Source organism: Sulfitobacter geojensis (assembly GCF_000622325.1).
GTDB classification, from domain to species: domain Bacteria; phylum Pseudomonadota; class Alphaproteobacteria; order Rhodobacterales; family Rhodobacteraceae; genus Sulfitobacter; species Sulfitobacter geojensis.
In genome coordinates this window covers 685718-743388 of record NZ_JASE01000005.1, presented here as the reverse complement: position 1 = coordinate 743388, position 57671 = coordinate 685718, and the positions used below count along the sequence as shown (strand labels likewise).

General features: G+C 56.6%; 44 protein-coding genes, 3 tRNA genes and 3 rRNA genes (2 of these 50 running past the window's edge). 31 read left to right on the top strand and 19 right to left on the bottom strand.

Annotated features, from left to right (window positions below):
- The 5 genes in view from Z947_RS0105630 to Z947_RS0105610 are tightly spaced (at most 20 nt apart) and all read right to left on the bottom strand, a layout consistent with a single transcriptional unit that may run on beyond the window.
- On the bottom strand, positions 1-372 hold the 5' portion of the coding sequence (locus tag Z947_RS0105630; protein ID WP_025043339.1) for an ExbD/TolR family protein. The gene continues 27 nt to the left of window position 1, outside the view; 372 of the gene's 399 nt are visible here — the first part of the coding sequence; its start codon is at positions 370-372; its stop codon lies off the left edge, out of view.
- Positions 369-800 (bottom strand): ExbD/TolR family protein, encoded by a 432-nt coding sequence (locus Z947_RS0105625; protein ID WP_240477512.1) that lies wholly within the window; start codon positions 798-800, stop codon positions 369-371. Before Z947_RS0105625 ends, Z947_RS0105630 begins: the two co-directional genes overlap by 4 nt.
- Before the next feature lie 20 nt (positions 801-820).
- Complete coding sequence (locus Z947_RS0105620) at positions 821-1447, bottom strand: MotA/TolQ/ExbB proton channel family protein (RefSeq protein WP_025043337.1); 627 nt, start codon at positions 1445-1447, stop codon at positions 821-823.
- A gap of 2 nt (positions 1448-1449) precedes the next feature.
- Positions 1450-1878 (bottom strand): hypothetical protein, encoded by a 429-nt coding sequence (locus tag Z947_RS0105615; RefSeq protein WP_025043336.1) that lies wholly within the window; start codon positions 1876-1878, stop codon positions 1450-1452.
- Between the two features lie 19 nt (positions 1879-1897).
- Positions 1898-3679 (bottom strand): hypothetical protein, encoded by a 1782-nt coding sequence (locus Z947_RS0105610; protein WP_156026624.1) that lies wholly within the window; start codon positions 3677-3679, stop codon positions 1898-1900.
- Positions 3680-3895: 216 nt separating this feature from the next.
- Here Z947_RS0105610 and tssA point away from each other — a divergent pair, with 216 nt between their 5' ends.
- The 20 genes from tssA (at position 3896) to Z947_RS0105510 (ending at position 31979) form a co-directional block, all read left to right on the top strand.
- Positions 3896-4921 carry a type VI secretion system protein TssA gene (gene tssA, locus Z947_RS0105605; protein WP_025043334.1) on the top strand — a complete coding sequence of 342 codons (1026 nt, stop codon included), beginning with the start codon at positions 3896-3898 and terminating at the stop codon, positions 4919-4921.
- A 77-nt stretch (positions 4922-4998) separates the two neighbouring features.
- Entirely contained in the window at positions 4999-5508 is a 510-nt protein-coding gene (tssB, locus tag Z947_RS0105600) for a type VI secretion system contractile sheath small subunit (RefSeq protein ID WP_025043333.1), read from the top strand.
- Between the two features lie 3 nt (positions 5509-5511).
- A complete protein-coding gene (gene tssC / locus Z947_RS0105595) occupies positions 5512-7008 on the top strand; it encodes a type VI secretion system contractile sheath large subunit (RefSeq protein WP_025043332.1) in 1497 nt (498 codons plus the stop codon).
- 74 nt (positions 7009-7082) lie between these two features.
- Positions 7083-7598: an Hcp family type VI secretion system effector gene (locus tag Z947_RS0105590; RefSeq protein ID WP_025043331.1), complete on the top strand. Its 516-nt coding sequence runs from the start codon at positions 7083-7085 to the stop codon at positions 7596-7598.
- 87 nt (positions 7599-7685) lie between these two features.
- Complete coding sequence (locus Z947_RS0105585; protein WP_025043330.1) at positions 7686-8510, top strand: type VI secretion system accessory protein TagJ; 825 nt, start codon at positions 7686-7688, stop codon at positions 8508-8510.
- Complete coding sequence (gene tssE / locus Z947_RS0105580) at positions 8503-9000, top strand: type VI secretion system baseplate subunit TssE (RefSeq protein ID WP_025043329.1); 498 nt, start codon at positions 8503-8505, stop codon at positions 8998-9000. The genes Z947_RS0105585 and tssE overlap by 8 nt, the downstream gene beginning before the upstream one ends.
- Positions 9001-9005: 5 nt before the next feature.
- On the top strand, positions 9006-10883 hold the full coding sequence (gene tssF / locus Z947_RS0105575; protein WP_025043328.1) for a type VI secretion system baseplate subunit TssF: 1878 nt from the start codon (positions 9006-9008) through the stop codon (positions 10881-10883).
- On the top strand, positions 10847-11878 hold the full coding sequence (gene tssG / locus Z947_RS0105570) for a type VI secretion system baseplate subunit TssG (protein ID WP_025043327.1): 1032 nt from the start codon (positions 10847-10849) through the stop codon (positions 11876-11878). Before tssF ends, tssG begins: the two co-directional genes overlap by 37 nt.
- 26 nt (positions 11879-11904) lie before the next feature.
- The gene (tssH, locus tag Z947_RS0105565) at positions 11905-14613 is read left to right on the top strand and encodes a type VI secretion system ATPase TssH (protein WP_025043326.1); all 2709 of its coding nucleotides are present in this window, start codon (positions 11905-11907) and stop codon (positions 14611-14613) included.
- An 83-nt stretch (positions 14614-14696) separates the two neighbouring features.
- On the top strand, positions 14697-15530 hold the full coding sequence (locus tag Z947_RS0105560; protein WP_025043325.1) for an ion transporter: 834 nt from the start codon (positions 14697-14699) through the stop codon (positions 15528-15530).
- A 7-nt stretch (positions 15531-15537) separates the two neighbouring features.
- Entirely contained in the window at positions 15538-19629 is a 4092-nt protein-coding gene (locus Z947_RS0105555) for a type VI secretion system contractile sheath domain-containing protein (protein WP_025043324.1), read from the top strand.
- Positions 19630-19680: 51 nt separating this feature from the next.
- The gene (locus tag Z947_RS0105550) at positions 19681-21774 is read left to right on the top strand and encodes a type VI secretion system Vgr family protein (RefSeq protein WP_025043323.1); all 2094 of its coding nucleotides are present in this window, start codon (positions 19681-19683) and stop codon (positions 21772-21774) included.
- A 9-nt stretch (positions 21775-21783) separates the two neighbouring features.
- A complete protein-coding gene (locus tag Z947_RS0105545; RefSeq protein WP_025043322.1) occupies positions 21784-22392 on the top strand; it encodes a DUF6931 family protein in 609 nt (202 codons plus the stop codon).
- Positions 22392-22703 carry a PAAR domain-containing protein gene (locus Z947_RS0105540; protein WP_025043321.1) on the top strand — a complete coding sequence of 104 codons (312 nt, stop codon included), beginning with the start codon at positions 22392-22394 and terminating at the stop codon, positions 22701-22703. The genes Z947_RS0105545 and Z947_RS0105540 overlap by 1 nt, the downstream gene beginning before the upstream one ends.
- Positions 22704-22711: 8 nt before the next feature.
- A complete protein-coding gene (gene tagH, locus Z947_RS0105535) occupies positions 22712-24187 on the top strand; it encodes a type VI secretion system-associated FHA domain protein TagH (RefSeq protein WP_025043320.1) in 1476 nt (491 codons plus the stop codon).
- Positions 24188-24227: 40 nt separating this feature from the next.
- Complete coding sequence (tssK, locus tag Z947_RS0105530; RefSeq protein WP_025043319.1) at positions 24228-25568, top strand: type VI secretion system baseplate subunit TssK; 1341 nt, start codon at positions 24228-24230, stop codon at positions 25566-25568.
- A gap of 21 nt (positions 25569-25589) precedes the next feature.
- Positions 25590-27002: a type IVB secretion system protein IcmH/DotU gene (gene icmH / locus Z947_RS0105525; protein ID WP_025043318.1), complete on the top strand. Its 1413-nt coding sequence runs from the start codon at positions 25590-25592 to the stop codon at positions 27000-27002.
- On the top strand, positions 27002-30583 hold the full coding sequence (gene tssM, locus Z947_RS0105520; RefSeq protein WP_025043317.1) for a type VI secretion system membrane subunit TssM: 3582 nt from the start codon (positions 27002-27004) through the stop codon (positions 30581-30583). The genes icmH and tssM overlap by 1 nt, the downstream gene beginning before the upstream one ends.
- Positions 30583-31266, top strand: coding sequence for a type VI secretion system-associated protein TagF (gene tagF, locus Z947_RS0105515; protein WP_025043316.1), 684 nt, complete (start codon positions 30583-30585; stop codon positions 31264-31266). The genes tssM and tagF overlap by 1 nt, the downstream gene beginning before the upstream one ends.
- Positions 31263-31979, top strand: a complete 717-nt coding sequence (locus tag Z947_RS0105510; protein ID WP_025043315.1) for a PP2C family protein-serine/threonine phosphatase — start codon at positions 31263-31265, stop codon at positions 31977-31979. The genes tagF and Z947_RS0105510 overlap by 4 nt, the downstream gene beginning before the upstream one ends.
- A gap of 18 nt (positions 31980-31997) precedes the next feature.
- On the opposite strand, the gene Z947_RS0105505 is transcribed toward Z947_RS0105510, so the two are convergent.
- Both Z947_RS0105505 and Z947_RS0105500 read right to left on the bottom strand, forming a co-directional pair.
- On the bottom strand, positions 31998-34187 hold the full coding sequence (locus Z947_RS0105505; protein WP_025043314.1) for a serine/threonine protein kinase: 2190 nt from the start codon (positions 34185-34187) through the stop codon (positions 31998-32000).
- Positions 34188-34229: 42 nt separating this feature from the next.
- On the bottom strand, positions 34230-34790 hold the full coding sequence (locus Z947_RS0105500; protein ID WP_025043313.1) for an OmpA family protein: 561 nt from the start codon (positions 34788-34790) through the stop codon (positions 34230-34232).
- A 151-nt stretch (positions 34791-34941) separates the two neighbouring features.
- Here Z947_RS0105500 and Z947_RS0105495 point away from each other — a divergent pair, with 151 nt between their 5' ends.
- On the top strand, positions 34942-35820 hold the full coding sequence (locus tag Z947_RS0105495) for a M15 family metallopeptidase (protein ID WP_025043312.1): 879 nt from the start codon (positions 34942-34944) through the stop codon (positions 35818-35820).
- Positions 35821-35851: 31 nt separating this feature from the next.
- Here Z947_RS0105495 and Z947_RS0105490 read toward each other — a convergent pair whose 3' ends face one another.
- The 9 genes from Z947_RS0105490 to msrP all read right to left on the bottom strand — a co-directional run bounded on the left by Z947_RS0105490 (position 35852) and on the right by msrP (position 47162).
- Positions 35852-37954 carry an NAD-dependent epimerase/dehydratase family protein gene (locus tag Z947_RS0105490; protein ID WP_025043311.1) on the bottom strand — a complete coding sequence of 701 codons (2103 nt, stop codon included), beginning with the start codon at positions 37952-37954 and terminating at the stop codon, positions 35852-35854.
- Between the two features lie 7 nt (positions 37955-37961).
- On the bottom strand, positions 37962-38942 hold the full coding sequence (locus tag Z947_RS0105485) for a glycosyltransferase family 2 protein (RefSeq protein WP_025043310.1): 981 nt from the start codon (positions 38940-38942) through the stop codon (positions 37962-37964).
- A 175-nt stretch (positions 38943-39117) separates the two neighbouring features.
- Positions 39118-39232: ribosomal RNA gene (gene rrf / locus Z947_RS0105480) — 5S ribosomal RNA — on the bottom strand.
- A gap of 170 nt (positions 39233-39402) precedes the next feature.
- Positions 39403-42234: ribosomal RNA gene (locus Z947_RS0105475) — 23S ribosomal RNA — on the bottom strand.
- 499 nt (positions 42235-42733) lie between these two features.
- A tRNA-Ile gene (locus tag Z947_RS0105470) sits at positions 42734-42810 on the bottom strand.
- 166 nt (positions 42811-42976) lie between these two features.
- A tRNA-Ala gene (locus tag Z947_RS0105465) sits at positions 42977-43052 on the bottom strand.
- 172 nt (positions 43053-43224) lie between these two features.
- Positions 43225-44688 (bottom strand): 16S ribosomal RNA (locus Z947_RS0105460).
- Together the 16S, 23S and 5S rRNA genes with 2 tRNA genes alongside form the textbook arrangement of a ribosomal RNA operon.
- 902 nt (positions 44689-45590) lie before the next feature.
- On the bottom strand, positions 45591-46202 hold the full coding sequence (gene msrQ, locus Z947_RS0105455) for a protein-methionine-sulfoxide reductase heme-binding subunit MsrQ (protein WP_179453251.1): 612 nt from the start codon (positions 46200-46202) through the stop codon (positions 45591-45593).
- Between the two features lie 51 nt (positions 46203-46253).
- A complete protein-coding gene (gene msrP / locus Z947_RS0105450) occupies positions 46254-47162 on the bottom strand; it encodes a protein-methionine-sulfoxide reductase catalytic subunit MsrP (protein ID WP_025043308.1) in 909 nt (302 codons plus the stop codon).
- 171 nt (positions 47163-47333) lie between these two features.
- Between msrP and Z947_RS0105445 the strand changes: the two genes are divergently transcribed.
- Both Z947_RS0105445 and Z947_RS0105440 read left to right on the top strand, forming a co-directional pair.
- A complete protein-coding gene (locus Z947_RS0105445; protein ID WP_025043307.1) occupies positions 47334-47933 on the top strand; it encodes a TetR/AcrR family transcriptional regulator in 600 nt (199 codons plus the stop codon).
- 10 nt (positions 47934-47943) lie between these two features.
- Entirely contained in the window at positions 47944-48924 is a 981-nt protein-coding gene (locus Z947_RS0105440) for a zinc-binding dehydrogenase (RefSeq protein ID WP_025043306.1), read from the top strand.
- 74 nt (positions 48925-48998) lie between these two features.
- Here Z947_RS0105440 and clpB read toward each other — a convergent pair whose 3' ends face one another.
- On the bottom strand, positions 48999-51614 hold the full coding sequence (gene clpB, locus Z947_RS0105435) for an ATP-dependent chaperone ClpB (RefSeq protein WP_025043305.1): 2616 nt from the start codon (positions 51612-51614) through the stop codon (positions 48999-49001).
- 345 nt (positions 51615-51959) lie between these two features.
- On the opposite strand from clpB, the gene Z947_RS0105430 reads away from it, so the two are divergent.
- From Z947_RS0105430 to pyrF, 3 genes are all read left to right on the top strand, one after another.
- Positions 51960-52274 carry a hypothetical protein gene (locus tag Z947_RS0105430; protein ID WP_025043304.1) on the top strand — a complete coding sequence of 105 codons (315 nt, stop codon included), beginning with the start codon at positions 51960-51962 and terminating at the stop codon, positions 52272-52274.
- 115 nt (positions 52275-52389) lie between these two features.
- Positions 52390-52656: a hypothetical protein gene (locus Z947_RS0105425; protein ID WP_037938719.1), complete on the top strand. Its 267-nt coding sequence runs from the start codon at positions 52390-52392 to the stop codon at positions 52654-52656.
- Between the two features lie 237 nt (positions 52657-52893).
- Entirely contained in the window at positions 52894-53598 is a 705-nt protein-coding gene (pyrF, locus tag Z947_RS0105420; RefSeq protein ID WP_025043302.1) for an orotidine-5'-phosphate decarboxylase, read from the top strand.
- Positions 53599-53793: 195 nt separating this feature from the next.
- Here pyrF and Z947_RS0105415 read toward each other — a convergent pair whose 3' ends face one another.
- Positions 53794-54222 carry an NUDIX hydrolase gene (locus tag Z947_RS0105415; RefSeq protein WP_025043301.1) on the bottom strand — a complete coding sequence of 143 codons (429 nt, stop codon included), beginning with the start codon at positions 54220-54222 and terminating at the stop codon, positions 53794-53796.
- A 55-nt stretch (positions 54223-54277) separates the two neighbouring features.
- Here Z947_RS0105415 and Z947_RS0105405 point away from each other — a divergent pair, with 55 nt between their 5' ends.
- Positions 54278-55534: a DNA polymerase IV gene (locus Z947_RS0105405; protein WP_081781118.1), complete on the top strand. Its 1257-nt coding sequence runs from the start codon at positions 54278-54280 to the stop codon at positions 55532-55534.
- A gap of 119 nt (positions 55535-55653) precedes the next feature.
- On the opposite strand, the gene Z947_RS0105400 is transcribed toward Z947_RS0105405, so the two are convergent.
- Positions 55654-56514: an N-formylglutamate amidohydrolase gene (locus Z947_RS0105400; RefSeq protein ID WP_025043298.1), complete on the bottom strand. Its 861-nt coding sequence runs from the start codon at positions 56512-56514 to the stop codon at positions 55654-55656.
- 149 nt (positions 56515-56663) lie between these two features.
- On the opposite strand from Z947_RS0105400, the gene Z947_RS0105395 reads away from it, so the two are divergent.
- From Z947_RS0105395 to yghU, 4 genes are all read left to right on the top strand, one after another.
- A tRNA-Val gene (locus Z947_RS0105395) sits at positions 56664-56738 on the top strand.
- A 96-nt stretch (positions 56739-56834) separates the two neighbouring features.
- Positions 56835-56960: a type B 50S ribosomal protein L36 gene (gene ykgO / locus Z947_RS0105390; RefSeq protein ID WP_005850168.1), complete on the top strand. Its 126-nt coding sequence runs from the start codon at positions 56835-56837 to the stop codon at positions 56958-56960.
- 167 nt (positions 56961-57127) lie between these two features.
- Positions 57128-57493: a VOC family protein gene (locus Z947_RS0105385; protein ID WP_025043297.1), complete on the top strand. Its 366-nt coding sequence runs from the start codon at positions 57128-57130 to the stop codon at positions 57491-57493.
- Positions 57494-57624: 131 nt separating this feature from the next.
- Positions 57625-57671: the start of a glutathione-dependent disulfide-bond oxidoreductase gene (gene yghU, locus Z947_RS0105380; protein WP_025043296.1), read on the top strand. Its footprint extends 826 nt past the window's final position; the window shows 47 of its 873 coding nt (coding positions 1-47); the start codon lies at positions 57625-57627; its stop codon lies beyond the right edge, outside the window.

The following is a 57671-nucleotide window of genomic DNA, read 5'->3' as shown; positions in this document are numbered from 1 at the left end:
GGCCACGTCTTGTGCGCCTGCCGCCTCAAGCGCTGCAATCAGGGGCAGGATATGGCGCAATTCCGCCGCGTGATGGGCGTTGATCCGCACCAGCGTTTCAGGGGCCTGCGCGATCTGATCCAGCAGGATATCAAGGGGTGCCGTCGTTGGCGTGCCGTCAACGGCCATATCGCCCGCTGCACTTACCGACAGTGTGATGCCGCCGGCGGGCATGTCCGATCCTGTGGTGGCAATTGGCGGCGATACCTCGAACGGGGCGGTGGCATCCATCCGGCCGATCAGCATGAAAAATACCAAAAGAAAAAACACCACGTCGATCAGGGCAATGATCGTTTCCGGCGCTTGACGCGCAGGGGGGCGGGTCAATCTCACGGGCGGGCCTTTAGGCGGATCACGCGGACCTGCCGCGCGCCCGCTTTGGTGGCCGTATCCATAACGGAAACCAAGGCTTGGGTTTGCGCCACGCCGGTGGGCAGGATCATCACCGGCAGGGTTGGCTCCGCCGCCAAACGGGTGCGCACAAGCGCATCCAGCGCATCAAGCGTGACGGCCTGCCCGCTGATGACGGGTGCGCCATCGGCACCAATCCGCACCAGCAGCGGCTGTGTTTTTTCTACCTGCGTACGGGGCCCGCCCTGATTGTCCTGCGACACGGCTGGAATCATATCGAGGTTCAGATAGGTCGATGTGACCATGAAAAATACCAACAATATCAACAGGACATCAATCATTGCCACCAACGAGATCAGCGCAGGCGGCGGGCGCGGGCGTTTCAGTGTCAGGGCAGGGGCGTCGGTCATCTACATGGCTCCGGTCCGGTTCAGGCGGCGTTCGGGTTTTCCTCGACCAGCATCAGACGACCCACCGCATTTTCGATCATCTGGGCGCCACTTTCCGCCCGCGCGGACAGCAGCGTCGCCCCGACCGCCGCGGGAATGGCCACCAATAGACCGACAGCTGTCGTCAAAAGCGCCTGCCAGATGCCGCCGGCAAGGATCGACGCATTGGCTGCACCTTCGGCCAGTTCCAGCGCTTGAAACGACTGGATCATGCCCATCACAGTACCAAGCAACCCCAGCAGCGGGCTGATCATCGCGATCAATTCCAGCACGCGGATCAGGCTGTTCATCTTTGCGAACTCTTCGTTACCACGACGCAGCAGTTCTGCGTTCAACGTTGCCCCGTTAAACCCGCTGGCCAGCGATTTCATCGCATAAGCCATCACGCGGTCCGCAGGGCTTTTCCCTGATATTACAGCAGCTTGTGCTTGGTCTTTTTCGCCGGCTGCCCAATGCGTGATGGCCGCTTCACGCTGTCCGGTGCCCGAACGGGCGGGCATCAGCTGGACAATCTTGACCACGATTATGGTCAGCGACAGTGCGGACAGCAGAGCCAGAACAGCGATGATAACGCCGCCTGCGCCCAGTGATCCCAGATCGAACGACACCGCTATTTCACCAAGGCCGCAGGCGCGCGGCTGCGCAGGGTGAGGATGGGAAAACAGTCCATTTCATCACCGTTCTGCGGCCGACAGGAGGTCAGGTCATGCAACAGAATTTCCGAAATATTTTCGCAAGCGATTTCGGGGATCTCAAACAGCTTCAGTGTCGTGCGACTGAGTGGCAGGGGGGCCGCATCGATCGACAGCAACCGGTCGATCACACCTTGGGTGTCCAGAATCGCTAATGACATTTCAAACCCGTCAAAGCTGTTGTCGGTCTCGTTGCGAAACAGAAAAAACGCACTGCATCCGCCGGTTTCGGAGGGTTCAACCTTGTTCAGCTCGACCGTAAGGCCGCCGGTCTGGGCCGTGGCCGCCACCGGAAAGAATACGCTGGCTGCAAGGCACAAACCCCTAATAAATTTGAAAAATTTCATATGGTGTCCTTTGAATAGTTTAAGCGGCAAGCGCGGTTTCGACACCAAAGAGGGCAGTAAGGGCCGTGTTGCGAATGGCCGTATTGGTAAAGCCGTTGTCGTCCACGGATTTAAAGAAATCGCTGTCCAGCGTTGTGCGGTAGGTCCCGATGATCTTGATCGCTTCGTCCTTGAGCTTTTCACGTTCGGGCCCGTCCGGCGTTCCCAAAAGCGCATCAAGCGTGGTTTCCAATGACGCGTCGATCTCGTCCAGATAGTCGAACAAGACGCCGGTATTCTGCGCAATTTCTTCAAGCCCTTCGATGCCGTTGGTCTGTGCCTCGATCGCCATTTGCAGTTTGGTCAATTCGGCCTGAAGCCCGGTGCGGGTTTTGTTCCAGTCGATACGCGACTTGCGGTAGGCGACCACGTTGTCAGGTGCCGCGTCTGCTGCGTCTTGCACGCGGGCATTTACGGGCGCCGTGGCCGCCGCTTTCAAGAGTTTCACGGTATTGGTGGCCGCGGCAACGGCACTGGTGAAATCACCCGCATCGGCCTGTGATTTGGCAAAGTTGAACGCGCGGTTGATGGCATCCAGATCGCCGCGTCTGGCTTGCATTGCGGTATCCACACTGGTCTGTATCTGGGCTGACATCGCCTCCCATTTCTCTTTCGATTTCGCCGTGATCTTGGCGTCGTCTATCGGCGCATTTTCAGGTGCTTCCGGTTCCGTCTCGGCGGTGTTTGCATCCGCAGCATTCTGTGCGGTTTCGGTCTGTTCTTCGACGTTCTTGGCATCAGCCGAAGGTGCGTTTTTCAGGGCCGTTTCGGCCTCCGTCAACATCGCTTCAGCGGCTGGAACATCCTGTGCTTTTATTGCCGTAAGCGCCTGAATTAATAGTTTTTTAATGGGGTCCGCTTCGGTATTTTGCAGTCCCTCTATTTCCTTGGTCACGGCGGCGGCGCGGGACCGAACGGCCGTGGTGTCTACAGCGGGTTTCGCATCAGTTTCTGTCGGCTTCGCATCTGCAGCATTTTCAGCTTCTTGAGCGGCGGCCGCCCGCGCTTGCGCCTTGGACAATCCGGCTTCGATCTTGGTCAAAGTTGCGTCTGCAGTTTCCAGCGATCCAGCCTTGATCTGTGCCACGACAGCGGCCGCTGCCTTGCCCAAAGGCGCACCGGATTTCCCCAATGCCGCGACGGGTTCTTGCAAGGCGCGCAAGCGTTCGCTCAGTGCAGCACGCTGCGCCGAGGTATCCGCTGTTGGCGGCTCTTGGGTGGCCTGTGTTTCGCTCTGTTGCGCTGCGGGTTCGGGGTCTGGCATGTTTGCTTCGGGCTGTTTACCGTCCTGAACCTGCGTCAATCTCCCATCGGTTTCATCGACCGTTTCTTGGGGTTCCGTCTGCGTGGCGGCGGGTGCGTCTTCTTGCGCGGGTGCTGCGGCTTTTTGATCCTGTTGCTGCTGTTCCTCGTCGGTCAAATCCGCCTCAAGTACAGCGCCTTCAAGGTCAAGCACTTCGATGCTGAACGAGAAATCCAGCTTCTTGAGATATTTACGTAATTTCTTTGCCAGCCCCGGCAGTTCTTTCGCTACTTTGATCGAAAATTTCTTGCCTTCCAGTTCGAATGTACCAGCTGCGACCTTGGTGCCCTTGCCTTCTTTTTTGGCAGTGCGTCCCAAAACATCGGGCTGTTTGATCCGGTCGATGATCATCAGATCTTCGTCTTTGGGGCCAGGGTTATAGGCAAAATTCATCGGGCGTTTCTTGCCCATCATCACCATTTTTTTGAGCTCTTCGGTCTTCATCGGTACGTAAGCCAATTTAGATTCCTCGCGTTTTTTGGTGGAAAGCCATTGACATAGAATTGACGATAAGGCTGTCTATACGTCAAGCTTGCATTTTCCTTCACATTATTTCGGTGAGGGGCGGATGTTATTTTATTTATTGTTTTGAACCACTTGCGATTTTGTGATCATTGATTCCGGCCGGCACCGCAGCCAACGATCACGTAAGATCCAGCTTTTGGGGGGCTAAAAATGGACGTTGCCAAGTTGCTTGAGCCCCACGGGGATGACGAGCCCAGCGGTGAAAATCTTGAGTATGATCCCGGCTTTGTCGACATGGAGCTGGCCGCGCAACCGGGCGAGGAGCGTCAAGAAGGCGACAAGATTCTCGAAGCTGAAGATCCCGACTTTGGTGATGTTGTTAAAAAAGCTGTGGCTGTGCTGGAACGCAGTCACGATATCCGCGCCGCGGTGTTTTATGCCGAAGCGATTTTGCACACCAAAGGCCTGACAGGGTTTGCCGAAGCGACGGCGTTTGTACGCGGATGTCTGGAAACATACTGGGCCAGTTGCCATCCAGAATTGGACGAGGACGACGACGACGATCCAACGATGAGGATCAATGCGGTACAGGGGTTGAATGGCACCGATACGGTGATCCGTGCCCTGCGCAAGGCACCGCTGACCGAAAGCCGGATGTTCGGCAGCATGGGATTGCGGTTGATCGAGATTGCCGAAGGGACGGCGACGGCCCCGGCAAGCATGACGGAAGTGCCTGACAGCGCAGCGGTGAATGCGGCGTTTCAGGATACCGATTCGGAGATTTTGTCAGATTTCCTTGCGGCTGCCCTAAGCGCGCAGGCGGATCTGAAAGCGATAGACGCCATTTTCGTGGAGAAGACTCCCGGTCAGGGTCCTGATCTGGAAGACGTGCAAAAGATCCTTAATCAGATTGTGCGGCGGCTGTCCGAAATGGTTGGCGGGGACGCTGTTGTTCCCGAAGAAGGCGAAGAGGTCGTTGCGGGCGCGGCACCTGCCGCCAGTGGGGCACCAGCCGCACCAAGTGCGCCGGCAGGCATTCAATCGCCGTCCGATGTGTCAAACGCGTTGGACCGCATCATAAGCTATTACGAACGACAAGAGCCCTCTAGCCCGATGCCGATCCTGTTGAAACGGGCCAAGAAACTGGTGGGCGCGGATTTCCTGACGATCATGGAAGAAATCGCGCCGCAGGGTCTCGATCAGGCTAGAAATGTTGGAGGGATCAGTGAGGATTAAGCCTTTCTTCCAGCGCAAATTGTTTTTCACCGCAGCGTTACATCTGCATTTTACTTTTAAAGACTAAGGAGCCCTTCATGGCCGGTAGTTCCCAGAAATTCATTGCTCGCAACAGGGCACCCCGCGTCCAGATCGAATACGATGTGGAACTTTATGGTGCCGAGAAAAAGGTCCAATTGCCGTTTGTTATGGGCGTGATGAGCGACCTTGCCGGCAAATCCGAAGTTGAGCAGCCCGCAGTTGCGGATCGCAAGTTCCTTGAGATTGATGTTGATAACTTTGACGACCGGATGAAGTCGATCGCCCCGCGCGCCGCCTTTACCGTGCCCAATACCCTGACGGGCGAGGGCAACATGGCCGTCGATATCACCTTTAACAGCATGGATGATTTTTCCCCGGCTGCAATTGCCGCCAAGGTCGAGCCCTTGGCCGAGTTGCTGGATGCGCGGACGCAATTGAGCAACCTGATGACATATATGGACGGCAAGTCCGGCGCTGAGGATCTGATCGCCAAGATTATGCAGGATCCGGCATTGCTCAAGACTTTGGCAGCCCAGCCGAAGCCTGACGCGAAAGAGGAGGGATAACCCATGGCTGAAGAAGACGTCCAAGTAGAAGCAGCTGGTGGTGAAACCGCATTCGGTTCTTCCGAGTTCGAAAGCCTGCTGCAAAAGGAATTTCGCCCGAAATCCGATCAGGCCAAAACGGCGGTTGAATCCGCGGTCAAGGCATTGGCCGAACAGGCGCTCAGCAATACGGCGTTGATTTCCGACGATGCGCTGCGCTCGATCGAAGGCATTGTTGCCGAGATCGACAAAAAGCTGACCGAACAGGTGAACCTGATTCTGCACCACGAAGAGTTCCAGCAGATGGAAAGCGCGTGGCGCGGCATGCATTATCTGGTCAACAACACTGAATCAGATGAGAACCTGAAGATCCGGTTCATGAGCATTTCCAAAAAAGAGATGCACAAGACCCTGCGCAAGTTCAAAGGCACGGCCTGGGATCAGTCGCCGATCTTTAAGAAACTGTATACCGAAGAATTCTCGCAATTGGGCGGCGAACCTTACGGTTCGCTGGTGGCGGATTACCACTTTGATCACGGTCCACAGGATGTGGAACTGTTGGGCGAAATGGCCAAGATCGCCGCAGCCGGCCATGCGCCGCTGATCACGGGTGCCAAGCCCGAGTTGTTCCAGATGGACAGCTGGTCAGAACTGAGCAACCCGCGCGATTTGACCAAGATTTTCCAGACGCCTGAATATGCATCATGGAAATCCCTGCGCGAAAGCGAAGACTCCAAATATGTCGGCCTTGCGATGCCGCGTTTTCTGGGTCGTTTGCCTTATGGTGCCAAAACCGAACCGGTCGAGGCATTCGCGTTTGAAGAGGACACCGACGGGTCGGATCACAGCAAATATGGCTGGATCAACGCGGCCTACGGCATGGCGGTTAACATCAACCGCTCGTTCAAGGAATACGGCTGGTGTTCACGCATTCGCGGCGTGGAATCCGGCGGTACGTTGGAAAACCTGCCATCGCACACCTTTCCAACAACAGATGGTGGCGTGGATCAGAAATGCCCCACAGAAATCGCCATCGACGACCGGCGCGAAGCGGAGCTTGCCAAGAATGGCATGATGCCGCTGATCCACCGGAAAAATACGGACGTTGCAACGTTTATGGGTGCCCAGTCTCTGCACAAGCCCGCAGAATATGACGACCCTGACGCGACGGCCAACGCAAATCTTGCAGCACGCCTGCCTTATCTTTTCGCCACTTGCCGCTTTGCGCATTATCTCAAATGCATGGTGCGCGATAAGGTCGGTTCGTTCAAAAGCCGCGACGATATGGAAAGCTGGCTGCAAGAATGGATCAACAATTACGTTGATTTCAATGCCGACATTTCGTCGGAAAACGAGAAGGCGCGGAAACCGCTCGCAGCAGCAGAAGTTGTTGTCGAAGAGGTGGAAGGCAATCCCGGATATTACACGTCGAAGTTCTTCCTGCGCCCACATTACCAGTTGGAAGGCCTTTCGGTTTCATTGCGGCTTGTATCCAAGCTCCCTTCTGAAAAAGGCGCCTGATCCCTCGAATTAGCTTGGGGTCCGCCAATACCGCCTAACTTAAACTTAACAAACTTTTTGAAAGGAATAGCACAATGGCTGCTAACATGTTCATGGAAATAGACAAAATCCCTGGTGACAGCACCGAAGGGAACCACAAGAACTGGATCGTTCTGGAATCTGCTACCTTTGAACTGGAACGTGCGGTCGACATGACCGATCTGGGGTCAAACCAGCGTTCACATGCGAACACCAACTTTCAGAAGATCGAGCTGACGACACAGATTGGCAAGGCGTCCAACGAACTGGCGCTGGCTGTGGCCAACGGTACGGTCAAAGATTCTGTTACGATGCACTGGTGCCGTTCAGGTGACGGTGCGGGCGAAGGTCTGAAGCCTTTCGCGATTTGGACCTTCAAGAACGTGATCATCGACAAGTACAGCGTCTCTGCAAGTGCGGACGGCATTCCAGAAGAAACATGGGCTTTGGCTTATGTGGGCGTGAAAATGGAATACCACCATACTGATCAGGCGACGGGTAAGCTCAAGAAAGAGAACGAGTTCCTCTGGAACCTGCGTTCCGGGAAAATGGAAACATATTCCGGCGATTGATAATGCCGTCGCGCGCGGGAAACTGCGCGCGACCTCCCCGATTTGCGCCCTTTCTCCTCGCATCCTAACCCGAGCGGAGGCTGTCATATGACGCCCGAAGAACATCTTAAATCTGGCGATCTGGCTGCCACACTTACGGCATTGCAGGACAAGGTCCGTGCAGAGCCGGCCGAAGCCAAGCTGCGCATTTTCCTGTTCCAGCTGCTGTGTGTTTTGGGGGATTGGAAAAGGGCAATCAACCAGCTGAAGCTGAGCGGTGAAATGGATCCTTTGGCCATGATGATGGCCCAGACCTATCGCGAGGGGATCATTTGCGAAGTCTACCGCGAGAAAGTTTTCAAAGGTGAGAAAGAGCCGATGGTTTTTGGCGAGCCGGACCCGTGGCTTGCCCTGCTGATCGAAGCGCAGAAAATGCTGGCGCAAGGCAAACCCGCCGAAGCTGCTGCGCTGCGCGAGCAGGCTTTTGAACAGGCACCGGCCAGTTCAGGCACCGTAAATGGAACGGCTTTTGAATGGATCGCGGATGCGGACATGCGCATGGGGCCGGTGTTGGAAATTGTGATCAACGGACGCTATTTCTGGCTGCCATTTGCGCAGGTTTCCAAGCTCAGCATCGAAGAACCTGCTGATTTGCGCGATGCGGTCTGGACCGCGGCCACTGTGACCCTGCGCAATGGCGGCGAAGTGGTCGCCCTGATCCCGACACGTTATGCGGGCACGCCTGAAAATGGGGGCGACGCGGAAAAATTGTCCCGCGCAACCAATTGGATAGATGCGGGCGGCGAAAACTTTGTAGGCGTCGGACAGCGCCTGTTTGCCACCGATCAGGATGACGTTGCCCTGCTGGATGTGCGCGAGCTGGTCTTTGATCACGGCCCCGACGAGCCGGAAGAGGCTGCACAAGATGGCTGAAAAAATGCTTGCTGAACGGTTGCAGCCGTCCCTTTTGGACCGGCTAACCGACGAAGAACCAACCCAAAAGCAAGAAAGCCGTGCCCATCGCGCCATTGACATCACCCGCCTGCGCGAAATCATCAAGCGCGATTTGTCGTGGCTGTTGAACACGAATAGTCTTGGCAAGGCGCTTGATCCCGAAAAATATCCGCATGCCGCGAAATCCGTGTTGAACTATGGTGTGCGCGAGGTCGCGGGCGAATACTCCACCTCTGTGCGCGCAGAGCTGATCCGCAAGTCGATCCTGAACGCCATTTCAGTGCACGAACCGCGCATCATCGCGGGCTCTACTGCGGTTGAGCTGCGCACCGAACAGGCCAAGGGCGAAACCCAGATCGCATTTGATATTCATGCTGACATGTGGGCCCAGCCGGTTCCACTCGAGCTGTATTTGCGCAGTAAGGTCGACGTGACAACGGGTGAGATTTCGCTCGACAGGGTGGGCTGATCGCGATGGATACCCGACTGCTCAGACATTACGAAAACGAACTGTCTTTCATGCGCGACATGGGGGCGGAATTTGCCGATGCCTATCCCAAGATCGCCAACCGTTTAGGAATGGAAGGGGTCGAAGTGATGGACCCCTATGTCGAGCGGTTGCTAGAGGGGGTCGCGTTTTTATCAGCGCGGGTTCAGCTGGAACTGGAAATGCAGTTTCCGGTTTTCACGTCGCATCTGCTTGAAATCATTTATCCTCATTATCTGGCACCCACACCGTCGATGATGATTGCGCAATTCAAGCCTGACCTTTCGAATGCGGGCTTGAAAACAGGTTACGTCCTGCCAAGGCACACCACTGTTCGCAGCCGTTTGTTGGACGGTGAACAAACCGCATGCGAATTCCGTACAGCCCATAAGGTCACCATGTGGCCGATCGAAATTTCCGAGGCGGAATATATCGACAGTCGCGGTGGTCTGGTTGCGGCGGGTGTGGGCACCACCAAGGCGGCCCGCGCCGGTATCCGGCTGCGATTGAAACGGCTGGATGGGGATCCGATTTCCGAACTGACGATGGACGATCTGACGCTCTACCTTGACCGCCAATCCGGTCGCAGCTGGCAGTTGCATGAACTGCTATGCACCCAGACGGTCGGCGTTGCGGGCCGCTCGGCGGACAGACGCGCGGATTGGACGATGGGACTGCCCGATGGCGCGCTGAAACAAGTGGGCCTGACCCCGGAAGAAGCGCTTTTGCCCACGCCGCGGCGGTCGTTTGACGGCTACCGGTTGTTGCAAGAATATTTTGCGATGCCCGAACGGTTCATGTTCGTGAACCTGAGCGGCTTGCAACCGGCATTGCGCAACGCCAAAGGGGCCGAAGTCGACATTTATATTCTGCTGGGGGACGGCAACAAGGATTTGACACCCGCCATCACGCCCGAAGCCTTTGGGCTGAACGCTGTGCCCGCGGTTAACCTGTTTCGCAAACGCTGTGACCGGTTGCATGTGACAGCGCGGGATACCGAACAACACGTAGTGCCCAACCGCACGGCGGGCTTGGATTTCGAGATTTACAATATTGAATCCGTGACCGGCATCAGTGGCGATGGCGCCGATGACGTCGATTTCAGGCCGTTTTACTCCGCCACGGATTTCACCGCTGCCGGTGACATGCACGCGACCTATTACACGCAAAGCCGCAAGATGCGTCAGCGCAGCGAAAAGGAACGGCTGCGCGGGGTGCGGACCTCTTATCTGGGGTCCGAAGTTTTCCTGTCCTTGGTTGATCGCAAACAGGCGCCCTATTCGGCCAAGCTGGACCAGCTTGCGGTTACCGCCCTGTGCACGAACCGTGATTTGCCAATGCTGCTGTCTGTGGGGGACGATAATGTGTTCCACCTGCCGGATGGCGGACCAGTCAAAACCGTGCGCACACCGATATCGCCCACGCGGCCGCATCCGACCCTTGCGCAGGGTGATACAGCATGGCGCCTGATCAGCCATCTTTCGCTGAACTATCTGTCGATTGCCCAGACCACCGATGGCAGCTCTGCCGAGGCCTTGCGCGAATTGATCGGAATTTATGCGCCGCTCGGCAACCGCGTGACGGAAAAGCAGCTTGAGGGGATCACCAACGTTTCCAGCCGGCCGATTGTGCGCCGGATGAGCGACGAAGTGCTGTCCACCGCCGTGCGCGGATTAGAGATTACCATAGAATTTGACGAGACATTTTTTGAAGGCACCAGCGTTTATGTACTGGGTGCCGTGATGGAGCGGTTTTTCCGCAAATACACCACCATCAATAGTTTTACTGAGACGGTCTTAAAGACCGAACGACGGGGGGAAATCGCCAGATGGCGACCGACAAGCGGCCTGGGCCAAACACTCTAGGACATTTCGCCAAGCTGGTGGAAAACCCTGAAGAACATCATGTTTTTCAGGCCATGCGTGTGATTGACGCTGCCTATCCTGATGCGCCGCGTCTGGGTGAATCGCGCCGTCCGCGCGAAGATCGCGTGCGGTTGGGTCAAGAGGCCGAGCTGTCGTTTCCACCCTCCACCATCCGCAGTTTCAAGGCTGGCACCGACAAGGTGCCCGGCACCATGATCAGCCGTTTTTTCGGTCTGTTCGGCCCACAAGGTCCCTTGCCGCTGCACCTGACCGAATACGCGCGCAACCGGCAACGCAACCACCGCGACAATACCATCGTCGCTTTCGCGAATATGCTGACCCACCGGATGATGAGCCTGCTCTATCGCGCATGGCGCAGTGGCAATCCGGCCCCCAGCTACGACCGTGGTGATGATGAATTTGAACGGCGGGTCGCGGCCATTGCGGGCTATCGCGGCGAAGGTTTGCAAGAACGCGATGCCATGCCGGATGTCGCGCGACGCCATTTCGCCGCTTACATGTCGCAGGGCACGAAAAACCCCGACGGATTGATTTCGCTGATCAGCCATTTCTTTGATGTACCGGCGGAGATTGACCAGTTTGTCGGCGCTTGGCTGCATCTTGAACCGGATGATTGCTGGGAATTGGGCGGTCAGGTCGGCTTGGGCCAGACCACCAGCGTGGGCAGCAAGGTCTGGAGCCGTGCCTCGAAATTCCGCATCCGCATCGGGCCGCTCAGCCGCGAACGTTATGAACGGTTTATGCCCGGTACAGACGGGTTTGACCGGCTGGAATCTATCGTGCGCAGTTATGTGGGCGACACGTTGGATTGGGACGTGCAGCTGATCCTCAAAGGGGACGAGGTGCCAAGGTCCGTGCTGGGGGGGACGACCCGACTGGGGCAAACATCCTGGGTCGATATGAAACGCGATGACGATACACCGCGCGCCGATGCTGAGGATTTATTCCTCACGCCTCGGGGTCGGGTGGCATAATATTTGAATAATAAGGGGACATTAAAGTGAGCGAGATTAGCAGAGTCGCATTGTTCGGGAAGCTGAACAGTCTTGGGTATAAAGCCGTCGAAGGCGCTACCGTTTTTTGCAAAATGCGCGGCAACCCTTATGTCGAAGTCGTCCATTGGATGCACCAGATTTTGCAGGGGCAGGACAGCGACCTGCATCGGATCGTTGATCATTACGATCTGGATGTGGGCAAGATTGCCGCCGAAATGACCCGCAATCTGGATGGGCTGCCGCGCGGCGCCTCTGCGATTTCGGATTTGTCGGATCATTTGATGGACGCGATGGAACGCGGTTGGGTTTTCGGCTCGCTGCTGTTTAGTTCAAGCAATGTGCGCACCGGTCATTTGTTGCTGGGCATGCTGAAAACGCCGGCCTTGCGCAACATCCTGACCGGCATTTCGCCCGAGCTTGCCAAGATCAAACAGGATGATCTGGCGGAGAATTTCCACGAAGCAACAGACGGGTCGCCCGAAGAGCGCATGGGCGCGCAGGACGGGTCAACCACCGGCGGCGGTGCCGTGCCCGGGGAAGCATCCGATGCGATGTCTCCCGCGCAGATGGGCAAGGGAGAGGCGCTGGAGCAATATTGCACCGACCTGACCGAACAGGCCCGCAACGGCGAGATTGATCCAATTGTCGGGCGCGATGAAGAGATCCGCCAAATCGTTGACGTGCTGATGCGCCGTCGTCAGAACAACCCGATCCTGACGGGTGAGGCGGGTGTCGGTAAAACAGCCGTGGTTGAAGGGTTTGCCTTGCGCATTTCGCGCGGCGATGTGCCGCCCGCTTTGCAGGACGTGCGCCTTTTGGTGCTTGACGTGGGCCTGTTGCAGGCCGGTGCGTCGATGAAGGGCGAATTTGAAAACCGCCTGCGCTCGGTCATTGATGAAGTGCAGTCCAGCCCGACACCGATCATCATGTTCGTCGATGAAACCCATACGCTGGTTGGTGCCGGTGGTGCCGCAGGGACGGGAGATGCCGCGAACCTGCTGAAACCTGCTTTGGCGCGTGGAACGTTGCGCACTATCGGTGCGACGACTTGGGCCGAATACAAGAAATACATCGAAAAAGACCCCGCGCTGACGCGTCGTTTTCAGGTGGTGCAGGTGGATGAACCGAGCGTGCCCAAGGCGATCATGATGATGCGTGGCATCGCGTCGATGTTGGAAAACCACCACAAGGTGCAGGTACTGGATGAGGGTATCGAGGCCGCGGTGGCCCTGTCAGCCCGCTATATTCCTGCGCGGCAATTGCCGGACAAATCGGTGAGCGTTCTGGACACCGCCTGTGCCCGCGTTGCTGTGAGCCAGCATGCGGTGCCGGCACAGGTGGACGATGCGCAGCGCAAAATCGAATCGCTGAATACCGAGTTGGAGATCATCGGCCGCGATGAAACTGCCGGGTATGACGTGGACGAACGCCGCACCAAGGTCGAAGCGCAAAAGGCCGAAGTCGAAGAGCGGCTGACCGGTCTTCAAGCCGCTTGGGACGTTGAAAAAGAAATCGTTGCCGAAATTCTGGACCTGCGCGCGCAGCTTCGGGCAGGGGGCGCACCGGTTGAAGAAGGATCGGAGCTGGCACCCGAAGGGGGCGAGGGTGCACTTGACGATGCAGCCCGCGCCGAGGTGATGGAAAAGCTCAAAGCAGCCAATGCCAAGCTGCATGACGCGCAGGGCGAAAGCCCGCTGATCCTGCCGATTGTCGATGAACAGGCGGTGGCCTCCGTTGTTGGCGACTGGACGGGCATTCCGGTTGGCCGGATGGTATCGGATGAACTTGCGACCGTGCTTAGCCTTGAGGAACATCTGGGCAAACGTGTCATCGGTCAGGATCACGCGATGGCGATGATCGCCAAGCGTATTCAGACCAGCCGCGCGGGCCTTGATAATCCGAATAAACCCATCGGTGTCTTTATGCTCGCCGGTACGTCTGGCGTGGGTAAAACAGAAACCGCCCTCGCACTGGCCGAAGTTCTTTATGGCGGTGAGCAGAATGTGATCACCATCAACATGTCCGAATATCAGGAAGCGCATAGCGTAAGCTCCCTGAAAGGGGCACCTCCGGGCTATGTGGGTTATGGTGAAGGTGGTGTTCTGACCGAAGCGGTGCGGCGCAAACCCTATTCCGTTGTCTTGCTGGACGAGGTCGAAAAAGCGCACCCCGATGTGCACGAGATTTTCTTTCAGGTGTTTGACAAAGGCGTCATGGAAGACGGCGAAGGGCGCACAATCGACTTCAAGAACACGCTCATTCTGCTGACCTCCAACGCGGGGTCCGATCTTATCATGGATTTGTGCAGCGACCCCGATCTGCTGCCCGAACCCGAAGGTATCGCCAAAGCCTTGCGCGAGCCGTTGCTGAAAATCTTCCCCGCCGCCTTGTTGGGTCGTCTGGTGACGATCCCCTATTATCCGCTCAGCCCGCACATGATTGCAGAGATTACAAAACTGCAACTGGGCCGGATCAAGAAACGCGTCGAAAGCACCCACGACGTGCCGTTCGAGTATTCCGATGCCGTGGTCGATCTGATCGTTGATCGCTGTCAGGAACTGGAAAGCGGGGGGCGTATGATTGATGCGATTGTGACCAACACCATGCTACCCGACATTTCGGCCGAATTCCTGCGCCGGATGATGGAGGGCAAGTCGATCGACAAAGTGTCGATTGATGTGGCCGACAACGGTTTCACCTACGGATTTAATTAAACGCGGGTCAGGGGGCATCCCCCCCTGATCCCGACAAAACGAAAGCACCGGAGACAGTTTTGGCAACACTCGACAAACCCACGATGAGCGCAAGTCGCAGTCAGGTCTATGATCTGGTCGAAAGCGACTGGTTCAAGAATACCATTCTGGGTGTGATCATTTTCAATGCCATCACCCTTGGCATGTCGACGTCGGATTATCTGATGGACCGGATGGGCGGTGTTCTGTCGGTTGTCGACAATCTGGTGCTGGTGATCTTTGTGGGCGAGCTGTTGCTCAAATTTTACGCCTACCGCATGTCGTTTTTCAAAAGTGCATGGAACATTTTTGATCTGCTGGTGGTAAGCCTTGGCTTGTTGCCAAGTCAGGAAGGGCTTGCCGCCTTGCGCGGCCTGCGCGTGATCCGCGCGATGCGCCTGCTTTCTGTGGTGCCGCAAATGCGGGCGGTGGTTCAGGCGTTGCTCGACGCGTTGCCGGGCATGGGCGCGGTGATCGTAATGATCTCTATCGTGTTCTACGTCTTTGGCGTCATGGCAACATTGATGTACGGCACGGCCTTTCCCGAATGGTTCGGCACGCTGGGCCGCTCGTTGTATTCCCTGTTCCAGATCATGACCTTGGAAAGCTGGTCAATGGGGATCGTGCGCCCTGTGATGATCGAATTCCCATCGGCTTGGGCCTTCTTTGTGCCGTTCATCATCATCACGGCCTTTTCGGTTTTGAACCTGTTTATCGGTTTGTTGGTCAACACGATGCAGGACGCGGTGGAGGAAGAAACCGAGGCGGAATTCGACAATTTGCGTCAGCTTGTCCGCGATGAAACAGACTCGGTCGATCGCAACGTTCTGGCCCTGATGGAAGAAGTCAAAGCCTTGCGGGCAGAAGTAAACGCAGCAAACGCCAAGAGGGAGGGCTAGGACTCCGATGGCTGGCAGCGCACAGAAATTCATCATCGCAAAGGCGTCGCCGCGTGTTCACACCGAATACCGGTTGGCGCTTTTTGATGCTGCAAAACCTGTACAGCTGCCGTTTGTACTGGGCGTTTTGGGTGACCTTGCGGATGCCGAACAGATCGATGCGCGCTCCATCGAGGAACGTGATTTTTTCGAGATCGACGTGGAGGGGTTTGACGGTCTGAAAAAGGGACCGGCCCGGCGCAGCGACTTCGCCCTGCCATTAGGGCAATCCGATGAGGACACCGCGACACGTACGCTTGCCTATGAAACACAAAATGATTTCACACCTGACGCGATCGCCGCCCGCGCGGCCACCCTGCGCCCGCTGTTGGAAGGGCGGCCCGAGTTCACCGATCTGATCGACTATATGGATGGCGGCGCGGCGAATGATATGCCCGAGATTGACGCACAGTCCTCTGCACTTGATGCATTGCGCGCGATCAAATTGCCCGAACCGGAGGAAGACACCAGCGGTTCCGTTCTCGACAGTTTGCGCGCAACGGCTGTTCCTGATGCCCCCGTCGAAGACGAAAGCGCCACTGCGTTAGACGCCCTGCGCCGCGTCGAGGTTGCGGAGCAACAGGTGGAAGACAACAGTGCCGCGCTGGATGCCCTGCGTGAAATCGCGCCTGCTGCGGTTGAAGAAGATCAAAGCGCAACCGGCGCATTGGATGCCTTACGTGCTGTAGAAATTGCACCGGAAGTCGAGGATGACACCGCCACGGCGGCGTTGGACGAACTGCGCAACCAGGAGATTGCCGGAGATGAATCCGAGGACAGCGGCGCAGCGTTGGACGCATTGCGGGCCGTCGAATTAGATGAAGTTATCGAAGAGCCGGCGACAGAAGCGCTTGACGCATTGCGCGCTATGGAAGTGCCCGAAACGCAAAACGACGACAACAGCGCCGAGGTGTTGGCCAGCCTGCCCACAACAGAGTTAGCAGAGCCGGAAAGCGAGGATGCAGAGGCGATCCTTGCAGGCATAGAAGCCATCGAGAGTGAGAAGGAAGAAGACCGGTCAGAGGATATTCTGGCGGGGATTGAAGCGGTGGCGGAGGTCGAACCGCAGGACACATCGGATGCAATCTTGGCAGGGATTGAAGCCGTTGAGGATGAGCCGGTCGCCGATGATCTGGAAGACGTCCTTGCAGGTATAGAAGCGCCGGAAGAGGCCGCAGAAAGCGACGATCTTGATGCAATTCTTTCGGAAATCGATAGCCCAGTCGTGGACGAAGAAACCGGCACGGCTGATGATGTGCTGGCCACGATAGAGATCACTGAGCAGGCGGAAGAAAGTGACGGCGTAGAAGCCGCATTGGCCGGATTGGAAGCGCCAGAAGAAACGGTTGAGCAAGAGGATCTTGAGTCTGTTTTGGCCGGGCTGGAAGCACCGGAAGAGCAGGCCGAGGATCGCGCGGAAGATATCCTTGCCACGCTTGATCCTGTTGCACCGGAAGGTGACGATGATGGCCTTGATGCTGCGCTGGACGGTCTTGAAGCACCGGCCGACGCAGGAACGGATGATCCTCTTGCGCTCCTTGATGACATGGGCGGGGACAGCGACACACAAACTGATCTTGACGATATTCTGGCCGATGCTGAATTCGCTGAAGGTGCGGGGGCGGAACCTGACGATCTGGATGCTTTGCTGGATGACATTGGCGCGGATCGTGCCGATGAAACCGCGCAGGATGACATTGATACGCTACTCGACGATGTCACACCTGAAAGCGATCCGGCTGATGATGCCCTTGATGGAATGTTGGACGCACTGGACGGGGATGCGCAGGTATCTGAGCCTGAGCAGGTTGAGGAACCCGCGCAGGATGCGCCGGTAGCAGATGTTATCGAAGAAGAGCCGGAGGACGAGGAGCCCTCAGAAGAGGAGCTACAGGCCGAAAAGGAATTGGCCGAGTTGTTGTTGGATTTGCAGCCCGATGTGCCGGACGACGAGGACGATGATCTTGACGCTTTGTTGGGCGCGCTGGACGATGAGCCGGAAGAAGAACCCGCGCCCGAACCCCCAGCGCTTGATGATCTAGATGCGCTTCTGGAAGGTTTGCAGGATGACGCCGCTGATCAGGCCGAGGCCACTGCCGATGGCAGCGACACCGAGGAAGGCGCAGAAACGGAGGCGCTGCTTGACGTGTTGGCCGAGGAAGCACCGACCACAGAACAGACACAAGCCGCGCAAGACCCCGCGCCGGATGAGGCGGCCGCAGACGCGGATGATATGGATGCGCTGCTGGCCGGTCTTGAGACAGAGGTCGCCGAAGCCGCGGACGCCGGCGCAGCGACAGCAAGTGAGGAAACCACGGATATGCCAGCTGATACCGGTGACACAAACGCCAAGGCGACCCTTAGCGCCGAGCCGGAGCTTGCATATGGCGCGATGAGCGCGGAACGCCCCGATGCGCAAAAGCTTGAGCGTAAACGTTTTCGTATTGCGATCCTTGGGGATTTCACCGGCCGTTCCGCACAGGGGCTGATCGAGGTGGGGGATGCGCTGGCAGCACGTAAAGCGATCCTGCTGGATACCGACACGGTCGAGGATGTGATCGAAGGGTTTGCCACAACGCTTGTTTTGCCCATCGGCAAAGACGGGGCAGGGGTCGAGGTTAAGCTGGGTGGGCTGGACGATCTGCACCCCGATGAGCTGTATGAGAATGTTGAACTTTTCGCCGCGTTGAAAAGTCTGAAATCGCAACTGGGGAATGGCGGCACGGCGGATAGCGCTGCCAAGTCGCTGGTCGCATGGGGTGAACAACACGGGCGCGCGGTTGCCCCGGCACGGGCGACATCTGGCGGCAATACCGTGCGCGCCGACCTGAAGTTAAGCGATTTTCAAAAGCTGATCGGCGATACGGAAAAGACACTGGCGCAGCCCTCGCCGGTGGATGAACTGATGGCACGGGTGGTGGGGCCGCATATCCGCAAACTGCCCGATCCGGATGTCACCGCGATGGCGGGTGCCGTGGATGATGCCCTGTCCGGTGCCATGCGCATGGTGCTGCACCATCCTGAATTTCAATCCGTCGAGGCGCAGTGGCGTGCGCTTGATCTGATCGCACGCAGCATTGAAACCGATGATACGCTTGAGGTCATGTTGTATGATATTTCCGCCGAGGAAATCGCGGCGGACCTGACACAATCGGACGATCTGTCAACCAGCGGCCTTGTGCGTTTGCTGACCGAAGGGCCGATGGACGAAGAATTCGGGCGCGGCGCCTATTCTGCAATGATGGGCATGTACACTTTTGAGGAAACACCGCCCCATGCGCAGCTTTTGGGCCGCATTGCGCGGGTCGCCGCACATGTTGATGCGCCGTTTTTTGCCGCCATCACTCCCGGTTTCATCGAGACCGCCAAACAGGACCGCCATCCCTTGGTGGCCACCGAGTGGGACACGCTGCGCGCCATGCCCGAGGCCGGACATCTTGCACTGGCCACGCCGCGGTTCTTGATGCGCCGGCCATATGGTGCGAAAACTGAACCGATATACGAATTTGATTTTGAAGAATTCACCCAAAGCGCCGGTTTGTCTGGTATGCTTTGGGCGAACCCTGTGGTTTTGGTTGCTATTTTGCTGGCCAAATCTTTCAAGGAAAATGGTCCGTCAATGGGGTTGGGGCAAATCATGTCGCTTGGCGACATGCCCTATCACTTTGTTCTGGACCGCTATGGTGATCAGGTCGCACTGCCGTGCACCGAACGGAACCTGACGCTGGACAAGGTCGAAACTGTTTTGGGGCGGGGTTACCTGCCCGTGGTTTCCATAAAGGGACGTGATGAAATTCGACTGGCATCTTTCCAGTCACTTGGGGGGGGCGAAATTCTGGGCCCTTGGAGCGGCGCTAAACCGCCACCACCCTCTGCACCGAAACCGCCCAAGGCCGTACCTGACGCCATGGACGGAAACGACAACGACACCGCTGGAGATGACGCCGATCTGGACGATTTGCTGTCAGGTTTTGATCTCGATGCCGGTGATAGTGACGAAGACATTGATAATGATGAGGACATGGATGCCGAACTGGCTGCGCTGCTGGCCGATCTTTGAGCAAGGGAAATTACGCCCTGCTACGGCCGCGCCATTTTTGAGGAACATTTAATGACGATTAGCAAACCAAGAGACGACGCCTCGACATGGATGTCGGGGACGTACACAACCAAAAAGCTGCGGCTGAAACAGGCCGTGGTCAAAGAAAAGCTGTCGACGCTGACGGAAACCACGATTGAGTTTCTGGCCCGCAAGACAAGCGTAAAGCTGGCCGATTTTGTCGGCCAGATTATGACAGTCCACGTGCAACAGGACAGTGCCGGTGACAACGGGCGCATGTTCACAGGAACATGCATTTCAGTCGAAGCCATGGGCATGCGTGACGGTGACGATCACTATGTCGCACAGATCCGGCCCTGGTTCTGGATGCTGACGATTGAACGCAACACGCGGGTCTTTCAGGAGATGTCGGTCAAGGAAATCATCGAGGACGTGTTGGGCAAACACGGTTTTTCGGATTATCAGATCAAGACATCCGAAACCTACGAAAAACGCGAATACTGCGTGCAGTATCGCGAAACCGATTTCGCCTTTCTGTCGCGCCTGATGGAAGAAGAAGGGATGTATTACTTCTTTGACCATTCTGACGCGAATATGAAAAACGAAAAGCTGGTGATCTGCGATGGCGTGTCGGCGCATAAAGCGATCGACGATAATGTCGAGCTGAAGTTCAAGCCGCGTGACGGCGCGGATACTAAAACCCAGCCAACGATCAACGAATGGGCCGCTGCGAATAGCGTGACCCGTGGCAAGGTCAGCCTTGCGGATTATGACTTTGAAAAGCCGTCAGTCCGCCAGATGGAAACCACCAGCATGCCAATGGGCGATCACCAGTACAAAGAAAAAGAGTACTATGATTTGCCCGGCCACTATCGCGGCGAAAAGCAACTGGGCGACACCCGCACACGCGTGCGGGTAGAGGCGGACGCAATCCAGCACTTGATGTATCGCGGTGCCGGTGATGTGCGCCATTTCGGAACCGGTTATCTCTTCAAACTGACAGAGCACCCGGAAGAAGCGAATAACACCGACTATCTGATCACCGAGGCCGAGCATACCATCCTTGACTCCGACGAGATGAAGAAAAGCGACAAAGAAGTCTGGCTGGCGCTGCAACCGCAAAACATCGACATCAATGAAGAGATCAAGAACGACTATTCCTTCACCTTCGGAGCTGTGGCCAAGGTCAAACAGTTCCGCGCGCCCTTTGTGACGCCTTGGCCCGAAATTCCGGGCATCCAGATTGGCGAAGTGGTGGGACCGGCAGGTAAGGAAATCCACACTGACGAATATGGACGGATTAAGGTATTATTCCGCTGGGACAGACTTAATCCGCCGGATGATACCGCGTCTTGCTGGATCAGGGTGGTCACCCAATGGTCCGGTAACAACTGGGGTTTGCTGTCGATCCCGCGCATTGGTCAGGAGGTCGTGGTGCAATTCGAAGACGGCGATCCCGACAGGCCAATCGTGACCGGCATGATGTACAACAAGGACAAAATGCCCCCCTACGTCGACCCGCAAACGCCAACACGCACCGGCCTGATGACCCGCAGTTCGCCGGGTGGCGGGGAAACCGATTATAATGCGCTCGTATTCGAGGATGATACCGGCAAGGAATACACGCATTTCCAGTCGCAAAAAGACTACCAGATGGTGGTCAAGGACAGCGCTCAGATCACCATCGGCGATGACGGTGTGAACGTATCGCCGGACGGTCATACGGTCGCCGCGGGCAGCTTGTTACAAACTGTTAAACAAGACGTCACCGAAATGGTACAAGAGGGCAATAAACTGGAAACGGTGGATACCGGTACGCTGGATCTGATCGTTGAGGGCGACATGAGCGAGGTCGTGAGAACCGGCAACAAGAGCGTCGATGTCTCAACCGGAAGCAGTGAAACATCGGTCGCCCAATCCATTGATGTCGACGCCGGTACCGCGATTTCTATCAAGGCCGGGACGTCAATCACGATGGAGGCGATGACCAAGATCACACTCAAGGTCGGGGGCAGCTCGATAGAGATTTCCCAGGCCGGCGTCGCCATCAAAGGGACGGGGACTGCAAAGATGGAAGCACCCTTGGTCACCGCGCAAGCTTCGGGGTTGTTGACCCTGAAGGGCTCACTGACGAAGATAAACTAGGGCGGTATGATGGGAAATCGATTCACAGATATGGTGAAAGTGCCGAAAGAGCCGGCGGCAAAATTGCTGTCCATGGCCAATACCCGGCTCGAAACACCTATTACCGCCCCCGTGGCTGCCCTACCGGATGTTGTACTGGAAGAACTGGACCAGAAAGGTGCGATGATCGACATCATTCGCCTGTTGTCTATCGTGCTGCCACCGCGCGAACGGGTCTGGTGGGCCTGTATGGCGGCGCGTGATTATGTTGGGCCTAAATCGGAAAACGACCCGAAATCGTTGGCGGCTTCGGAGGACTGGGTGTTCAAACCCACCGAGGAAAACCGCGAACGCGCCCGTCTGTCCATGGACGAGGCCTATATCGATGACGACACGGTGAATATCGCCCTTTCGGTTGTTTACTCCGATGGCACCCTCGGACCGGCAGATCTGGCAGAATATCCTGCACCTGCAGGGGCTGCGGAAACCAGTGCATTTGCCATGAATATCGTGGCGTTAGACAAAAACTCTGATAGGTTTGAGGAGTATGGCCAAATGTTGATCGACCGCGCGGTTGATATTGCGCGAGGTGGAAACGGCCGGATGGAGAACAAGGACAAGATGAAGGAGGCGACATAATGACATTACCTGCCGCCCGCATGACAGACATGCACCTATGTGTCATGCCTGCACCGCCGCCTGCTCCGCCCCTTCCGCCGCCCGGTGTGCCGATGCCCATTTTGACCCCTTGCTGCCCGACCGTCCTGATCAGCTTTCTGCCAGCGGCCCGCATGACAGACGTGTCGCCGCTTGGCGTGCCGCATCCCATTGTGAAAGGGTCCGCGACGGTACTGATCAATTTCCTGCCCGCCGCAAGGGTGACTGATAACGTGGCCTGCGGTGGGATCATGATACCGCCCTGTTGCCCTACTGTCCTGATCGGAGGGTAGCGTCAGGTATGCCGGTTAAACTATCTTTCCAGTCTTCTGGCACTATGCCTGGTGATGTCGGTCCTATGCAGATGCCGATGGGCGGTTCGCTGAGCATCGGGCGCGGTCCGGCCAATGACATTGTCCTGCCTGATCCCGAACGCCAGCTGTCCAAAAGCCACTGTGTTATTGAAGATCATAACGGCAATGTGGTGCTGGTCGATTTCTCTACCAACGGGACGTTTCTGAACTATTCCAAAACCCCGCTGGGCCGGACCCCGACCCCGATCAACAATGGGGATATCCTGTCGGTCGGCAGCTATGAACTGTTGGTCGAAATCACCGAAGCACTGGCCGCGCCAATCCCTGATCCGCTGGGTCATAACCAGGTTTCACACGGGCAGGCCGACAATGCCCCTGATCCGCTGGATCTGTTGGATGACGTCGGACCGGGCGGTGATTTTCTGGACGATCTGTTGGGATCTCCAGAGGGGCCGAAAGGGCCAAGCCAGCTGAACACCGCCGACCCCATTGACGATCTGTTGCCGCCCTTGGGGGAGGAAGAAGACCCGTTTTTCGCCAAACCTGCCGACAGTCTGAATGACGATCTGGGGCCAAGTCAGGCGATGCACAACACCAGCGCCAGCGACAGCTTTCGCCCGTCACATTCCAGCGGGCCTGCTGTGATACCGGATGATTGGGACGATGACCTTTTATCGCCCTCCACACCCGAACCGGCACCCGTCGCTGAACCGGAACCGGTCGTCACGCAAAAACCGGTGACGGTCCCGCCAAAGGCAGACCCCGAACCCGCACCAACAGCCGCACCCGATCCAACAGTACCGCCAGCTGCCAAAGAGGTCGACAAAACCGCCGCACCTGCAGCTGCGGATAAAACCGAGCAACAGGTGATTGCGACCGGCGATCAAGCCGCCGCGCGGGCGTTCTTTGACGCGCTTGATGTGGAGGGTCTGGAAATACCGGACGAGGATTTGCACACCTCCATGGGCCGTATGGGGCGGGTGATGCGCACGATGATCACCGGCCTGCGCGAAATCCTGATGACCCGCACGTCGATCAAATCCGAGTTCCGCATTGAACAGACGATGATCAGCGCGGGTGGCAACAACCCGTTGAAATTCTCGATCAGCGCGGATCAGGCGATTGAATCGCTGATCAAACCCAAATCGCGCGGCTATCTTGGATCTGAAACCGCGACCGAACAGGCGCTGAACGACATCAAGGCGCATGAGGTGGCAATGGTCACCGGTATGGAGGCAGCGCTAAAAGGTATTCTGGCCAAGCTTGACCCCGAGGTATTAGGCGCGCAGATTGAATCCGGTGGCAGCTTTAGTTCCCTATTGAAGGGCAAAAAAGCGCGCTATTGGGAAGTATACGAAAAAATGTATGGCCAGATCGCTGATCAGGCCGAGAATGATTTTCACGAACTGTTCAGCCGCGAATTTGCGCGGGCTTATAAAGACCAGCTCGAAAAGTTAAAATAATCTGACCCCGTTAAGGGGCGGACGACACAGGGAGAATTATGTGTCCTGGGACAGTAAAGTGCTTTGGACGGAGGGGCTGTTTTTGCAACCTCACCATTTCCAACAGGCCGATCGCCACAAAGAAGCGCTGATTGCAGGGTTGGCGCGTCGCATCCGGCCTTACGGTTGGGGTCTGAACAGCCTCGAAATTGACGAAGAGGTTTTGAAGGTCGGGCAATTCGCGCTGAAGGGCTGTTCCGGCCTGACCCATGACGGCATGGTATTTCGCGTGCCGCAAACCGAAGACCACCCGCCCGCTCTGGAAGTGCCCGAAACGATCAAGGATTGCGTGGTTTACCTGACCGTGCCGCAGCGCCGGCAAGGTGCTGTCGAAGTAGACCTGAGCGGTGCCGAACAATCGGTCAGCAGGTTGCGCCCTGCCGAACTGGAAATCACCGACACGATGGGCCGCGATCAAAAACCGGTGACCATTGGCGTCGGCAAAATGCGTCTGCAATTTGCACTTGCGGTGGATGAATTGGCCGACATGCTGGCGATCCCGATTGCGCGGATCATCGAGGTGCGCCCCGACAAGGAAATCATCCTGGACCGCAGCTTTATTCCCAGCTGTATCGACCTGCGCGCCGCGCCCCCGCTTGAGGGGTTCATCCGCGAAATTGAAGGACTGTTGTCGCATCGCATGACCGCCCTTGCCGGACGCCTGTCCGAAGGGGGGGCCGCAAAAGCTGTGGCCGAAGTGTCTGATTTTCTGTTGCTGACCGTGATCAACCGGATGATTCCGGTGTTCCGCCATTTGACCACACTGGAAAACCTGCACCCCGAAGATGCCTATCGTCAGTGTGTGGCGCTGGCGGGCGAATTGTCGGTCTTTATGACCACCAACAAACAGCCGCCGGAATTCCCGCCCTATCAGCACGACAACCTGTCGACGACCTTTGCACCGGTGATCCGCACCTTGCGGCAATACCTCAGCTCGGTTCTGGAACAAACAGCGATTTCGATCCCGCTGGAGGCCCGCAAATACGGTGTCAGCGTTGGCGTGATTTCCGATCGTAAACTGATCAGCACCGCTGGTTTCGTTCTTGCCGTTCAGGCAGAGATCCCCGCAGAGGACGTGCGCCGCCATTTCGCGGGGCAGGCCAAGATCGGGCCGGTCGAGGAAATTCGCCAGCTTGTGAACTCTGCCTTGCCAGGCATTACCTTGCGCCCGATGCCCGTGGCACCGCGCCAAATCCCGTATCACGCGGGTGTTGTGTATTTTGAACTCGCCGCCGACAGCCCGTATTGGGGCAAAATGACAACGTCAGGTGGCATCGCCGTACATGTTTCCGGTCAATACCCCGGCCTGAACATGGAACTTTGGGCGATCCGTAACTCGTAGATTTAGGAAAAGGGGCAAGCCATGTCATCCGACGACCCGTTTGCAGAACCCGAAGATACAGACAAGACGGTGATCCGCCCCAATCCGGGCGGGCGGCGTACTGCTGCAACACCCCCGGCCGCTGCGGCGGTGATGGCAGAACCGATGGCCGCCCCCGCGCAGCCGTCCGGTTCGATGGGCATTCCTGCTGCGGCTGCCGCCCCTCAAGCCACCAAGCGCGACGGTGCCCAAGAGACCGAGATGGTCCATACCGGCATGAACCAGTTGACCGCCTGCGCGGCACCTCTGTTTTCACTGATCAGCCGTATCCGTAACCGTGCGCAGCATATGGACCCAGACAAGTTGCGTTCTTCGGTTGTGGCCGAAGTGCGGGCCTTTGAAAACCGCGCCTTGCAGGCCGGTGTCCCCGCCCAAACGGTTAAAATCGCGCGATATTCTCTTTGTGCCACTCTGGATGATGTTGTCTTGAACACCCCTTGGGGCGGGCAATCGAGCTGGGGATTGCAGTCGATGGTCGGCACTTTTCACCGCGAAACCGTGGGCGGTGACCGGTTTTATGACCTGCTGGCGCGGCTTGAAAAGGAACCCGCGAACAACCTTGATGTGCTTGAATTCATCTACATGTGCCTGTCGCTGGGGTTCGAGGGGCGATTGCGTGTCGAACAGGGCGGATCCGACAAACACCTGCAAATCCGGCAGGGGCTTGCGCGGATCATTCGCGGGCAACGCGGTGACGTGGAACGCGATCTGTCCCCCCATTGGGAAGGCGAAAACAAACCGTTCAAGGCGCTGTCGGCATGGCGTCTGGTCTGGATCGCCCTTGGCGTAACGGCCGCCCTGCTGGCGCTGCAATTCAGCGGGTTCTCCTATCTTCTGGGCACCCAGACCGAGCGGTTGATCGGGCAATTGTCGGTGATCGACAACGGTCCGGTTGCGGAACTTCAACGTCGCGCGCCCCCGCCACCCCCGACCCCGCCCGCCTCTTCCGAAGAAGTGCGCCTGAAAAAGGTTGTGACTTTCCTGCAAAAAGAAATCGACGAGGGCATCGTTAACGTTTTTCAGAAGGGCAACACATTGGTGATCCGCATTGCCGGTTCCAACATGTTCGGGTCAGGCTCTGACACATTGACGGAAAAATTTGTCGATCCCATCGCGCGGGTGGCGAATGCATTGAACGATGAACCGGGGCCGGTGATTATCACGGGGCATTCCGACAATGTGCCAATCAAATCCTCGCGGTTCCCGTCAAACATGCACCTCAGTCTTGCGCGGGCGAAATCCGTCATGGCGTCGATGGCAAAAACCATCACGGACAGGGACCGCCTGACCGCCGAAGGGCGCGCCGAAAAAGAACCTATCGCCGACAATGGCACACGTGAAGGGCGGGCCAAGAACCGCCGCATCGAAGTGTTGCTTGTGCAGGAGGCCCAATAATGTACGTCCGCCGCTTTTTTGTCATGATGTTCCGGTCGATCTATACGATCCTGATCCTTGTGGCCGCCGCCCTGTCTGCGGCTGTCTGGTTCCTTGCACCCTTCATCGGCAGTGAAACCTGGCACCCGTTTGACAGCATCCAATCGCGGGTCATTTTCATAGCTGGAATCTGGTTCTTCTTCTTTGGCCTTGCGCTGTTCATCTACTTGCGCAGGCGGCGCAAGGAGAAGGCGATGACCGAAGAAATCGCCGAACAGATGGACGATGCGGGCGATGATGTCACCGCCGTCGAGCTGGGCGAGCTGCGCGACAAGCTGAAAACCGCGATGGCCGAATTGCGCAAATCCGGCAACGGGCGCAAGCATTTGAACGAACTGCCGTGGTACGTAATGATTGGCCCCCCCGGTGCGGGTAAAACCACGGCAATTGTGAATTCGGGGCTAAAATTTCCGCTGGCTGAAAGCATGGGCAAAACCGCGATTGGCGGTGTCGGCGGCACGCGCAACTGTGACTGGTGGTTCACCAATGATGCCGTACTGATTGACACGGCGGGGCGTTACACCACGCAAGAAAGCGATCAGGAAACCGACAATGCAGGTTGGATCGGCTTTCTGGGTCTGCTCAAAAAATACCGTAAACGCCAACCAATTAACGGGGCGATGATCGCGATTTCCCTCAGTGATCTGTTGCAGCAGGACGAGGTGACGCAGGCCGGTCACGCCACCGCTGTGCGCCGCCGTTTGAATGAATTGCGCGAGAAACTGGGCGTCCGCTTTCCGGTTTATGTGCTGTTTACCAAAGCCGATCTGATCGCCGGCTTTTCCGAGTTTTATGACAATCTGGGCAAAGAAGACCGCGAACAGGTTTGGGGATTTACCCTGCCACTCGACAGTTCCAAGGGCGAGGTGTCACCGGTTGCCGCATTCGATGCGGAATTCGGTCTGTTGCTGGGCCAGCTCAACGCGCAGTCCCTTGAACGCATGCAAACCGAAATTGACCCGCAGCGCCGTTCATTGGTCGCCGGTTTCCCCAGTCAGGTTGCGGCCATGCGCACGGTCGCGCACAGCTTTCTGTCCGAGGTGTTTCAGGACAACCGCTATGAACAACGTCACATGCTGCGCGGCATTTATTTCACGTCCGGAACACAGGAAGGCACGCCGATTGACCGTTTGATGCTGGGCATGGCGCGGACGTTCGGTATTGGCCGTCAGGCGATCGGCACAGGGCAGGGGCAGGGCCGGTCCTATTTCCTGACCCGTCTGTTTGAACAGGTGATTTTCCCTGAGGCCGGTCTTGTCTCAGCGGATGACAAGGTCGAGCGCCGTTATCGCTGGACCAAGCGCGGTGCCATTGCGGCCACCGTGCTTTTTGCCTTGCTGACCGGCACTTTGTTCACCCGCAGCTATCTGGGCAATCAGGAATTGATCGAGCAGGCGGCCACCTACGTGGACAGCTATCAGCAGGTCAGTTCGACCTTGCCCGGCAGCCCGCTTGGCGACACCGATTTGCCGCCCGTTGTCGATGCGTTGAACATTCTGCGCGACATGCCGACCAACCCCGCCCTTGGCGATCCCGAACCCGAAGGACGGCTGACCTATGGTCTTTATCAGGGCGAAGTCATCGGCACACAGGCGGCACAAACCTATCGCGCGGCCCTCAATCAACGTCTGCTGCCGCGCCTTTTACTGCGGCTTGAGGAGCAGATCACCGGCAATGTAAACAACCCCGATCTGCTGTATGAAGCGCTGAAAATCTATCTGATGCTGGGTCTTGAGGGGCCCATGAACAGTGAATTGGTGCAAGAATGGATGGACATTGATTGGTCGATCACATTTGCCGGCGCCAGCCGCGCCGGATTGCGCGATGATCTGGCCTTTCATCTTGATGCGATGCTGTCCCAACCGATGGAAAAGATCGCGTTGAACGGACCACTTGTTGAACAGGTACAGGGCATCCTGTCCGAAATGCCACTAGCGCAGCGCGTCTATAACGGCATCATCAACAGTCCCTCCGCGACCAGCCTGCCAGAGTGGCGCATTACCGAAGCGGGCGGCCCTGCGGTCACCCGTGTTCTGGTCCGCTCGTCAGGCAAGGCGTTGAACGAAGGCGTCGAAGGGATCTTTACCTACGATGGCTTTAACGACGTGTTTCTGGGCGAAGCTTTGGGTGTTGCGAAACGTATTCAGGGCGACAGCTGGGTGCTTGGCCCGCGCGGCGAGGCAGAGCAGACCGATGCCGCGCTTACTGCGCTCAGCCGCGATGTGCTGGACCTCTATTACAACGATTTCATTGCGCGCTATGACGCCATTCTTGGCGACATCGACGTGATCCCGCTGGAATCGCTCAGCCATGCGGTCGAGGTGACAAATGTCCTGTCCGGCCCCACGTCACCCATCGTAAACATTCTCACGGAAATCTCGAAAGAAACCAAATTGACCGCCCCCCGCGAGGGCCTTTTGGGGGGGGATGAAGTTGCCGAAGGTGTGGGGCGCATTGCCCAGCTTGAAGCACGTTCCAATCTGAGCATTCAGGGCGAAATCCTGCTCAGCGCACTGCAAAGTTCTGCACAGGCCCAAGCGAACGGTGCCCCGCCAAAGCCACCGGGATCTTATGTCGAGGACCGGTTTGAATGGTTGCACACGTTGGTTGAACGTCCCGAAGGGCAGGACAGCCAGCTTGATCTGCTGGTCGGCACCTTGCAGGAAGTGTATCAGGAACTGAACAAAATGTCGTTCAGCGGCGTTGCGGCCACGGCTGTCGACGGGGGCACCGCGACGCAACGGTTTCAACAGATGGCCAGCCGCATCCCCGGTCCGCTGGAACGTTGGGCCAGCCAGATCACCAGCAGCTCAACCGGCATCACCGCCGACGGCACCCGTTCGTCGATCAATGCGAAATGGCAATCCTCGGTACTGCCGTTCTGCACGCAGGCACTGGAAAACCGCTATCCGTTCAACCGCCGTGCACGCGCGGATGTGTCGATGTCGGACTTTCAGAAAATCTTTGCCCCCGGCGGCATGATCGACGTTTTCTTTGCTGAAAATCTGGCCAAGTTTGTCGACACAGGCGCGCGACCCTGGGCCTGGAAAAAGGTTAACGATGTCGATTTGGGCATCTCTCCGGCTGTCTTGCAACAGATGCAATATGCCGCCGAAATCCGCGATGCCTTCTTTGCCGGTGCACCCAACCCGCAGGTTAATTTCCAGATCACGCCAGAAGCGCTGGATCCCAAGGCGCAATCGGTTCAATTGACCATCGGGTCGCAAAACGTGCTGTTTGAAACCAGACGTCCCAACAACACACCCGTCGCCATCACATGGCCCGGTTCTGTGGGGCTTGCCGGCGTGGTGTTTCAACCGGCGCTTAGCAATGGCGAAAGCCAGCTGGCCAAGGACGGACCGTGGGCGTGGTTCCGCCTGTTGGATGCCGCCGAAATCCGGCGCACCAATGTTTCCGACCGCAAGCGCGTGATCTTTAATGTCTCGGGCCGGATCGCAATTTTTCAACTACAGTCAGGATCTGTTATTAACCCGTTCGCACTCCCTGCGCTTACCAAATTCAGCTGCCCCAAGACGTTTTGATGGGGCAGGGTTTCGGCGCCTTTGGAAAGATGCCCGCTTTGGGCGATTTCTTTCATCTGAATGCCCCGCAGGGGTTTGTCAGGGTGTGGGACGACTGGTTGCAAGGGGCGATGATGGCCGCTGCACAATCGGGGGGTCAGGCATGGGACGATCAGTATATGTCCGCGCCGATCTGGCGGTTTACACTGGCACCCGGTGTTGCCGGTCCGGCCAAGTTACTGGGTGTTCTGATGCCCTCGGTTGATCGTGTCGGCCGGCGTTTTCCCTTGGCCATGATGGCACCAATAGATCACGAAGGACCATCCGCACTTGATCACCTGACACAGGATAAGACATTTGAACAACTGGAAGATCTGGCTCTGTCCTGCCTCGATGACGGTATGGACCGTGATCGATTGGCCGCAGCGCTGGTCGGAATCCAGATGCCCGCAACCCAACCTTTCGCCCCTGTGCGGCGCGCCGGAAATGCGCTGGTTCTTACACAAGCCAACATTCAGGGCACCGCCCCGGAGTTCGCCGCAGGCCTGATTGGCAATGGCATGGCAAAACCCTGTTTATGGACAACCCTTGTGGATGGCACACGGCGCGCTATGGTTTGTGACGGCTTGCCCGACGCGCATCAGGCGCGTGCTCTTTTTGACTTGAATGCCCCCTTGTGGGTTGAAGCGAGGCCCACCTCATGACCCTGCGAACCCGCTATTCCGTGCAATCCCACGTTGGCCTTAAGCGAAAAGTAAACGAAGATGCCGTGCTTGCCCTGCCGGAACTGAACATCTGGGTGGTTTCAGACGGGATGGGCGGGCATGCTGCGGGCGATTATGCCAGCCGGTTGATCGCGGATATGGCGGCAGGTATCCCGCTTGACCTCGCACCGGGGGACCGCCTGCAAGCCTTGCGCGACACCTTGCACGAGGCGCACCGCCTGATCCGCGCCGAAGCGGCGTCCCAAGGCATTGACGTGATTGGTGCCACGGTTGTTGCACTTTTGCTGGCAGAGGGACATTTCGCGGCCCTTTGGGCAGGCGACAGCAGGCTCTACCGGTTGCGCGACGGCGAAATCGAGATGCTGACTACAGATCATTCGGTTGTCGCCGCGCTGGTCGAAGCGGGCCATATGAGTTGGGACGAGGCAGAACACCACCCCCAATCAAACGCGATTACCCGCGCTGTGGGTGTCGGCGATGAACTGGAACTGGAAAAGATCAAAGGCGATATCCTGCCCGGCGACCGGTTCCTTATCTGTTCGGACGGCCTAACCAAATACGCGACGTTCGAAATGCTGCGCAAATCGCTAAGTGAACAACCGATCGAAGTGATCTGTGACCATCTGATCCAGATTGCCCTTGCAGGCGGCGGCGGTGACAACATCACTACCGCAGTGATTGATATCATCTAACCCTGTGGCCGCACCGCGCTAATCTTCGGCGGTTGTGAAAATCCAGCTGTCCAGCGACTGGATCAATTCGTCAGCAGACCGTTCACTTAACGCTTCGGTAAACCCGACGGCAGATTCCTGTCGCGGGCGCATCTGGCGGAACAGCGGCGCGTAGGAATGCAGCACCAGAATTTTGCTCTTGCCCAGTGACGATGCATCAATGGTAAAGGCCAGTTCGCCCTCGTTGCGCTCAAGATTGTCCATGTCGAATGTGACCCGCAGCGGCACCTTGCCATTGCGCCCCTCGCGCAGGGTTTCCACCGAATTATCCGGCCGCCCGTTGTTTGGTAACAAGTGAAACACATTGCCCGACACATCCAGAATTGACGTGGAAATATAGCCGGTGGTCAGGCTTTCCGGGATCATCAGATCAATCACAGGATTTTGCCCGACGAGGAAACGACCATCGGGCACATTCTCGCCGCTGATCCCTTCTGTGAAAACGATTTCGATATCGCTTGTCGGGGCTTGCGGCAGATAGTTTTCCACCAGACACAGCGTCGGGTTCAACACCTCGGCATCGATGACAACAAAGCGTTCGTCGGCGATATCCTCGATGGCTTCTTGCAAGGCTTCAACCGTCGAAGCGCCTGCTAATGTACCTGAAATCAGGATCGCTTCTTCGGGGCCATAACCGACAGGGCCGGGATAACTTGCCTGTTTCAGAGGTCCGCAATCGGCGTATTGCGCCAACAGATATTCGACCTCAACCGCGTCAAGGAACAGCGATGTCAAAGAAACATCAAACGTTCCGCTCAACGCACCCGGCCATGCGGCATCATATTTTTCATTCAGACGGGCCAGCAGATCAGCATCGGTTGTGCTGCCGGAAACGGCCGCTTCATTACCGACCAGCGACAGTTGCCAATCATCCAAAGCGGCAACATCATCGACAACCGCCATCACGTCGGCGCCCCAGCTTTCAGCGATATCCCCCGACGCAAGGGTCAGGCTGGCCGTTCCCCCCAGATCAGTGATGCGCTTGGACAGGGCGTCTTGCATCTGTGCACTGGGGACAAAACCACTTGCGGTCGCTTCGGCATTTTCAGGATCAGAGATGATCAGCGAAAAGGGCACAGCCGCCGGAAATTCAGGTTCGCCCGCACCGAAAACTCCCCCAAACCACGCCGCCGCACCACCGCCAACCACCACAACCGCCAGTGCTGCAGCAATTAAACCGGCCGAACTGCCCTTCGCCGGTTTCGCCTTGGCGGCTGCGGATTTTACCGGTTCGGGTTTTGGTGTGGGCTTGGCCGCGGGAGTCGCAACTGCGGGTTCCGGTGTTGTTTCGGCGGCCTTCGGCGGTGTCACGATGACGGTTTCGTCCGACAGTGCATCACTTGCACCGCCGCTGGCGATATAGGCCAGAACCTCGTCCATGGATTGAAACCGCGCGTCGGGTAACGGCGCGGTCATCCGGTCCACCAATCCCTTTAGCGGCTCGGGAACACCCGTTGTGTCCAACGGCATCGTCTTGTTCTTGACCACCTCCATCGGGTTATCCCCGATTTCCGGTTTTTTGCCGCGAAAGTTGGCCAGCAACAGCGCGCCCAGCGAATAGATGTCCGACCGCGCGTCGGTGTTCCCGCTTAACTGTTCGGGTGCCGCATAGGCATATTTGCCGGCAAATTCGTTCCCGACAATGGTTTCCGCACCGGGGTTGGTATCTTTGGCAATGCCGAAATCGATCACCACCGCTTTGGCCGGATCACCGTCGCGCAGAATAATATTGTCGGGGGATAGATCGCGGTGCACGATGGAGCGGTCATGCGCTACCTTCAGCCCCTCGCCAACCCGCTTGCACAGGGTCAACAAATCCTCCGCAGGCATCGGCCCTTCTTTCAGACGCGCGTCTAGGCCCGGACCCTCGATGTAGTCCATGACCAGATACACCAACCCCTCCGAGGTCCGGTGGTTTTCGGAATAGCGCACGATGGCGTCATGCCTGATCTCGCGAATTTCTTCTTCGCGGGTCATCAGGACAAGAAAATCCTCGTTGCCCGAGAATTCTGCCTTAAGCACTTTGATCGCGATCAGGCGGCCGGAAATTTCGTTTCGGGCGCGGTACACATCCGACGTACCGCCACGCCCCAAAAGCGCCTCGATCCGGTAGGTATTGTTTAACACATCACCGATTTGAAACGCGTCGCCGGGGCGGGGGTCAGTCATAGATCAATCCAGTCAGCACAAAGAACGAAGCGCAACGCGCGCTTATCCAAGCGCCTGAAACTCAACCCGACGGTTCGCGTCACTGCGCGGGTCACCGGCGTCAAAGGGCGCACTTTCGCCCATGCCGATCGCCTGCAACCGGTTTTCGTCAATACCGCAGCTTGCAACCATGTGGCGCTTGACCTCTTTGGCGCGCAGCAGCGACAGGTTTTCATTATAGCTCGCCGAACCGGAACTGTCGGTGTGGCCGATGATTTGGAAAACCGCGACATCGACACCCTTCATCGCTTCGCACAGGCTGGCGAGCTTCGGCTTTTCGTCCTCGCGCAGGGCGGCGCTGTCAAAGTCAAAGCTGATCTTGACGTTGACCTGATCGGCCTTATCCACCGCGACATATTCTTCTGTTTTGACAACTTCGGTTTGCGTTTCCGGCTTTTGCGCCGTTTCGCCCGCTGGCACGATCACCAGGCCGCGTGTCTTTTGCTTGTTAAAGGCATCTTTGATTTCATCGGCGGTCAAGGTGGACTGCGCCAGTGTGGATTGGCCAACAAAAGTAAGCAATGCGGCCACAGAGGCTGCAGTGAAGGTACGTAGGAAAAACATAAGTCCTCCTTTCAAAAAGTGGTTCATTAAATATAGTAGGTCCAAGGTATACGACACGAGCACCGGTCACAACGGTTTTGACGCCAGCGGCCGCCATGCCCTAGACATTAACAGGTGCAAGCAATTATATTTTTTCTGAAAGTTCATATTCATGCGGTTAATTCCAGCCATCATCCTTGCCGTTGCCATTATTCTGGCACCCATCCTTTGGTTCACTATCCCGTTGGTTCTGGATTTGGATCGGGGCGGGCGGGGCCCTGCCATCGACAGTCAGGCCCGAATTGAGATCGAGGTTTTAAACCAACAGGTTGAGGATATTCGCCTGCGCATGGAAGACATCCGCGAAGGGATGTCTGCATTGGGTCAGGAAGTGCGCAACCGTCCCGCTTTCCAGCGCCAGATGCCAAGTACCGGACTGGGCGGGCAAACCGCGCCAAACGACGGTGCCGAAGTGTTTGAACGCAATGGCACCAACGACATTATCGACGCTTATGCGCAGGTCGTGGTCATCGGGGATCGCAGGAATGTGAACAAGGGGCTGAAAACCGCCGGTCCGACCTACCTTGCGCAAAAACTAGGCAGACCACGCGAAGTCTTGAGCGATAAATGCGAGGCGATGACAAATCCGCGCCTCAAACCCAAGCTGAAAACACAACGCGTCGGCCCAATCCGGGTAACGATGTTGCAACCGGCGCTCGATTCTTTGGCCCGTGTGTTTGAAAATGTACGTGTCACCGATCCTGATCTTTATGCGCGGATCAACACTGCCGGCGCGCTTTGCGTACGCCGGATTCGAGGGACAAGAGACCGGATTTCCACGCATTCCTTTGGCTTGGCCGTCGATTTGAACATTGATGGAAAACTGGACACACTGGGGGATGGTAAGACCCAGTTGGGCCTGACCATCCTTGCCGATTTCTTTCGCACTGAAGGCTGGGTTTGGGGGGCGTCATGGCGCCGCGAGGACAGCATGCATTTTGAAATCAGTCGTAAACAACTGGATGCGTGGTTGGCTGAAGGGAAACTTTAACCCCCGTAATCAGGGTTATGTAAACAAAGTATTAACCTGATAAAAGCCCGAGCAGTCCCGCGTCAGTGATCGCGGTCTTGATGAAACCGTCCTTACTGGGCTCGGGTTTCCAGCCAAGAACCTCTTTGGGTTTCCTGTTATCAAAGGGCGAGAAATGCGCGCGGCTTTTCCAGTCGCGCAGGCTTGGCCGCGACAACCCGCGACGTCGCAACACTTTGGTCTTAAGGAAAAATTTCATCGCATCTGCCGCATACAGAATACCAAGCTGACCAGAAGAAACTTTGATGCGCGCGCCAAGCTTTTGATGGATTGCGTCAAAATATCCACGGGCTGACAGCATCGGTTCGCCGATCAAATTAAAGCTTTCGCCAAGCGCTGCGTCGCTGTGCGCCATCAGAATCAACCCGTCAGCAACGTCATCAATCAACACAAACGGTAGAATATTCTCCCCGTTGCCCCAGATTTTTACCGCACCTGCACCGTGCCAGCGCCCGATGCCCCAATGCTGCAACGGACCGCCCGCACCAACCACAATTCCCGGGCGCGCAATGGTCACCGGCAAACCCCTATCCCGATGTAGCGCCATCAGGCGTGCTTCGCACTCGGCCTTTGATCGTGCATAAATATTGCGGTTTTCCAGATCCGCACCAAAACCGGACTGCTCCGTGATCGTCACCTGAGGGTCTGACAAATCATACGACGCTATCGTTCCTGTATAGACCAGCCGTTTCACATCCGCATTCAAAGCCGCATGCGCGATACGCTCGGTCACCGCGACATCATTTTCCAACGCCGCTTCCCATGTGTCATCTTCGGACTTTGCCAAATGATACACATGGGTGATCCCCTGCATCGCCGTCTCAAGTGCATCCTGATCGCGCAGGGAAACGGCGACCGTTTCAACCTTGTCCGCGATGTCGTCGAACGGGCCGGTCTTGCCCCGCGACAGCACACGTACATGCGTACCGTTCTTGGCCAAACGTCTGGTTAGCGCCCGCCCGATAAAACCTGTACCACCGATGACCAAAGCGGTTGGTTGCGGCGTTCCTTTTGGTCTGACAAGCACCGGTGGTTCCGGCAAAAGCGCAAGCGCATCATCGATCGCGCGCATCACCTTGACTGCACTGTCGCCGTCAAATCGGGCATCGACGGGTCGCCCCTCCGCAAGCGCTGTGTAAACCTCTTCGCACATGCCGCGAAAACTAAGTCCGTAAGGTGATTTCTGGTTCAATGACGTCAGCTGGCGTGCCGCATTCACCATCCCCTCGCGCAGATGGCTGACGCTTTGGCCCAGTGCATCCCGCAGCGGGTTCATCACCAGATCAGCGGTATTGACCCCCGACACCACCAAAGTGTCTTTGGCATAGTCCAATCGCGCCATCGCGGAGGATCCACGCAAAACAACGGACCGGTCATCATAGGTTTCAACCAAAGCGAGGTTCAGCGTGACGTCCACCCCCCCTGCCCGTGCCAGAATGCGCCAACCTTGTGGCCGCGTTTCCCCGCCAGGCAGCTCAACCTCGTTAGAGGTTTGCAGGTGCAAAATTTCGACATCACCAAACAAATCCTGCATGAAAGCAAACAGATGCGGGCCGAGCTCTTGCAAAAGGTTTCGCGTTTCGCGCATCAACCAGATCCCATAAGGACCCGACCGCAACGGCCCCAACGGAAAACACCAATTGATTTCGGCGGTCGAAACACCGCCCATTTTGCCATCCGCAACAAGCGACTTTAACCGTCTATAGGATGGCAGCCCCAGAAAATTATGCCCGGCGGCAAACTGGACCTGCTTGTCCTGCGCCGCTTTGACCATCGTTTCAACATCTGATGCCGACAAGGCTACCGGCTTTTCCACCAGAACATGCAGACCATTTGCGATGCATTCTTCTGCAACCGCGCGGTGATATTCCGGCGGGGTCAGCACATGAACGGCATCTGCTGCGTTTGCCGCAACCATGTCCTGAACCGAACCGAATGCCGTGATGCCCCGCGCATTGGCAAAGCTTTGCGCGGCGGCCAGATTGGTATCGACAACACATGTCAGCTCGGCCTGAGAGGTCGCTGAAATTGCATCGGCATGCCAATCGGAAATATAACCAGCCCCGATAATGCCGACGCGTGTTCTCTTGGTCATTTCAGGCTCACTTATATTCTATAATTTCCATCTCGGCGCCTTTGCGTTTACGCCTGTGATAGGTTGTTGCCCCGACAATATTGGGGAACTTCGACAGAAATAAGTAGAAACCATGATGCGCCGCGCGCAATCTGGGCATACCTGTCTGTCGCAACCCGCGCACCGTACGCAGATAAGACAAGGCAAAAATGGCCAACACGACGATCAGGAGCGGCCAAAAGAACAACGCGCCGATGATCCCGAATACAGGCAAAACGGCGCCGTAAAACCACATACGTTTACGTTCTTTTTGAAAATAGTCGGGATGAAGGTCGTGCACTTGTTCAAAACCGTGACCGGTCCGCACCGCACGGCTCCACCATTGACTGAACTGCATCATATTCGCGTCATGGTGGGTCATCGACACAGGAAGCCGGCGCAACGTCCACCCCGCCTTGCGCAGCCGCGTACAGAATTCGTCATCTTCCGCGGCAATCACGGTGGGATTAAAGCCACCAACCTCTCTGAACGCAGTGGCGCGCACCATCATATCCCCGCCACAGGCCAGAATTTCCCCTACCGGTCCGTGCCACTCGTGATCGCACATGTCATTGTAAACGCTGGCCTTTGGGTAAATCTCTGCCCGCCACCCTGTGACAACCGCCAAGGTATCGTTGGTCTCGAACTCTGCTGCGGCCAGCGATAGATATCCAGCCTCCAGCCGGCAATCACCATCTAGAAACTGAACCAGTTCAGGGGGATCCGGCCGATCCATAACCCGTTCGAATCCGGCATTTCGGGCACGCGCGGCAGTAAAGGGGATCTTTGGGTCGAGTAAAACACAATCCGCACCAAGGCGTTTCGCGTTTTCGACAGAATCGTCCGACGATCCGCTGTCGACATAGACAATCAAATCGACTTGGTCTTTCAGCGAAGTCAGACAGTTGATTAACCGGTCGCCTTCATTACGGCCAATGACCACAGCACCGATGTTTTTTTGGGACTTCATGACGTACCTCGTTTGAATAGGCGCTGTGGTTTTACCAAGGCTTCTTCAATCACGAGTGTAGGGTCAAGTGTATACAGTTGGAATAAACCACTGAACACGCACAAAGTGCGCATATATAGTATAATTTTGGTGATGTTTTGATCGTTGAGAGATACAAGTATGGAGTGATTATTAGGTTTGGCGATGACCTACTCTCCCACGCCTTAAGACGCAGTACCATCGGCGCTAAGGCACTTAACGGCTGGGTTCGGGATGGAACCAGGTGTTTTGCTCTCGCTATGATCACCAAACCAAAAAAGCACTCCATAGAGTTTGCGTCGTACCTCAGCATATGTGCTGATTAACGATACAAACGACGTCGCTTCTTTCCTGAATGCGACGTCTCGTGTCCAAGTCAATTACATCTAATGTATTGTGTATGCTTTTGAAGTGATAAGAAGAAGTCTTGCTTCTACTGGATCAAATCAAGCCTATCGAGCAATTAGTACCAGTCAACTGAACGTATTACTACGCTTACATCTCTGGCCTATCGACGAGGTGGTCTACCTCGGCTCTCAGGGATACCTTGTTTTGAGGGGGGCTTCCCGCTTAGATGCCTTCAGCGGTTATCCTGTCCGATCATAGCTACCCAGCACTGCTATTGGCATAACAACTGGTCCACCAGTGGATCGTTCACCCCGGTCCTCTCGTACTAGGGGCAACTCCTCTCAAGTATCCTACACCCACGGAAGATAGGGACCGAACTGTCTCACGACGTTCTAAACCCAGCTCACGTACCTCTTTAAACGGCGAACAGCCGTACCCTTGGGACCTGCTCCAGCCCCAGGATGAGATGAGCCGACATCGAGGTGCCAAACACTGCCGTCGATATGGACTCTTGGGCAGTATCAGCCTGTTATCCCCGGCGTACCTTTTATCCGTTGAGCGATGGCCCTCCCACTTGGGACCACCGGATCACTATGGCCGTCTTTCGACTCTGCTCGACTTGTCAGTCTCGCAGTCAGGCTGGCTTCTGCCATTGCACTCAACGAGCGATTTCCGACCGCTCTGAGCCAACCTTCGCGCGCCTCCGTTACGATTTAGGAGGCGACCGCCCCAGTCAAACTACCCGCCACACAGGGTCCCGGATCCGGATAACGGACCGCGGTTAGACATCAAGCAGAACAAGGGTGGTATCTCAAGGGAGGCTCCACTCCGACTGGCGTCGAAGTTTCAAAGCCCACCACCTATCCTGCACATGTTCGGCCTAATGCCAGTGTGAAGCTGTAGTAAAGGTGCACGGGGTCTTTCCGTCTAACCGCGGGAAACCTGCATCTTGACAGGTAATTCAATTTCGCTGAGTCTATGTTGGAGACAGCGGGGAAGTCGTTACGCCATTCGTGCAGGTCGGAACTTACCCGACAAGGAATTTCGCTACCTTAGGACCGTTATAGTTACGGCCGCCGTTTACCTGGGCTTCAATTCAGAGCTCTCACCCCTCCTTTTAACCTTCAGGCACCGGGCAGGCGTCAGACCCTATACGTCGTCTTACGACTTCGCAGAGCCCTGTGTTTTTAATAAACAGTCGCCACCCCCTGGTTTGTGCCCCCAGCCCCTAGTTGCCTAGGAACCGGGCCTCCTTCTCGCGAACTTACGGAGGTATTTTGCCGAGTTCCTTCAACATAGTTCTCTCAAGCGCCTTGGTATTCTCTACCAGTCCACCTGTGTCGGTTTAGGGTACGATCTAATGATGGAGCTATTTCCAGGGACCTCTAAGCAGCCCATTCAATCCGATAAGGATGAACTACCCTCGAGATCCGTCACTTCCATCTGGCCCAGGAATATTAACCTGGTTCCCATCGACTACGCCTTTCGGCCTCGCCTTAGGGGTCGGCTTACCCTGCTCAGATTAGCTTTAAGCAGGAACCCTTGGACTTTCGGCGAGAGTGTTTCTCACACTCTTTGTCGCTACTCATGTCATCATTCTCACTAGTGATCTCTCCACCGGATCGCTCACGCGCCGGCTTCACAGAAAGCTCCTTGTGTCCAATACTCCCGAGGGAGTTAAGGACACATGGAACTATGTCACACTACGCTCTGCTACCATGCAATAAATGCATCCTCAGCTTCGGCTCATGGCTTGAGCCCCGTTACATCTTCGCCGCAAGACAACTTATTTAGACCAGTGAGCTGTTACGCTATCTTTAAAGGATGGCTGCTTCTAAGCCAACCTCCTGGTTGTTTTGGTCGTCTCACCTGCTTTCCCACTTAGCCATGAATTAGGGGCCTTAGCTGGAGGTTAGGGTTGTTTCCCTCTTCACGACGGACGTTAGCATTCGCCGTGTGTCTGCCGACTAGTACTCCTCGGTATTCGGAGTTTGGTTAGGATCAGTAAGACGGTGAGTCCCCATTACCCATCCAGTGCTCTACCCCCGAGGGTATTCGGTCGACGCTCTACCTAAATAGATTTCGCAGAGAACCAGCTATCTCCGAGTTTGATTGGCCTTTCACCCCTAGGCACAGCTCATCCCGATCTTTTTCAACAGATGTGGGTTCGGTCCTCCAGTTAGTGTTACCTAACCTTCAACCTGGCCATGCCTAGATCACTCGGTTTCGGGTCTGATCCCACAAACTCAACGCCCTATTAAGACTCGCTTTCGCTACGCCTACACCTAACGGCTTAAGCTTGCTTGTGAGACCAAGTCGATGACCCATTATACAAAAGGTACGCTGTCAGGGCGTAAAGCCCCTCCAACTGATTGTAGGCGTTCGGTTTCAGGTACTGTTTCACTCCCCTCGTCGGGGTGCTTTTCACCTTTCCCTCACGGTACTGGTTCACTATCGGTCAGTAAGGAGTACTTAGCCTTCGAAGGTGGTCCTCCGATCTTCAGACAGAATTTCACGTGTTCCGCCCTACTTAATACGTCCAATCATGCTTCTTATACGGGACTATCACCCACTCTGGTTGCGCATTCCAACGCATTCTAACCACACTCATGGCTCGGCTGGTCCCCGTTCGCTCGCCGCTACTAGGGGAGTATCATATTGATTTCCTTTCCTCCGGGTACTTAGATGTTTCAGTTCCCCGGGTTTGCTTTTTTAAGCCTATATATTCAGCCTAAAAATACCTGGTTTACCAAGTTATTAGCTACACCGAAGTGTAGTAATAACAAAGTATCAGGTGGGTTGCCCCATTCAGAAATCCATGGATCAAAGCTTATTCTCAGCTCCCCATGGCTTATCGCAGAGTATCACGTCTTTCATCGCCTCTTACTGCCAAGGCATTCACCAAACGCCCTTTTCGCGCTTGATTTGATCCAGAAAAAGCAAGACTTGATTAAAGTTCAACCTCATACCGATCTCTCAAGGGCAATTTAGACCCTTTCAAAACCGATCCTCGGAAGAACAACAAATCTGCACGATCGACAGAAGCTGGTAAGAAACTGCCAATCCTTATTCTGGTCAAAAGCATACTTTTTCCCGCCCACTCTTTAGAGTGGACAACGAGAGATGCAGATAGGTGTCAGCCGTGCGGGCAAACACCGTCATCTCTCTGGTTAGTGTACTTGACTTGGACAACACGTTCGTTTTCGTCGCGATATACTCAACAGACCGAGGAAACAGTCCGTTAAATACCGGCCCCGAAGGGCAGCAACGAAGATCAACACCTTACTCGGTATGATCAAACAATGTTGTTTGTTACTTTAAGATTACTCTCAAAGTAACTGTATCTCTCTTTACGATGTCAATTCGTCTGTAGAACAGACGTTCAAACATTCAGCGAATGCTTGAAGATGTGTTCTACGAAGTGATGGTGGGTCGAGGAGGACTTGAACCTCCGACCTCACGCTTATCAGGCGTGCGCTCTAACCACCTGAGCTACCGACCCAGTGTGCGCCAATGGCGCGCACGTCGCACAATCAGCGTATCCAAAGGATGCGCGAGCTGTGCCAGCGTGTGATAGAAAGGCCTGTATATGTGGCTGGCCTTGTCCTCTCGGGACATTCGCTACGCGAATACCCTGTCGAACTTCGCGCTTTACTGCGTAAAGCGCTTGGTGGAGCCTAGGAGGATCGAACTCCTGACCTCCTGAATGCAAATCAGGCGCTCTCCCAGCTGAGCTAAGGCCCCAAACTTTGGAACCCTGCACGCTAGCGGCGCAGGACCTATTTCTGAAGAGATATGAGGACGGCTCGGTTCGAAAGTCATCTTGCGATGCTTTCATATATGGTCGGCTTTGTTTGCCGACCTGCTAAGTGTTCCACGAGTATGAACAAGTTCATGCTGCTAGGAACATCCTTAGAAAGGAGGTGATCCAGCCGCAGGTTCCCCTACGGCTACCTTGTTACGACTTCACCCCAGTCGCTGATCCTACCGTGGCCGCCTGCCTCCCCGAAGGGTTAGCGCAGCGTCGTCGGGTAGAACCAACTCCCATGGTGTGACGGGCGGTGTGTACAAGGCCCGGGAACGTATTCACCGCGTCATGCTGTTACGCGATTACTAGCGATTCCGACTTCATGGGGTCGAGTTGCAGACCCCAATCCGAACTGAGACAGCTTTTTGGGATTAACCCATTGTCACTGCCATTGTAGCACGTGTGTAGCCCAACCCGTAAGGGCCATGAGGACTTGACGTCATCCACACCTTCCTCCCGCTTATCACGGGCAGTTTCTTTAGAGTGCCCAGCCGAACTGCTGGCAACTAAAGATGTGGGTTGCGCTCGTTGCCGGACTTAACCGAACATCTCACGACACGAGCTGACGACAGCCATGCAGCACCTGTCACTGCGTCCCCGAAGGGAACGTACCATCTCTGGTAGTGGCACAGGATGTCAAGGGTTGGTAAGGTTCTGCGCGTTGCTTCGAATTAAACCACATGCTCCACCGCTTGTGCGGGCCCCCGTCAATTCCTTTGAGTTTTAATCTTGCGACCGTACTCCCCAGGCGGAATGCTTAATCCGTTAGGTGTGTCACCGAATAGCATGCTACCCGACGACTGGCATTCATCGTTTACGGTGTGGACTACCAGGGTATCTAATCCTGTTTGCTCCCCACACTTTCGTACCTCAGCGTCAGTATCGAGCCAGTGAGCCGCCTTCGCCACTGGTGTTCCTCCAAATATCTACGAATTTCACCTCTACACTTGGAATTCCACTCACCTCTCTCGAACTCAAGACCAGGAGTTTAGGAGGCAGTTCCGAGGTTGAGCCTCGGGATTTCACCCCCTACTTTCTGATCCGCCTACGTACGCTTTACGCCCAGTAATTCCGAACAACGCTAACCCCCTCCGTATTACCGCGGCTGCTGGCACGGAGTTAGCCGGGGTTTCTTTACTAGGTACTGTCATTATCATCCCTAGCGAAAGTGCTTTACGACCCTAAGGCCTTCATCACACACGCGGCATGGCTAGATCAGGCTTGCGCCCATTGTCTAAGATTCCCCACTGCTGCCTCCCGTAGGAGTCTGGGCCGTGTCTCAGTCCCAGTGTTGCTGATCATCCTCTAAAACCAGCTAAAGATCGTAGACTTGGTAGGCCATTACCCCACCAACTATCTAATCTTACGCGGGCCAATCTTTCACCGATAAATCTTTCCCCCAAAGGGCGTATACGGTATTACTCTCAGTTTCCCGAGGCTATTCCGTAGTGAAAGGTATGTTCCCACGCGTTACTAACCCGTCCGCCGCTCGCCCCGAAGGGTGCGCTCGACTTGCATGTGTTAGGCCTGCCGCCAGCGTTCGTTCTGAGCCAGGATCAAACTCTCAAGTTGAAATGATCTTACGATCATATCCTTGACGTCGAACCTCTGCACATCATCCAATAGGCCTTACTGAAACCTATTGAACATTTTCTCTGTTTGTTGTGCTTTGAGTTACCAAAGTAACCGAAAGCCGCCAAACAGTGAAGCTGACACTCCATAATCAGACCGAAGTCCTAGGAGCGTGATATGTAGAGGTTGATCCATCGAATGAACCAAACCGCCCACATATCTCTTCAGATATTTAATTTTCAAACAGCGTAGAGACAAAAGTGACTGGATGCGCCCTAACTTATCGGCGCGCCCCGCCCTAGTACCTCAAAAATTTCTCTTCTTACCGTTCCGACCTCTGTCTGCGTCTCCGCTTCCGTCTGGCCCGTCCGGCGTCCCGTTGGAGCGTCTCTGCTCGTCCGGTAAGGGGGGTTCTAAGGTTAGTGGCTCAGACCCGCAAGCGCTTTTTTCAAGAAATACGAAGTTTTTGTAACTCAATCCAAAATCCCCATGAAAACAGCCCCTTACACCCAAATCATTGCGCAAAACCCCGCCCAAAAGACGCTTTATTGCTCTGACCAAAGGGCAACCAAACACACGCCCCCACAACATCTGGGGTTATCCACAGCCTTATCAACAAGTCCAAACAAGACTCACCCCCGCAGCGCTAACAATTCCCGCCCGATTCACACGATTCACGCCAACGACTCGGACAAAACCGCCAAATGTGAATCACTGAATCGCGCGATTCATACCGAGACAGCGTGAAATGACTTTGCAGAACGCCCAAGATTCGATCCGTCGCGCCTGATTCCGCACCGATCTTTCGCCAGAACTCCATGGAATCGTCCCGGCCTTCGCCCTAAACGCGAAAAACCGCCCCTTGGGACGGCTTTTCGAGCTTCACTATATATACTGTCCCTCTACGCGGGGGATCTGGCGCGCCGCTTCGGCCAATATCGCAATGCCAGCAATCCCAGTATCACCGCCAGATAGATCAGGGGTTCGATCTGGATGCCTTTTACCAACCATATGTAATGCACCCCGCCCAGAATCACCGCGGGATAGGTTAGTTTGTGCAGCTTGCGCCATGTCGGCCCCAGCTTTCGCACCGACCAGTTGTTTGATGTGACCGCCAAGGGCAGCAAAAGGGCGAAGCCCGCCATGCCGATGGTGATATAGGGACGTTTGATAATATCCTCGATCACACGTCCCAGCGTTTGCACATCCAATATGGCCCAGACCAGCAGGTGAAAGCTTACATAGGTAAACGCCATGATCCCCAAGCTCCGGCGGAACTTGATCAGGTTGATCCCTAGATGCTGGCGCAGCGGCGTGATGCATAATCCGGCGATCAACAGCTGCAAGGCCATCTCGCCGTATTTATGCTCAAGCGGTTTCACCGGATCGGGGCCAAGGTTGCCCGTCACCGCCAGATAAAAGAAGTACGGCGCAGGCAGAAGACAAAGTATATAGACAACCCAGGTCGGCACGCGCCGCGCGGTTGTGTTAATCTGATCTATGATCTTGTCCATCTGCCCTATCCGCGCCCCTGCGACCGGTCCCGCCTATACTATATATATGCGTTAAAAATTCGCCTTCAGGTCCATGCCTTCATACAGCGATGCGACCTCTTCCTCATATCCGTTGAACATGAGGGTGGGCTGGCGTTTGGCAAACAGCCCGCCACCGACCATGCGTTCGCTCGCCTGCGACCAACGCGGATGGCTCACTTCGGGGTTCACATTACTATAGAACCCGTATTCGCGCGCATTCGCCTTGTTCCAGCTGGTCGGCGGTTCCTTATCCGTCAACGTGATCCGCACAATCGACTTGATGGATTTGAACCCGTACTTCCACGGCACAACCAACCGCATCGGTGCGCCGTTCTGGTTCGGGATCGGCTTACCGTATATCCCCGTCGCCATAAGCGTCAGCGGGTGCAGCGCCTCGTCCAGCCGCAATCCTTCGACATAGGGCCAGTCCAGCGCGGGGAAGCGCACGCCGGGCATTTCGTCCGGACGGTTCGCGGTTTCAAAGGCCACGTATTTCGCTTGCCCCTGCACACCGGCCATCGCCAGCAGATCGGCCAGCTCGAAACCGTTCCACGGGATCACCATCGACCACGCCTCAACACAACGGAAACGATAGATGCGCTCCTCGATGGTCATGGCGTCCATAATGTCAGCCATCGCGTAATCACCGGGCTTATCGACCATCCCGTCGATCTTGACCGTCCACGGCGATGTGGTCAGCCTATGCGCGTTGCGGGCGGGATCGGTCTTGCCCGTGCCGAATTCGTAATAATTATTGTACTGGGTGATGTCCTCATAGGAATTCGGCTCAAGCCCTTCGGTCGCGGCCTGCCCTTGTCCTGCCATTGCGGCCAAACCCACACCCGCTGCCGCACCTGCAATCAATTGCCGCCGGTTCAAAAACGCGGCTTCCGGTGTCACGTCTTGCGGGGTTAAAGTGTTCGTCCAGCGATAGGCCATTGCAACAATCTCCTTATTAAGGTGACCTTTAGGTAGGTCGGACGCGGCCAGTCACCAAACCAAAAGACACTACATTACACAAAACACACTGGAATGTGCGGAACCGCCTCCGACATCACAAGCCGGTGACGTTACCTAGACGACCGGTCTATTATCTATTAGTTCACCCCTATGAGCGAACAAACCAAATCCGACCTCAAGCGCCAGCATATTCTGGATACCGGACGCGCCCTTGTTATCGAACACGGGTTCGGCGGTGTCGGGATCGCCCGCTTGCTCAGCGAATGTAACATCCCCAAAGGATCGTTCTATTATTACTTCGCATCCAAGGATGCCTTTGGTCAGGCCCTGCTACAGGATTACGTCCACGACTACCTTTCCCGCATCGACACACTATTCACCGATGCTGGCACGGCATACGCCAAACTGGATAAATTCTGGTCGGCGTGGTTGGCGCAGGCGGGCAGCGAAGGCATCGCAACACAATGTCTGGTGGTCAAACTCGGGGCCGAGGTGGCGGATCTGTCCGAAGACATGCGCATCATCCTCGATGATGGCGTCGATAAACTGGTCACGCGCATTGCGGGCCTGTTGCGCGACGGCGTTCAGGACGGAACGGTGCGCTCTTTTGCAGACCCCGATGCCACGGCGCGGATGCTCTATGCGAAATGGCTCGGTGCGGCCATTCTCGCGAAACTCTCACGCACACAAACACCTCTGGAACAGGCGCTGGCCGAAACATCCAACCACCTGTCCCCTCATAACACCTAAGGAAAATACAATGAAAGCTGCAATTCACGATACATTCGGGGAACCTGTAGACGTTCTCAAATCCGCCGATGTGGCCAAACCTGCCCCCGCAGAGGGCGAAGTGCTGGTCAAGATGACGCTGTCCCCCATCCACAATCACGACCTTTGGACCGTGCGCGGCAACTATGGCTACACGCCCGAATTGCCCGGTGCGATCGGCGGGACAGAAGCGCTCGGCACGATCGAAGCCGTCGGTGAAGGTGTCGACGATGCGATGATCGGCAAGCGTATCACCATCGCGGGCATCCACGGCAGCTGGGCTGAATACTTCACCGCGCCTGCCACCGGTGTTCTGCCCCTGCCCGATGTGATCAGCGACACGGTCGGCGCGCAGCTGATCGCGATGCCGTTCAGCGCAATTTCCCTGCTTGAAACGCTCAAGGCGAAAAAGGGCGATTGGATCGTACAGTCTGCGGCCAATGGTGCCGTTGGTAAAATCATGACCGTGCTCGCGAAATCGCGTGGCATCAATCTGGTGAACCTCGTGCGCCGCCCCGAAGCGGTGAAAGAACTCGATGACATGGGCATCGACAACGTGCTGTCCACATCTGAGGACGGCTGGATGGACAAGGCCCGCGCCCTGATTGGTAAGGCCGGTGCGGTATCCGCCATCGATTCCGTTGGTGGTGATCTCAGCAGCGATTTGGTTGATCTGTTGGGACTGGACGGCGAACTGGTTGTGTTCGGCACGGCGACAGGTGCGCCTATGCCACTCTCCTCAGGTGCGCTGATCATGAAGCACATTACCGTCAAAGGATTCTGGGGCTCGCGCGTCAGTGGCGATATGGACCCGGACGAGCGCAAACGTCTGATCACCGAACTGGTGACATTGGCCGCGACGGGTGAATTGACGCTGGAAGACGGCGGCACCTATCCGATTGACCAAGTAACCGACGCAATGAAAGCGGCACTGACACCGGGCCGCGCGGGCAAGGTGATGCTGCGCGGGTAACCGCGCCCCTTGTAAGAAACGTAAAAAGGCCGGGGAATTCCCCGGCCTTTTTCTATTGTATATAGTGTCGCGGCTTAATGCACCGTGGCCTCGTCAGGCTTGGGCCGGTTGCTGGCCGCAATCCGGTCCCCGATGATCAACCCGTCCGCACCGGCTGTAACCTCGATCCGGTCACCGTCGCGGATATCCCCCGACAGCAACATCTCGGCCAACGGATTTTGCAACGTCCGCTGGATGACCCGCTTCAAAGGCCGTGCACCGAACACCGGATCGTAGCCTTCATCAGCCAGCCATTTGCGCGCACCTTCGTCCAAAGCCAGATCAATCTTGCGCCCTGCAAGCCGTTTCAGCAAACGACCCATCTGGATATCAACGATACCTGCCATGTCCTCGCGTGCCAGACGGTCAAAGATCACTGTTTCATCCAACCGGTTCAGGAACTCGGGCCGGAAGTGCGCCCGCACCGCGTCCATCACATCCCGCTTGGCACCCGCCATGTCACCGCCTTCGGGCAGCTGGCTCAGCGCTTGCGCACCCAAATTGGACGTCAGAATGATCAGCGTCTGCTTGAAATCGACCGTGCGGCCCTGACCATCGGTCAGCACACCATCGTCCAAGACCTGCAACAGCACGTTGAACACATCGGGGTGTGCTTTTTCGACCTCGTCGAACAGCACAACCTGATACGGACGACGCCGGACAGCTTCGGTCAGCACACCACCTTCGTCGTATCCGACATAGCCGGGAGGGGCACCGATCAGACGTGCAACCGCGTGTTTCTCCATGAACTCAGACATGTCGATACGCACCATCGCGTTGTCATCGTCAAACAGGAACTCAGCCACGGCCTTGGTCAGCTCGGTTTTACCTACGCCGGTTGGCCCAAGGAACAGGAACGACCCAAGCGGACGGTTCTCGTCATTCAGACCCGCACGCGCACGGCGCACCGCATTGGCCACGGCTGTCACGGCAGAATTCTGCCCGATCACCCGACCATGCAACTGGTCTTCCATGCGCAGCAGCTTGTCGCGCTCGCCTTCCAACATCTTGCCTGCCGGAATACCGGTCCAGCGTTCCACAACACTCGCGATCTGGTCAGGGCGCACGGCTTCTTCCACCATCATCCCTTCCTCACGCGCTTCCGCCGCTTCCAGCTCTTTTTCAAGCTGCGGGATCACGCCGTAAGACAGCTCACCCGCCTTGGCGAGGTTCCCTTCACGTTTGGCGATATCCAGATCAGCGCGCGCGCGGTCCAGCTTTTCCTTGATGTCGCGCGCACCGGCCAGCTTGTCACGTTCTGCCTGCCAGCTTGCAGTCATTTCCGCGGAACGTTCCTGCAAATCGGCCAGATCTTTCTGCAAGGTCTCAAGCCGGTCTTTCGACGCCTGATCATCCTCCAGCTTCAATGCGGCTTCTTCGATCTGCAACTGCATGATCTGGCGGTCCAGCGCGTCCAGCTCTTCGGGCTTGCTGTCCACTTCCATGCGCAAACGGCTCGCCGCCTCGTCCATCAGGTCAATCGCCTTGTCCGGCAGGAACCGGTCGGTGATATAACGATGGCTCAACGTCGCCGCCGCAACCAACGCGCTGTCGGCAATACGCACACCGTGGTGCAATTCGTACTTCTCTTTAATACCGCGCAGGATGGAAATCGTGTCTTCGACCGTCGGCTCCTGCACGATTACAGGCTGGAACCGCCGCGCCAAAGCCGCGTCCTTTTCAACGTGCTTGCGATATTCATCCAGCGTGGTTGCACCGATACAGTGCAATTCGCCCCGCGCCAGCGCAGGTTTCAACAGGTTGGACGCATCCATCGCGCCATCCGCCTTGCCCGCACCGACCAGCGTGTGCATCTCGTCGATGAACAACACGATCTCGCCGGCGGCTTCCGTCACCTCGGTCAGAACCGCTTTCAGGCGTTCCTCAAACTCGCCACGATACTTTGCACCGGCGATCAACGCGCCCATGTCCAGCGACAGCAACTTTTTGTTGCGCAAGGATTCCGGCACGTCGCCATTCACAATGCGCAGGGCCAAACCTTCGGCGATCGCGGTCTTACCCACGCCGGGTTCACCGATCAGCACCGGATTGTTCTTGGTCCGGCGGCTCAACACCTGCATAGCGCGGCGAATTTCCTCGTCGCGTCCAATGATTGGATCAATCCGGCCCTCTTCGGCCCGTGCCGTCAAATCCGTGCTGTATTTCTTCAGCGCCTCATAGCCGTCTTCGGCACTGGCTGTGTCCGCGGTGCGTCCCTTGCGAATGTCATTGATCGCGGCGTTCAGCCCTTGGGCCGTCACCTTACCCGCCTCAAGCGCCGTCTTGGCCCCCGATTTGATCATGCACAGCGCCATCAGAATTCGTTCAACCGGCACAAAGCTGTCGCCTGCCTTCTTGGCCAGCGTCTCGGCTTCGGCCAGAACTTTGGTGGTTGTGTTGTCCAGATAAACCTGTGCGGCGTCGCCTGTCACTTTGGGCAGCTTGCCCATCGACAGCTGCAATGCCTCGCGTACGCGGTTCGCATCGGCGCCAGCCGCAGAAATCAGATTGCTGGCCAAGCCCTGATCATCATCCAGCAGTGCTTGCAGAATATGTTCGGGTGTCAGCCGTTGGTGGTTCTCGCGTGTTGCGATGGTTTGTGCCGCTTGGATAAACCCGCGCGACCGCTCCGTGAACTTGCTCAAGTCCATGGTATTTCTCCTTTTTATAAGCGCCCGATGATGTTGCGCCCGCTTGGCGGCACGCGTCTGTTTGGGCCTCTAGATATATTTGGGAACCGCTTGCGCTGGTTCAAGCCGCACGCGCGGCAAAATCCGGGTTTCGCCCCGATAAATTCCATAAACTGCGCGACTGACGGAAAATATTTCACAAGATCACGACAGAGTTATACCGAGCTATCCTCATTGTTTTCAAATATTTATTCAAAGTTACCCACAGCCAATTAGCTAAATTGGAACCAATTAGGGGCTTCACCGGTTCTTACCATAATAATTGCAACCATATCAGCACAAAGACAGAAAGGCCCGAGGTGCCAAATGTTTACCAGCCCGATCCAGTTGAGCGAAGTCCGTTATAACGCCGCTGAACAGCAATTCGAAGCCGCCGTGCGCGTCCATGACAACGGGATCGAGCGCACATACGCTTGTGCCATCCCCGCGCCCATTTCGACCAGCTTTGAGGACGCCGCACAGGGGCTGACAAAGCAGGCATTGCGTCGGCACGCAAAACGCGGCGGGATGTTCTCCCACATCGCCTCGCCCGCGCTTCGACTGCACGCAGGTAAACGTTCATTTGATCCGGCACGCTGGCTTGAGGGGCTGATGCAGCATCCAAACAGCTCTGCGGCCTAACGGTCACCGCCGCGGATTTGACCGAAACCGAAATTCTTTCCCCTTTTTCAAACAGCCGCAGACCAACAATATAAATCCAAGACCCACAAAAAGGGTCAGGCACCGGAGGCGTAAAATGCAGATCAAGACAGTAACACCAGAGACAGTCAGGTATAATTCCGCAAACAACATGTTCGAGGCGATTGTCGAACTCAAAGCTGCGGGCAGCGTGTACCACTATCCCTGCGCCGTTGAGGGCCCGTTGATGATGCCGCTCGCCATGGCCGGTTTCAAACTGACCCAGCAGGCCAAGCAGCGTCACGCCAGCGGCGACAGCCTGCGCACCCGTCGCATTGAAACCGCTGAAGACAAAGCAACGGCACCGCAACTGCGCGCTGCGTAACACGAAATTCCCATAGGCAGGTCCCATGGGAGCGCGCATTCGACCCCGCGCCCTCCCGATCTGTTTGCCACAGGGGCAGGCGCATGCTTGCGCGCCCGTCATCCCCTGTGAACCTAGGCCGGACGCATCCCTCCCCCCCGCGTCCGGCTTTTTCTTTTCTCTCCCCCACCAGTAGACAGCTCCCTCCTTGGCGCGTAAGTCAGGATCGTTTGCATTTTTCCCAGCAGGAGCCTGCCCATGTCGCTTTCCCCCTCAGATGACCGCCTGATTGTTGCCCTTGATGTTCCCAACGCCGTTGCGGGCCTGGCACTGGCGGACAAACTTGGCGATGCGGTATCGTTTTATAAAATCGGACTGGGCATGTTGACCGGTGGCGGACTAGCGTTGGCCAACGAGCTAAAGCAGGAACAGGGCAAACGTATCTTTCTGGATATGAAATTGTTCGACATCGGGGCCACGGTCGAAGCTGCCGTGCGCGGCTTGGCGCAATTCGATCTGGATTTCCTGACTGTGCACGGCGATCCCCATGTGGTGCGCGCCGCAAAGGAAGGTGCCGCTGGCAGCAATCTGAAAATCCTCGGCGTGACCATTCTCACCTCTCTTGATCGCGCGGATCTGGACGCCGCGCTCATCCAGCAGGGTGATTTGCCCGATCTGGTACTGACCCGTGCCGCCCGTGCTTTGGACGCCGGTGCCGATGGCGTCATCGCCTCCCCTCAGGAAGCCGCCGCAATCCGCGCCCTGCCCGAGGCTGCGGGCAAGTTGATTGTCACCCCCGGTGTGCGTCCTCAAGGGGCTGACCTTGGCGATCAAAAACGTGTGACAACCCCGGCGCAGGCGGTCGCGAACGGCGTGGATCACATCGTCGTGGGCCGCCCGATCTGGCAGGCACCCGACCCGGCCGCCGCGGCCCGCGCTATACTGGAAGAACTTGCTGCATGACCAGATTCAACCTGTGACTGTAGCAATAACAGCACAATCGGGTTGCTAGCAGGCAAGTCTGGAAATCCTGACTATGTCATCGAGGGCCTAGGTGCTAAGCTGACCCTAGGTGATACTCCCCGACGAACTGGTTCTTCCTGATGTTCGTCACCTTTCCCCCCGCTTAAGGCAGCGGGGGTTTTCTTGACCGGCTTGTCACTCACACTCCGCAAGATAGACGCGCAACCTGTCCTGAAACGCTGGTATCGCCTTGGGATGCCTCAGAAATTCGGCGACCTCCATCAGCTGCCATCCCTGCCCCTCATCCCCGAAAACAATGTCGTTTGCGCCAGAGCTGGGCAAATGGCCCACGTAAAACCATACCCGTTCACCGCATGATGCGCTGGAAAAACGCCGCCCCCACACAATATCTTGTGGTTCAATCCTTAGTCCCAGCTCCTCAAAACACTCCCGCTGCACACAGGCCAAAGGCGTTTCGCCGCCCTCCCGACCGCCGCCGGGCAGGTCCCAATGCCCCGCATATGGCAAATCAGCAACATTATCGCGCAGGATCACCACAAGCCGCGCGCCCAGAAACAGCGCCAGTTTCGCCCCCTCGAATGCAGCATCATCGCATGTGTTCATTTCCGGCCCCTTTCGTTATTCTGCTACCCGAACCCTTAAAATCCGGTGCCCCGCTATGGCCGCTCTCTGCCGCGATTGCCTGTCCCAAATTACCCCCGCGCGGCGCTGCTCTGCCTGCGGCAGTCCGCGTGTACTGGTGCACGACGAACTCGACAGCCTGTGCATCGCGCATATGGATTGCGACGCCTTTTATGCCTCCGTCGAAAAACGCGACAACCCCGAACTGAACGGCAAACCCGTGATCATCGGTGGCGGGCGGCGCGGTGTGGTGTCCACTGCCTGTTACGTTGCGCGTATTCGCGGTGTGCGTTCCGCCATGCCGATGTTTCAGGCGCTGAAACTCTGTCCCGATGCCGTCATCATCAAACCCCGCATGGGTGCCTATGTCGAGGCATCCCGCGCCATTCGCGCCATGATGGAGGAACTGACCCCCGCCATCGAACCCCTGTCGCTGGACGAGGCGTTTCTGGACATGACCGGCACCGCGCGTCTGCATGGTGCGCCGCCCGCCGTTATGCTCGCACGGCTGGTGCGCCGGATGAAAGAAGAGTTGGGCCTGACGGGCTCCATTGGCCTCAGCCACAATAAATTCCTCGCCAAGGTCGCCTCCGATCTTGATAAGCCGCACGGGTTTTCGGTCATCGGCAAAGCGGAAACCGCCGATTTCCTGCGCGACCGCCCTGTAAAACTGATCTGGGGTGTGGGTGCCGTGTCGCAGGTCGCACTGGACAAGGCCGGCATCCGCACGTTTTCCGATCTGCTGCGCTGGGACAAAACCGATCTGATTGCGCGGTTCGGCGGCATGGGCGAACGCCTGTGGCATCTGGCGCGCGGGCAGGACCACCGCCGCATTTCACCCAATGATCCGGTGAAATCCGTGTCCAAGGAAACCACATTTTCCGAGAATACCGGAGATCCCGACATCCTTGACGGGCACCTGTGGCGACTGTCCGAACAGGTTGCCGACCGCGCCAAGGCCAAAGACATCGCCGGCCGCATTGTCACCCTGAAACTCAAACGCGGCGACTTCAAGGGGCTGACGCGGCGCGTCTCCCTCAGTGATCCCACGCAATTGGCCGACCGGATTTACCGCAACGCCCGCGCCCTGTTTGACCAGCTCGACGAAACCGGCCCTTACCGCCTGATCGGTGTCGGCATCTCCGATCTCAGCCCTGCCGCCGAAGGGGCCGATCTGGCCGGTGATTTGTTGGACCCCGACGCGGGTCAGCGCAGCAAAGCCGAGCGCGCCACCGATGCAATCCGCGCGCGTTACGGGGCCAAGGCGATCGTCAAGGGGCGCGCGTTGCGCTAGCGCAAAGGGCCGTGAACTGCGCCAACGCGTTCTTTGCCTTTTCGGTAATCTCCGCCTGTGAGGCGCGGCCTTGCTCTGCATCGGGCTGGGCATAACCCGTCTGAACCCAGCCTGATCCGCTATTCCGCTGCAAGTGGCACGCGTCCCATCCCGATCCGCGCCACTTCGGCCACCACCTGACGCAACGCCCGTTGCACGTCCTCGAAATCCCCGTTCGGACGGATCAGCGTTTCGTTCATATAAAGCGAACGATCAATTTCGACCTGCACCGCATGTTGCGCCCGCGCCGGTTTGCCATAAGCCTGTGTAATATAGGCACCGGCAAACGGCGTGTTACGCGTGACGACGAAACCCGCTGCCGCAAATGCGGCCTCCACGCGGTCTACGACCTCGCCTGCCGCAGCCGCGCCAAACCGGTCACCCAGCACAATATCGGGGCGTTTCACCCCGGATTTCGCCACCCCGTCCATCGCCTCATGCGGCATGGAATGACAATCAATCAGCACCGCTTGCCCATGACGCTGATGTGCCGCGTCCAGAAGGTCCTGCAATTTCTGATGATAAGGCCGCCAGTATTTTTCGATTCGCCGCTGCGCCTCTGCACCGGTCAACTTGCCGCGATAAATCGCCCGCCCGTTGGCCACCACACGGGGAATCACCCCCAGACCGGATGCGATGCGCGGGTTATGTCCCTGCCGGCGCACCCCTTCGATCAACGCAGGGTCCAGTTCTTCTGCTGCGCGGTTCAAATCCACAAACGCACGCGGGGCCCCCGCCTTGATGAAAACGGCACCGTGTTCAGGGGCACAATCGAACATCAGATCGACAAAAGCGTCCTCTGAACTGCGAATCGCATGTTCATCCAGCACAGTTGAGCGCAAAAACGACCACGGATAGTCCCGCCCGGAGTGGGGCGAGGCGAAAACCACGCAGGACCGATCCTTCGCCGGTGTGATAACTTCATATGCTGACTTGGGCATAGGGCCCCCTTTGCGGCTAACATAAACCAATTTCCGCGAATGCCAAAAGCCCCCTTGATCGTCGCCGCGCAACCTTTTATAGCGACCCAACCGGCGCGGTATCTCGCGCCCCGTTTTTATTTGGGGCTGGGGATTTGCGCGGGAAAAGTGGGTGATTAGCTCAGCGGTAGAGCACTTCGTTGACATCGAAGGGGTCACTGGTTCGATCCCAGTATCGCCCACCACGAAATTCACTGGCCTTGGGGTTCCAAGGTCGCCCGTAACCCGGCGCTGGTCCTTGTCTGATGATAAGGCGGGGCCACAGATGGAAGGATAAGAACATGAAAGTTCGCAATTCGCTCCGCTCGCTCAAGAACCGGCACCGTGATTGCCGTGTTGTGCGTCGCAAGGGCCGCGTTTACGTGATCAACAAAACGCAGCGCCGGTTCAAAGCCCGCCAGGGTTGATATTGAACTGAATGCTACAGCGCATCAGCGTGTGTTATAAAAAGGCTGCCTTTTCAGGGCAGCCTTTTTGCTTTGCGGTGTGTGACCAACACCCGTACCGCCATATCAGACACTGGAAATGATACCGGACTTGGATATGCTACAAGCATCAGCGCTCGGGGATACCCATGTCTGCACAGCTTGGACGCATCATCATCTACACCAAACAGCTTGACGCCGTTGCCGATTTTTACGTCACCCATTTCGGGTTCGACCTCCAGCGGCTTGACGGCGACCGGATCGTCGAACTGGTCTCGCGCGGGACAGGCGCAAACATTCTTCTGCATCCAATGCCTGAAAAGCGCAAAGAAGGACAAACGCTGCTCAAGCTCGTGTTCGATGTAAAAGATGTCGATGACTTTTGCCGCCAGTCAAAAGAACGCGGGCTTGAATTCGGACCGATCCATCGCGCGGACGGCTACAGTTTCGCCAATACCAAAGATCCGGCTAAAAATTCGATATCTGTTTCCAGCAGGGCCTTTGCAGGGCTGTAGACCGTCCCTTGCGCAACCCGACCTGCGCCTTGCAAACACAATCTCTTGAACCTTTGCCCTCCAATGCCTCTGGCCCTCACCATCCGAACAAGGCAAGTTGCCCGCGAAACCATAATTCAAGCGAGGCCACGATGACCGAATACACTCCCCCCAAAGTCTGGACACACGACGCCGAATC

What these genes read in the sequence shown, in the direction of transcription:
- tssB (WP_025043333.1), top strand. Translation starts at nt 4,999, where the DNA reads ATGGCCGGTAGTTCCCAGAAATTCATTGCTCGCAACAGGGCACCCCGC.
- Z947_RS0105540 (WP_025043321.1), top strand. Translation starts at nt 22,392, where the DNA reads ATGACATTACCTGCCGCCCGCATGACAGACATGCACCTATGTGTCATG.
- ykgO (WP_005850168.1), top strand. Translation starts at nt 56,835, where the DNA reads ATGAAAGTTCGCAATTCGCTCCGCTCGCTCAAGAACCGGCACCGTGAT.
- Z947_RS0105490 (WP_025043311.1), bottom strand. Translation starts at nt 37,954, where the DNA reads ATGACCAAGAGAACACGCGTCGGCATTATCGGGGCTGGTTATATTTCC.
- Z947_RS0105545 (WP_025043322.1), top strand. Translation starts at nt 21,784, where the DNA reads ATGGGAAATCGATTCACAGATATGGTGAAAGTGCCGAAAGAGCCGGCG.
- Z947_RS0105440 (WP_025043306.1), top strand. Translation starts at nt 47,944, where the DNA reads ATGAAAGCTGCAATTCACGATACATTCGGGGAACCTGTAGACGTTCTC.
- Z947_RS0105430 (WP_025043304.1), top strand. Translation starts at nt 51,960, where the DNA reads ATGTTTACCAGCCCGATCCAGTTGAGCGAAGTCCGTTATAACGCCGCT.
- Z947_RS0105385 (WP_025043297.1), top strand. Translation starts at nt 57,128, where the DNA reads ATGTCTGCACAGCTTGGACGCATCATCATCTACACCAAACAGCTTGAC.
- Z947_RS0105625 (WP_240477512.1), bottom strand. Translation starts at nt 800, where the DNA reads ATGACCGACGCCCCTGCCCTGACACTGAAACGCCCGCGCCCGCCGCCT.
- Z947_RS0105555 (WP_025043324.1), top strand. Translation starts at nt 15,538, where the DNA reads ATGGCTGGCAGCGCACAGAAATTCATCATCGCAAAGGCGTCGCCGCGT.
- tagF (WP_025043316.1), top strand. Translation starts at nt 30,583, where the DNA reads ATGGGGCAGGGTTTCGGCGCCTTTGGAAAGATGCCCGCTTTGGGCGAT.
- tssM (WP_025043317.1), top strand. Translation starts at nt 27,002, where the DNA reads ATGTACGTCCGCCGCTTTTTTGTCATGATGTTCCGGTCGATCTATACG.
- Z947_RS0105590 (WP_025043331.1), top strand. Translation starts at nt 7,083, where the DNA reads ATGGCTGCTAACATGTTCATGGAAATAGACAAAATCCCTGGTGACAGC.
- Z947_RS0105510 (WP_025043315.1), top strand. Translation starts at nt 31,263, where the DNA reads ATGACCCTGCGAACCCGCTATTCCGTGCAATCCCACGTTGGCCTTAAG.
- icmH (WP_025043318.1), top strand. Translation starts at nt 25,590, where the DNA reads ATGTCATCCGACGACCCGTTTGCAGAACCCGAAGATACAGACAAGACG.
- pyrF (WP_025043302.1), top strand. Translation starts at nt 52,894, where the DNA reads ATGTCGCTTTCCCCCTCAGATGACCGCCTGATTGTTGCCCTTGATGTT.
- tssF (WP_025043328.1), top strand. Translation starts at nt 9,006, where the DNA reads ATGGATACCCGACTGCTCAGACATTACGAAAACGAACTGTCTTTCATG.
- Z947_RS0105495 (WP_025043312.1), top strand. Translation starts at nt 34,942, where the DNA reads ATGCGGTTAATTCCAGCCATCATCCTTGCCGTTGCCATTATTCTGGCA.
- Z947_RS0105400 (WP_025043298.1), bottom strand. Translation starts at nt 56,514, where the DNA reads ATGCCCAAGTCAGCATATGAAGTTATCACACCGGCGAAGGATCGGTCC.
- Z947_RS0105550 (WP_025043323.1), top strand. Translation starts at nt 19,681, where the DNA reads ATGACGATTAGCAAACCAAGAGACGACGCCTCGACATGGATGTCGGGG.
- Z947_RS0105505 (WP_025043314.1), bottom strand. Translation starts at nt 34,187, where the DNA reads ATGACTGACCCCCGCCCCGGCGACGCGTTTCAAATCGGTGATGTGTTA.
- Z947_RS0105585 (WP_025043330.1), top strand. Translation starts at nt 7,686, where the DNA reads ATGACGCCCGAAGAACATCTTAAATCTGGCGATCTGGCTGCCACACTT.
- msrP (WP_025043308.1), bottom strand. Translation starts at nt 47,162, where the DNA reads ATGGCCTATCGCTGGACGAACACTTTAACCCCGCAAGACGTGACACCG.
- Z947_RS0105445 (WP_025043307.1), top strand. Translation starts at nt 47,334, where the DNA reads ATGAGCGAACAAACCAAATCCGACCTCAAGCGCCAGCATATTCTGGAT.
- Z947_RS0105615 (WP_025043336.1), bottom strand. Translation starts at nt 1,878, where the DNA reads ATGAAATTTTTCAAATTTATTAGGGGTTTGTGCCTTGCAGCCAGCGTA.
- Z947_RS0105500 (WP_025043313.1), bottom strand. Translation starts at nt 34,790, where the DNA reads ATGTTTTTCCTACGTACCTTCACTGCAGCCTCTGTGGCCGCATTGCTT.
- tssG (WP_025043327.1), top strand. Translation starts at nt 10,847, where the DNA reads ATGGCGACCGACAAGCGGCCTGGGCCAAACACTCTAGGACATTTCGCC.
- Z947_RS0105425 (WP_037938719.1), top strand. Translation starts at nt 52,390, where the DNA reads ATGCAGATCAAGACAGTAACACCAGAGACAGTCAGGTATAATTCCGCA.
- Z947_RS0105560 (WP_025043325.1), top strand. Translation starts at nt 14,697, where the DNA reads ATGAGCGCAAGTCGCAGTCAGGTCTATGATCTGGTCGAAAGCGACTGG.
- tssC (WP_025043332.1), top strand. Translation starts at nt 5,512, where the DNA reads ATGGCTGAAGAAGACGTCCAAGTAGAAGCAGCTGGTGGTGAAACCGCA.
- Z947_RS0105415 (WP_025043301.1), bottom strand. Translation starts at nt 54,222, where the DNA reads ATGAACACATGCGATGATGCTGCATTCGAGGGGGCGAAACTGGCGCTG.
- msrQ (WP_179453251.1), bottom strand. Translation starts at nt 46,202, where the DNA reads ATGGACAAGATCATAGATCAGATTAACACAACCGCGCGGCGCGTGCCG.
- Z947_RS0105485 (WP_025043310.1), bottom strand. Translation starts at nt 38,942, where the DNA reads ATGAAGTCCCAAAAAAACATCGGTGCTGTGGTCATTGGCCGTAATGAA.
- tagH (WP_025043320.1), top strand. Translation starts at nt 22,712, where the DNA reads ATGCCGGTTAAACTATCTTTCCAGTCTTCTGGCACTATGCCTGGTGAT.
- Z947_RS0105405 (WP_081781118.1), top strand. Translation starts at nt 54,278, where the DNA reads ATGGCCGCTCTCTGCCGCGATTGCCTGTCCCAAATTACCCCCGCGCGG.
- clpB (WP_025043305.1), bottom strand. Translation starts at nt 51,614, where the DNA reads ATGGACTTGAGCAAGTTCACGGAGCGGTCGCGCGGGTTTATCCAAGCG.
- tssE (WP_025043329.1), top strand. Translation starts at nt 8,503, where the DNA reads ATGGCTGAAAAAATGCTTGCTGAACGGTTGCAGCCGTCCCTTTTGGAC.
- tssA (WP_025043334.1), top strand. Translation starts at nt 3,896, where the DNA reads ATGGACGTTGCCAAGTTGCTTGAGCCCCACGGGGATGACGAGCCCAGC.